Raw genomic sequence first — 51,220 nt, forward strand, 5'->3', positions numbered from 1 at the left:
ATGATGGTACCAAAGAGACAAAAAGGGTTTTCAACAAATCGGGCAGGTTATGAGTCTCCCCCCGGACCCCCCTCTTTAAACACCATCATAAAACTTATTTTTAAAGATTTATTGTCCTAAGGATGGGGGTAATTATAATAGAGCAATTTAAAGTGAAATGAATAAAAACGAATATTGGAAAAATTTTAGTTTAGGAACAGAATTAGAAACTTCTGGAACATTCATTTACAATGGGTTAAAGCAAATTAATGATTTAACGTATTACGAATATAGTGAAGACGTTTTTGAAGTTTTGTATAATTTATCTGTTGGCATAGAACGTTTGATGAAAATTGTTATTGTTCTGACCGAACATCAAGACTATTCTAATCAAGAAGCGTTAGAAAAAAGTTTAATTACTCATAATTTAGATTGCCTTCGAAACCGAATAGAAATTAATCACAATTTAGAATTAAATGATATTCAAAAGGAGTTTTTAGTATTGTTAACCACTTTTTATATAAAACACAGATACGATAGGTATAATATAAATGAGTCAAACAGTTACACTAAGGATAAAGATAGTTTTATTCAATTTTTGTGTAAAAAATTAAATATCAAAACAAATAACGACAGTCCGTTTAATACGTTTAAAAACACGAAGCAAATCAAATCGTTTCTTGTGAAAATCGTTTCAAAAATTACTATCAAGCTTTATGAAGTAATTGAGATTAAAGCAAGAGGATTAAACATTTATACCTATGATTTAAGACCAAATGGAAAAGCTTATAAGGTTTTTATCTACAAAGATTTCAATTTTGAGCTTCATACTATTTTAAAAAAGGAATTTGTAATAGCTCTGATAAACAATAAAAACTCAAACTTTATTAAATTTATCAAAAGCATTAAGCCAATGCCTTTTGATGTTCAAGATGAAAATGAAATAATTAGTTTGCTTTTAACAGACAACAACTTAGAAGATTATTTTGATGCACTTGAAACGTATTATGAAGAATTAGAAAATAAAAAAGAACGGTTTGATACTTTAAATTTAATCGACAAAATAGGAGTAGAATTTTAAAACTAATTGGAAAAGTATGCCAAAAGATAACAACAAGGATAGTTTACCATTAACCATTGATCATTCACAATCGGTTGAAAATTTCGTTATTTTCAAAACCGAAAGTGGCAAAGTAAATATAGATGTTTTTTATCAAGACAAAACGCTTTGGTTAACGCAAAAAACAATAGCTGAACGCTTTGAAAAAGGACGTTCTACCATAACAGAACACCTTAAAAAAATATTTGAAGATGGCGATCCCGATAGCTATCGGGAGGATGAAAATTCAGTATGTCGGGATTTCCGACACACTGCCGAAGACAGGAAATACAGTTAAGAATATCAATTATTAAGCATTAACAATTATAAACACATGAGTGAAAGAAGTGAACTTATACTATATAAAAATGCAGAAGGGAACATTAAAATTGATGTTCAACTCGATGAGGAAACAGTTTGGCTAACCCAAGACCAAATGGCTAGTTTATTTGGTAAAGCCAAATCAACCATTAATGAGCATATCAAGAATATATATGCTGAAAAAGAACTCGCAGAAGCTACTACTATGAAGAAATTCGGAATTTCCGAATTTCAGCAAAAAGCCCCTAATTACTATAATTTAGACGTGATTATTTCGGTGGGTTATCGGGTAAAATCGCTAGAGGGAACACAATTTCGTGTTTGGGCAACGCAACGTTTACGAGAATATATAGTCAAAGGATTTACGCTCAATGACGACCGTTTTAAGTCGGGCAGCTCCATGAACTATTTCAACGAACTGCAAGAACGCATTCGGGAAATACGTCTCTCGGAGAAATTTTTCTATCAAAAAATCAAAGATATTTATGCTACCAGTATCGACTACAACCCTACAAATGAAAAGACCATTGCCTTTTTCAAAATAGTACAAAACAATAGGAATGCTTTCGTATGACAAAAAAGATGCTAAATCAATAAAAAAAATCAGAAGTTAGTATTGCCAAAAACTTCCTTAATGAAAATGAAATAAAACTTTTGGGCTTGTTGGTTGAACAATATTTGGCATTTGCCGAAACAATGGCACAACAACAAACACCCATGTATATGAAAGATTGGATTGAGCGGTTAGATGTCATTTTAAAGTTAAATGGTAGAGAGTTGCTCACACATGCAGGAAAGATTTCTCATCAAATGGCATTGAAAAAATCGGAAATTGAATATGAAAAATATAAAATTCAGCAAAAAGCGATTGAAAAGGAAGCCAGTTTAAAAGAATTGGAAGAAGATTTAAAGAAGTTGAAGAAAGGAAAATAATGATGAATGGTGAATTCTGCATAGTGCATGATGATTCGACAGATAAATAAAAAAGAACTCCAATGAACAATGCGATACATATATTGAGTTTCCTCAAAAATTCCGTATCTTCAACTCCTTCAAAAATCAAGAAAAGAGGCAGGCCATTTTAGCACATAGTAGAATAACATTTTAAGGCTTATCGTGTTGTCCTACAGTTTGTCAAAAAAAAATACAGAAATGAAAAAAGTAACAAGAAGAAGATTTAATGCCACTTTTACAAAAGGAATAGGTGGCTTAGCCTTAATGAGCAGTTTGCCAATGGCGTGCGGGAATATCGTAGGGTCTCATCAAAAGAAAAAACTAGGCGTTGCATTAGTGGGCTTGGGCAGTTACAGCAGAGGGCAATTGGCTCCAGCCCTAGAGAATGGAGAATACACTTATTTGGCAGGGATAGTTACCGGAACACCCGAAAAGGAAAAGATTTGGGGGGAGAAATATAGCATTCCGAAAAAGAATATGTATAACTACGAGAATTTTGATAGCATTGCAAAAAATGATGAGATTGATATTGTTTATGTGGTGCTTCCCAATAGCATGCATGCCGAGTTTTGTATAAGAGCCGCCAAAGCAGGGAAACATGTGATTTGCGAAAAACCAATGGCAATGAATGTGGCCGAATGCGATGCCATTATTGAAGCGTGTAAAACGGCCGGTGTAAAATTGAGTGTAGGATACCGAATGCAATCCGATCCTCATACTAATGAAATTAAAAGATTAGTAAGCGAAAAACCATTTGGCGAAGTAAAATATGTATCCTCCGATGCAGGATACATTTCTAGAGGAAATCCGGATCAATGGCGTCTTAATTATGCGCTGTCCGGTGGTGGTGCCCTCATGAATATGGGTGTTTATGCGATTCAAAGCAATATTTATGGGGTGGGTCATAATCCTATTTCGGTATCGGCTCAAGAATTTAGTACCCGCCCGGAGTATTTTAAGGATACCGATGAGAGTATTACGGCACAAATGGAATTTCCGAACGGTATTGTGGGGCATCTATTTACTTCGCATAATGCGAATGCAAACCGACTCTTTGTATCTTTTGAAAGGGGATGGGCAGAATTAAACCCTTGTCATAGTTATGGCCCCATAAGCGGGCGTACCGCCGATGGTGCTGAAATTAAATATCCGCATCAAAGTCAACAAAAAGTGCAAATGGATGATTTTGCCCAACATATCATGAAAGGTTCACCCAATGTGGCACCGGGTGAAATGGGCAAACGCGATATGATTATTGTAGAAGCCATTTACCAATCTATTAAAGAAGGTGGTAAAAAAGTTGCCCTAGACCTAGGTGATATGGGAATCGTTAGAGTTTAATGTAACCCTTTATTACGGAAACCAAAGCGTTTTTGGTGAAGCTTAAATAAGCAGAAGGTATAATTAACATTGAGTTTACATAGTGCTATTTTAATAAATATTACGTAATGCAATGGTAATTTTCATTTAATCCTTTAACAAGGCTTTAACTGTAGTTTTGAGAAAATTAATTTTTAAAACTATAGAAAATGAAAAATTACAAAAGCGTGGTATTTAAAATCCTTCTTCTCTCCTTTTTGGGGTTGGGGGTGTACAGTTGTGATCCGGAAGACGGAATAGATGGTAGAGATGGTATAGACGGTGTAGATGGTCGCGATGGCGTGGATGGACAGGATGGTGAAGATGGTGAAGATTTTGTTCCCTCTACTACTATTTTTGAAGACAAATCTAATTTAGAACCTTTAGTAGCCATACGACCTCAGTTTAGCTTTGTAAAGGCATACTCCCTCTTAAGCTCTTCCGATTTGCTCGATAATGGTTTTCGTTTGGTAGGTGCTCAAGATGGTGCCGGTTTTGTAGAAGACCCCAACAGCGATGGATTTATTTACTTATCCAATGCAGAAGATGATTATGCAGTTTCTCGTATTTTTTTAGATAAGGATCTTAATCCTATCAGCGGAGATTGGTTACTAAACTCAGGAGTCGCCGATTTTGCACGCCAATGTTCCGGAACTATGTGGGAGGCTGCCATTCATGGCGGTTCTCAAGATTTGTTTTTATCTGCCTCAGAAAGTTTTAATTACGATGTTAAAGGAATAGATCCGTACATCACAGTGCCAACACCTACGGCAGATTTTGGTTTGGATGCCCTTGGAGAATTTGAATGGGAAAATGCAGTGCCTTTACCGAGAGATGCGTACCCCGGAAGAACCGTCATTTTAGGTGGGGATGATGATTCATCCTTTTCAGAGGGTCAAGTTACGCTATATTATTCCGAAAATGGAGATGCCGATTTAACCAATGGAAAAATTTACGTGCTTCGTTTCAAACAAGTTTCCGACGGATTGGGAGGAGTGCAAGATGTGGCTCCCAATACGATTTACAATGAAGGAGATCTTGATTTTGGTGTTTCTTATGATGTGGAGTTCGTGGAAATAGAAAATGGGGCTTCTCTTACTAAAGACGAAATGGAAGATGCATCTGTTTCCGTTTTTGCCTCTGCATTTATGAGGGTAGAAGATGTAGATTATCAAAAAGGCAATGCGGCAAACAACAGAAATGTGTTTTTTGCTGTAACCGGTCGTGGCCCTGGAAGGGGTACCTATAATGATTGGGGTACCGCTTACAAATTGGAGCTGGATGCCGAATCTCCTTTATCCGGAAAATTGACGCAAATCATTAGTGGTAATACAGACACCAACAATGCCGATGGAAATCTGCCCGAACTTCAAAGCCCGGATAACATCACCGTTACAGAAAACTTCGTTTACCTACAGGAAGATCCCAATTCTTTTGATCGTGGCCATTCGGCTTATATTTATCAGACCGATCTAAACGGTAACAATGCCAATGTGGTACTAGAATTAATTGTGCGTCAGGACTTAGCTCCAGGGGGTACCGGTCTTAGTGGCGAGTACGGTGCTCTAGAAGATATTTCAGATAAAGTAGGTATTCCTGGAACTTTTCTTTTAAATCTTCAGCCTCATTATTGGATAAGCGATGAATTTAAAAACGTGGATGGTCATGATATGGAAACCAATGCTGCAGCTATTGCTCAAGGTGCCAGAGAAGACAATCAAGGTGGCCAAATCGTTATCCTAAAAGGGTTGCCAAGATAATCCGTATCGTATATGTAAAACAAAAGGTCTCCGTTTAGCAACGGAGACTCTTTTTATTTCGTACTCTAAATAATTGCAATGAAAAAAATAAATATACTTATCTTAAGTGTACTGGTGGTCTTGTTATTTTCTTGTAATCAGGAGCAAGAAGTACCCACGGTCACTTGGCAAAATGCCCAGACCATGTATCTAGAAAGCTTAACAGAAACGATCCGGTATTTAGATACGCTAGAAACATTAGAATTCACGGATGATAGGGCAACTGAAATTTTTCGCAAAGCCCGTACGGCGTTTAAAAAGGCGGAACCCTATGCAGCCTACCTAAACCCGGAAGTAGGCCATCGGGCAAACGGTCCGGCATTACCCATTTTTAAGGAAGATTCGGGAAAAGTTATAAAGCCAATAGGGCTTCAAAAAATAGAGGAGAGCTTGTTTGAGGGAAATGAGAGTCAAGCACAATTTGAACAAGAAGTGCTCTTAACCAAAGGGCTATTAAACAACTTAAAGCATCAAATAGAAACCAAGCCCTTAGACGCGCAACGTTTTTTCATAGCTACGCACCAGCAATTGTTGCGCATCATTAGCCATAGTATTTCAGGTTTTGATACTCCGGCTAGTCTTTGGGGTATATCAGAAAGCATCATATCGCTTCAAAATCTTGAAGAAGTGTATACGGCAAGTATTCAGCGATTGATTCTGCACAAAGACCGCCAGTTAAATCAACAATTCTTGGAAAATATTGCAAAGGCAATCGCTTTGATTGAAAAAGATACGGATTTTGAGACTTTTGACAGGTACACTTTTATACGTGACTATTTTAACCCCATTACTCGTGATTGGGTAGAAATACGCCAAAAAAGTGGGCTCTGGACGGAGGTTGATACTAAACCTTTTAATTTTGATGCCCCTACCTTTTTTGAAAATAATTCTTTTAATACGGCATTTTTTACACCTGCAGTGAATAGGAACACAACGGTTGAGCATATTGCGCTGGGAGAAAAATTGTTTGCCGATCCTAATTTGTCGTTTAATGGAAAAATGGCGTGCACCACATGCCATGACCCTCAATTGGCGTATACCGATGGTAGAATTACCAATTTAGATAATAGCGGTAAATTTTTAGAACGTAATACGCCTACTTTAATTAATTCCGTGTTTCAACAAAATTTTTTCTGGGACGGCAGATCGCCCACTTTGCAAGACCAGGTGGCTTCTGTTTTTACGAACGAAAAAGAATTTGCCGTTAATGTACATCAGTTTTCTTCGGCTATTTTAAAAGATTCAACGTATACAGAAATCTTCGAAAACGTATTTGGGCAGCGTCCTGTGCGGAATACCGATCTTATAAAAGCTATTTCGGCCTATGTGTCCTCGCTCAATGGGTTTAATTCTAAATTCGATAAAAATATGAGGGGACAAGAAGCGACATTTACTGAAGATGAAACTTTGGGAATGAATCTCTTCATGGGAAAAGCGTTATGCGCTACCTGTCATTTTATGCCGCTAACCAACGGTACGGTACCTCCATTTTTTACGGAAACCGAGCGCGAAGTTATTGGTGTTCCGGCTAGTGCAGACAATAAAATGGTTGACGATGATTTTGGATTTTATTGGATGTTTAAAGAAGCTCTGCATTGGGGTATGTTTAAGACACCAACTGTACGAAATGTGGCTTTAACTGCACCTTATATGCATAATGGTGTCTATAATACGCTAGACGAGGTTATGGATTTTTATAACAAAGGCGGTGGAGCCGGTTTGGGCTTTGACTTGGAACACCAAACCCTTCCCTTTGATGCGTTAAATTTGTCGGATAAAGAGCAGCAGGCGATAATTGCTTTTATGAAAACGCTTACTGACGTTGATGTAGAAAAAATGTATTAACACGAGTTCGATGGTGTATAACATATAGCCCGTGGTTTGAATCATTGGCTATATTTTCAGCGGACTGATTTAACTCAAGGTGTTCTATTTTTAGTGTTAGAACTTTTCGAAAACACCAAGTCCAAAAAGCGCAAAATCATATTTAACGGGATCAAAGGGGTCTAATTCTCGTAATTTCTGATCTAGCTCGGCTACGGCCAAAGCATCATTTTGTTTTCTGTGCAACAAACCCAATTTTCTCGCAACATTGCCGGAATGCACATCGAGCGGACAGGATAATAGGGCAGGAGATATACGCTTCCATAGACCGAAATCTACTCCGGTGTTATTGGGGCGTACCATCCACCGTAAAAACATATTAATGCGTTTGGCAGCAGATCCCTTTTGGGGATCCGAAACGTGTTTGCTGGTTCGTTTGGGGTGGGGAATATCAAAAAAACGGGATTTGAATTCCGAGATGGCGGGTTGTAGGTCGATCGATCCTTCGGAAGGAATAAAGGCAGCCTCGAGGCCACCGTACTGCATATAAATATGTTTTAGTGCCTTTATAAAATACGACAAATCTTCCGAATTAAAGGTTCTATGCACAAAGCCATCAAATGCCTCTAGATCCTTCTCCGAATGTTGTATTACAAAGGCAAAAGGGCTATACTCTAAGAGTTCCATCATTCGGGATGCATTGGCAATGATACTTTTGCGATTGCCCCACGAAATGGTGGCCGTTAAAAAAGCACTTATTTCAATATCTTCCTTTTTAGAAAACAGATGTGGTATTTGCAAAGGATCGCTGTTCAAAAAGCTAGCTTGGTTGTACTGCATCACTTTGGCATCCAAGAAGTCTTTTAATTCGTGCAGATTCATATAAGGAGGAGCATTTTTATCAACCAATAGAGCCACGACGCGCAAGAGAATCATCCATTTTATTAGCAATAAAAGGTCTCATTAAACGTGTTGTTAATTTTCAGTTTTAAACGCCTTGGATACGGTTTCGGCCTTTTAAGATAGTGTATAATCATAAAAACCCTCTCCCGATTTCACTCCCAATTTACCGGCGGTTACCATATTTACAAGCAGTGGACAAGGGGCATATTTTGGATTTTTAAAACCGTCGTGCAGCACATGAAGTATGGACAAACAAACATCCAAACCAATAAAATCGGCCAATTGCAGTGGCCCCATAGGATGTGCCATACCCAATTTCATAACCGTATCAATTTCCTCAACTCCTGCCACACCATGATATACTGTTTCTATAGCCTCATTGATCATTGGCATCAGAATACGGTTAGCGACAAAACCGGGATAATCCTTCACTTCTATGGGCGATTTGTCCAAACTTTTGGCTATGGCCATAATTTTTTTAACGGTTTCGTCGGAGGTGTTATATCCGCGTATTAGCTCTACCAAAGGCATTAAAGGAACCGGATTCATAAAATGCATACCTATAATCTCCGGTTGTCGCTTGGTTGCAGCTGCAATTTTAGTAATTGAAATGGAAGACGTATTACTCGCTAATATGGCATTTTCTTTACAAAGGGCATCCAACTGTGCAAAGATGTTTACCTTCACATCTACATTTTCGCTCGCTGCTTCTACCACTAACGCTACATCTTTTACGGCGGCTGCCATGTTGGTATAAGGAATAATTCGGTTTAATGTGGCTTTTTTAACCTCGGGGGTTAGCGTTTCCTTCGCAATCATTCGATCTAAATTTTTGCGAATCGTATCTACACCTTTAGTAAGGGCGGTAGTTGAAATATCAAACAAATGTACAGTGTATCCGTGTTGCGCAAATACATGGGCAATTCCGTTTCCCATGGTTCCCGCGCCAATAACAGCGATGTGTTTCATGTGACTCATGCTAAAACGAATTTATTATTTCCAAGGCCACTCTTAGCGCTTTGGTTCCCTGTTTTAAAGTTACCACGGGAGTTTTGTCGTTTATTATGGCATCTGCAAAGGTTTCCAATTCCTCTAAAATAGCATTGTTACTTTCTATATCTGGATTTTCAAAATAGATCTGTTTTTTTACACCTTCCGCATTTTGGAGTACCATATCGAAAGCTCCGGGCACTTCGGGCGCATCTTTCATCCGCACAACTTCTACTTTTTTCTCTAAAAAATCGACTGAAATATAGGCGTCTTTCTGAAAAAATCTCGATTTGCGCATATTTTTAAGGGATATTCTGCTGGCAGTAAGATTGGCGACACAACCATTTTCAAATTCAATTCGGGCATTGGCGATATCCGGAGAATTGCTTATTACAGAAACGCCACTGGCATTAATCTGTTTTACCTCGGAATGCACCACACTGAGAATGGCATCGATATCGTGAATCATAAGATCCAGAACCACAGGAACGTCTGTTCCGCGAGGATTAAATTCTGCCAATCGATGCGTTTCTATAAACATCGGATTTTTAATTTGATCCTTTACCGCTTTAAAGGCAGGGTTAAATCGTTCTACATGACCTACTTGCCCTTTTACTCCATAGTTAGACTCCAAGCGTAATAATGCTTCCGCTTCCGCCAAAGTATGCGCTATTGGTTTTTCTAAAAACACATGTTTTCCTTTTTCCATGGCTCTTTTGGCACACTCAAAATGCGACAGGGTAGGGGTTACAATGTCGATAACATCTACGGCAGCTATAAGGGTATCTATACTATCAAAATAGGGGTAACCCAATTCGGAAGCTAATTTTTTTCCGTGATTTAGATCAGAATCATAAAATCCGACCAGTTCATATTTTTCAGATTCGTTCAATAAACGAAGATGTATTTTTCCAAGATGTCCAGCTCCAAGGACGCCAACTTTAAGCATAGGTTTAAATTTTATCAAAAATAAGCATATTGAAATTAGAAATTAGTTTTTAGAAGTTACAATATAATGAGAATTGTTTTGTGGCTTCGCATAAAGCAATGTGCGGTATGCTTTTAAGAATTCCGTGGGAGGTATTAATCGTATAGGGTATTTTGTAATGGCATTTTAGGTTGAAATTAGCTAACTTCGTCAACCAAAACCAAACCCTTGAAAGACACCTTAAAACATAGAGGCATGCGAAATAAATTGGCAGATACCCTAATTTTAAAGGGTATTACCGATAAAAATGTGATTGCTGCGATTCGCCACGTTCCCCGTCATCTCTTTTTAGATAGTAGTTTTGAAGATCATGCCTATCAAGACAAAGCATTTCCTATTGGTGCCGAACAAACCATTTCACAGCCCTACACAGTGGCCTACCAAACAGCTTTGTTGGCGGTTACGCCGAATGCCAAAATTTTAGAAATAGGCACGGGTAGTGGGTACCAGACTGCGATTTTACTGTATTTAAAAGCCAAAGTGTTTACAATAGAAAGACAGTTAGAGTTATATAAAAAAACCAATCTTTTCTTTGATAAAATGGGCTACCGACCTAAAAAATTTGTTTTTGGCGATGGCTACAAAGGGCTACCGGATGAGGCTCCGTTTGATGCTATCTTGGTTACCGCAGGAGCCCCTTATGTGCCCAAACCCCTTTTGGCGCAATTAAAGGTAGGAGGGCACTTAGTAATTCCGGTGGGCACAGACGAGCAAATCATGACGGTGTATATTCGAAAATCTGAAAAAGAATTTGAACGCCAAGAAAAGGGCATTTTTCGTTTTGTGCCACTTTTGGAGGATAAAAATTAAAGATTGCGTTAGATTTTGGTTAAGAAGAAAAGCTTTTTTTAATACGATCCAAATTCTTTTTGTTGTCCCTATCTTTTAGCGTTTCGCGTTTATCGTACAATTTCTTGCCTTTAGCCAGTGCAATGTTCAGCTTGGCTAATCCTCGGTCATTAATAAAGAGGGTGAGTGGTACTATGGTAAGTCCAGAATTTTTTACCTCTTTTCTCAATTTTTTAAGTTCTCCTCTGTTGAGCAGTAATTTTCGTTCGGCCTTAGGAAGGTGGTTGTAATGAGAGCCGTGTGAATATTCGTCGATCTGCATATTCACCACAAACAACTCACCAGCATCGTTAAATTCGCAAAAACTTTCGGCAATGGAAGCCCTTCCATCCCTAAGAGATTTTATTTCGGTTCCCGATAACACAATGCCGGCAATATGGGTGTCCAAAATTTCATAATCAAATCGGGCTCGTTTATTTTTTATGTGGATCTTTTTCTGTATCATAAGGGCTGTAAAAATAGAAACAAAATTTTGATCTGTGCGTTCAAAAAAAAGAATTAAGATCAAATGTTAAAAGAAACCAAAGACGAGTATATTCTTTACGTAGACTGTTTTTAATTTGCAAAAAATTAATTTTGGTATCCGATGTTGCAATGAAGAGGTAGGGTAGGGTACTTTAGAGGTCGTACCCAAAATAGAAGGAAAGAAAATTGTTTTGGCTGCCTATCAGAACCTTATCTTTGACCCTATGTTGGTGAAAATAGTGTACCTTAATATATGTATTGATTTTGGAATACGCATCACGTTGCGATAGGTACAGGTAGATGCGGTATAAAAAATGAGTTGCTAATAACATTTACACAAGTAATAATTAATGATTTGCAAATGTCTGTATGTATGAAAAATTATAAGATCACCCTTATCCTTACGATCTTAATTTTAACTTCTTGCCGGGAAAAGAACAAAGACGCTTTTACCGCACAACAAATTATAGATAAGGCAATTGAAGTGAGCGGGGGTTCTAGGTATAAAACAAAATCTATCGCTTTTGACTTTAGAGATCGATCATACTTTTCGCAACCATCGGGCAAGGGTAAAGTATTGCAACGCCTTTTAAAAAACGACACCATCACCCTATTGGATGTAAAATCTCCAGATGGCTTTCAACGTTTTATAAACGATAGTTTGGTAGTGGTGCCCGATTCTATGGCCAATAAGTATAGTAATTCAATAAATTCTGTACACTATTTTGCATACTTGCCCTATGGCCTAAATGATCCGGCGGTACAAAAGGAACTTTTAGGTGAAATCACGATCAATAATCAACCGTATTATAAAGTTAAAATTAGTTTTACCGAAGAAGGCGGAGGAGATGATTTTGAAGATGTGTTTCTGTATTGGTTTCATAAAGAAACTTTTAAACCAGACTTCTTGGCCTATGAATTTAAGGTCAACGGAGGAGGCATTCGCTTTAGGGAAGCGTATAATGAGCGGTATATTGATAGTATCAGATTTGTAGATTACATCAATTATAAACCAACAGACGAAACGCCCTTTATCCATGTAGATAGTCTTTATATAAAGAAGACACTAGAGGAATTATCTAAGATTGAACTAAAAGATATTGTTGTTCAGAATCCTTAAATTTTGTTTCTGCCTTGATCTCTTCGAATCATTATAATAAAAAATTTCTTTAAACTTACTATCCCCGAGGCAAGCCATAGGGGTATACTTCTACTGCGCTCAGTGCGGGTTTCGCCAGTTTCATTTTACCTTTGGGTCAAAACCGAAATTTTGTATTTTATCTCACCCGGAACAGCAAAAAGGCAGTTCCGATCGCTCCAAAGAAGCGATAAATAGGAAACCCCGACCCAAGAGTCGGGGAATCTTTAGATTGAATTTTCGTACGGAAGTGGGGTATTTTGGTTAGGGATACGGTGACGACCTTAAAAAGGATCGGGTATTATTCGTGGTGAAGCTGTAATTATGTTAATATTAACTTTTTATTAACATATAGTGTTGTCAGTTTTGCAATTTACTTCGTCTTAATTCACATAACATATTTAGCCCAATTTTGATGAAAAAAATTTTAGTATTAGTTCCATTGGCAGGCTTACTACTGGCCTTTACATCGAATATCGATTACGGGAACCCCAACACTTCGTACTACCAAGATAGCCCGTGGAAAGCACCTGCATCTGCCAAGGCCATTAAAAATCCAGTAGCAGCTAATAAAGTTGCCTCTTCTGCAAAAAAAGGAAAAGCAACTTTTACTACCTATTGTGTGGTGTGTCATGGAGCTAAAGGCATTGGTGACGGAGCAGGAGGAAAAGCACTAGATCCTAAACCTGCTAACCTTACTTCGGATAAAGTTCAAGGTCAGACCGACGGTGAAATTTTTTGGAAAATAACCAATGGTAGAGGTGCAATGGTAAAATGGGAGGCCATGTTATCGGAAACACAACGTTGGGAATTAGTTAATTACGTTAGAACCTTAAAAAAATAAACAGTAACCACTAAAATAATATCACATGAAAAAAGTAATTTTTGTTATCGGAACATTTGTCATTGCTGCAACTACGCTAGTAACGTTGCAATCTTTTAATACCCCTAAAGAACTAGGATACGTTGCTGTTGCAGACGAAACTTTGGATTTAGATCCTAGATGGGAGAATTATCAATCGTGGTATCATGTTACTAAGGACAACCCCAACACGGGAGACCCAACCGGTTTTTTGGGGGGGAAGCATAGTGGCACTAAGGCGTACAGAGAAATTTATATTAATGAAATTGGTGAGGCAGGTCATAAGGCACCGGGCGATACCAATAAATACGCCCCTGGTACGGTAATTGTAAAAGAAGCCTTTAAAAATGAGAAAAGTTGGCAGGAAAAAAAGAAGCCTGTTTTAACAGTGATGGTAAAATTGAACCCGGGAGAGTCTCCTGAAACCAATGACTGGGGCTATGTAATGGGCGAAAAGGGATCTGTAAGTACAGGAACTTCAAAATGGGCAAAGTTTTGTAATGGTTGTCATGTTTTTGCTGCCGGAAAAGACAATGCCTTTGTAAACTCTGCTTTCTTGCAAGCTGAAAACTAAACATAGTTTTTTTCATATTAAGTGTTCAAGGGTTTTGGTTTGTACCAAAGCCCTTTTTTTATTTTATGCTTATCGATATCTATGAGAACTCGTTTTTTGTCGTTTTTAACTTTATTCACTTTGTTGTTTACTTCGTGCCAACAAAAAACGCCTGAACATTTTTTCCAAGTCTTAGAGACAAACCAATCTTTAGCAGAAGTTAAAAAGCACTTTACCCCCAATGTTTTGTTTTACAAGGATACTTTAGGGAATAGCGCGTTACATCTTGCCGCCAGGCAGAATAATATACCTGTAATCAATTGGCTTCTAGAAATGAAGCAATCTGCATTTGCAGAAAACAAGGTAGGCCAAACAGCCTATAGTATTGCTTTAGGGCGCGGTTACGAAAAGACAGCAGCACTCATGGAACATTATTTTATAGAAGAATGGGCTCAAACCAAAGATCCATATTCTGAAGAATACCTACTTTTCGCTATTGAAAAGGACTTGGTGCAGTTGGTAGCCAAATTTTTGGAAAATGGAACCGATCTCAACTACGAACTTAGCAGTACCGGTGTGCCCATCCTTATTATGGCCATGTTTAGCGACAGCCTTAAAGTCGTTCGTTTTTTATTGACGCAAGGTGCAGAGCCAAACATTATTTTTGATACCAGACCGGCATTGCACGTGGCAGCCATGTTTGGTCAGTATGAAATTTGTAAACTCCTTTTAAAGCATGGTGCAGATCCTAATGCGGTTGACGGTACTAAGACCACCGCATTAATGATGGCTATGGAAGAAAATCATACCGATATTGTACAAATCCTGCTACAACATGGCGCAGACGAAAATGCGGCAGATATGAATGGATTGACTGCCTTACAACGTCTTGATAAAAACAAAACCCAATAAGCTTTTTAATTTCTATAGGTTATCTTGCAACTAACCGGGGATACCGATTGCAGCTAGTCCATTTTTAGGCGAATGTCTGTCATTCTGCCATCAATAGTACGAATAATAAAGAGACTACTATTGTCATAATCATCCAAAGGTTCGTATTTTTCTTCTCCTAGCATTTTATTCACCAATTCGGGAATGCTATTGCTATGTCCTACAACCAATACATTTTTTCCCAAATTAGCTTCTTTAAATTGCGCAACATCAAAATTTTCGGGACTATAATACTGTAGCACAAGATCTTGTTTAACGGCGGTTGGGGCAGCCGTCATTTCGGTTCTTTCAAAATCTGTAGAATAAATGGCATCTAAAGGGATATAATGAAATACTTCGGCCCAACGGATGGCCCTACCCAAACCATCTTGATTTAACTCAGGATCTAAATTCTCCGGATTGCTCCTGTCTTTCTCAGCATGGCGAATAAAATAAAAAGTAGAAATAGCCTGTTCGTTCCTTTCTGGAAGGGCTTGGACATCATCTTTACAAGATAAAGCCCCGAAAAAAATAATAAGAATAAGCACTAAAGTATTGATTTTCATAGGTATCTTTTTTTGATAATTGTCGCAGCGCACAATGATGTAACTAAAAATAGGAAAAATTAGTATGTAGAACTAGTAGATTTTTGTTCATTTGCATATGAAAAAATGGATTTCCTTTCTATTCTTTTTGGTTGTTTACTGTCTTTTAAATGCGCAGGAAACGACCTTACCTGTTGATATTAGGCAACACAATATCACGGAATTCAATGCCAGTTTGTTAAATCCTGTCTTTTCTTTAGATCGCAATACTCCCAATTCATTGGCTTTATGGACGCGATGGCAATGGCAAACTATAGATGGAGATCCAACCACTACTTTTCTAAACTATACTCACGGACTAACAGCAAATTCAGCAATTAGCGGTGGTTTTTTTCAACATAATACAGGTACTTTTTTACACACAGGCGGTATTTTGAACTATGCCTATCGTTTTAACTTAGGTGGAACTACCCAATTGGCAATTGGTCTCAATGTGTTTGGGTATACACAAGAATTTTCGGACGATCGGCTACTGCCCAATCCCATTCTTCCCTTACCTGAATTGCAAGTGAACAATAGTTTTATCATGCAATTTGCTCCAGGTATTCGGTTGTCGAGTAATGGATTTGGTATCGGCTTAGCCTCGGAAAACTTGTTCGACTATAATTTTTCGGAGAGCGAAAGTGTCACTCGTTCTTCTGAAAAAATTTATATCGGGATGATGAGCTACGATATTCCCCTAACTATTGGAAAAACATTGGGACAAACTGTATTACAGCCCAATGTGTACGTAAAAACTATTCCCAATGAAGAAACCCAATACGGCTTAAACGCGCTACTATCTACTTCTAAATTTTGGGCGCAATCAGGTTACAATAGTTTTTATGGTATTTCAGCCGGAGCAGGAGGGCGCTTTTTTAAGAAACTTTCCGTGGGTGCTTTGGTAGAGTTTGGAACGAGCACTACAGTTAAGGAAAAAGATTCGAGTTTTGAATTTATTTTGGCATACCATTTAAAAGCAGCCCCTGAAGCGGCAATGATAGTAGACGATATATCGGAACTGGAGCAAGAGTTGCAAAAGACCGAAGCCGATAGCTTGGCCTTATTGACCAAAGAAGAACGTATAAAAGACAAATTAGCGGCTAAAGAGGCACGTTTGGCGGAAAGAGAGGCTAAGAAACAAGCCGTTCTTGAGGCACAACAAAAGAAGGAACAGCAAAGAGATTCTTTACGCAGAAGTCAACAGGAAGAACTAGTATTGGCAGCCGCAGAAAAAGAGAAACAACAACGTCGCCTAGATTCCATCAATGTGATAAATGAACAAAACGCCATAGTGAAAGCAAAGGAAAGGGAAGAAAAACGGTTAGATTCTCTTCAACAAGTACAATTCGCAGAAGCCGCATTAAAGAAGGCTGAAGCGGAAAAGGTAACTGCTACCGAACAAAAAGAACAACCAAAAACGGCGGGGCGTTATGAAGAGGTTACCAACGGGGATGGCTTGGCTCCCGGTTATTATTTAGTGGCTAATGTGTTTGGCACTAAAAAATATTTTGAAAATTTTATGAGCACGTTACAATCCAAAGGACTACAGCCCAAGTCATTTTATCGTAGTGTCAATAAATACAATTATGTGTACTTGGAACGCTATGAAACGTTGAAAGAGGCAGAAGTAGCAAGGGACAGTCAATTTGAGGGGCGCTATCCGGATAAAACATGGATTTTCAGGGTTATAGAATGAAAATAAGAAGCGGTTTTTTAAAATGAGCACATCACTTTTGCAGTTCTTTTGCAATAAGCACGTCGAGATACGCTATGGTGTTGAGCAGGTATTTTCTGTCGTCCGTAATGGTAGCCATGGCCACGGCACCCTGAAGCATAGTGTATAATTGTTTGGCAAACTGCAAGGGCGTTACCGGTAATTTTAGTTCATTATTGTGTAGGCCTGTTTCTAACACTAAGGCTATTTTACCCTCAATGGTTTTGGCCGTTTCCTTGGCTGCTGCCGCCAAAAGTGGATTATTGTGCTTGGCATCGACACCCACATTTAATACCGGACAACCCCCCATTTCATAGTTAAATTCATTATAATGTCGGTAAAAATGGGTGAGAGAAAACAACTTATCCAAAGACGATCCGGCAACGGAAAGTTTTTCATCAATTTTAGCCAATAACAATTTGCTGTTGTATTCAAAAGCAGCCATGGCCAACGCTTCCTTGTTTTCAAAATTACCATATAAGGCACCTTTGGTAAGTCCGGTCGCTTCTGTAAGATCACTCATACTCGTACCCACATAACCCAGTTTGTTAAAAATGGGCGCAACCGTTTCTATAATATAGGAAGTGGTTCTTTGGGCTTTACTCGTCATTAAACCTGTAGTTTTTTCAAAGATAAAAAAATATATACTGCATGGTATATCTAATAGCATAAAAAAGCACCCAAAATTGAGTGCTTTTTTGTTTTCTATTTTTTTTTGCGCTGCTTACTTTACGAGTTCATCCTGATTTCGAAACACAAGTGTATCATTAAAGGCGTCTAGGAGAATAATACTATCTGATTGTATTTTGCTACTCAAAAGTTCTTTTGATAAACTGTTGAGCACTTCTCTTTGAATCACCCTTTTTATAGGACGTGCTCCATACTGAGGATCGTAGCCCCGCTCGGCCAAATACGCAATGGCCTCTTCGGTGGCATCCATGGTTATGTGTTGCTGTTGCAATACTTTTTTAAGGTGATCTAATTGTAACCTTACAATCTGTACCAAATCCTTTTTAGAGAGCGGTGTAAACATAATAATATCGTCTATTCGGTTCAGAAATTCTGGCCGTATGTTTTTTCGCAATAATCCAAGTACTTCTACTCTAGCCGCTTCTGTGGCACTGTAAATATCCGCATTGTTTTCAAATTTTTCTTGAATAATGTGGCTTCCCATATTGCTGGTCATAATAATGATCGTGTTCTTAAAATCCGCCACCCTGCCTTTGTTATCTGTGAGCCTTCCTTCATCTAGCACTTGCAATAGGATGTTAAAAGTGTCTGGATGTGCCTTTTCAATTTCATCTAATAACACTACAGAATACGGTCTGCGACGCACGGCCTCTGTTAGTTGTCCGCCCTCGTCGTAGCCTACATATCCCGGAGGTGCACCTACGAGGCGACTCACAGAATGCCGCTCCTGATATTCGCTCATATCTATACGTGTCATGGCGTTTTCATCATCAAAAAGATAGGATGCTAATGTTTTAGCAAGTTCTGTTTTCCCTACCCCTGTAGTCCCCAAAAATAGGAAAGAACCAATAGGTCGTTTCGCATCTTGTAAGCCCGCCCTACTTCTTCGAATGGCATCGGCGACCGCTTGAATGGCTTCATTCTGGCCTACGACCCGTTTATGCAATACATCTTCTAACTTTAGCAATTTTTCCCGTTCACTTTGAAGCATTTTTGTAACCGGAATTCCGGTCCACTTCGCAACCACTTCCGCAATATCGTCACGGGTTACTTCTTCTTTAATGAGCGTTCCTGCCGCTTGTTGGGTTGCCAGTTCTTGTTGAAGCACTTCCAGTTTTTCCTGAGCTTCCTTTATTTTTCCATAGCGAAGCTCTGCTACTTTGCCGTAATCGCCATTGCGTTCGGCACGCTCGGCCTCCACTTTGTAGTTTTCAATATCTTGTTTGGTCTTTTGAATATCGTCTACTACAATTTTTTCACTTTCCCACTTGGCAAATATATCGTGCCTATTTTCTTTTAAATTGGCAAGTTCTACATGCAACACTTTTAATTTAGAAGGATCATTTTCTCGCTTAATAGCCTCAATTTCAATCTCTAATTGCATTATTTTTCGGTCAATTACGTCCAATTCTTCTGGTTTAGAATTGATTTCCATACGTAATTTAGAGGCCGCTTCATCCATTAAGTCTATGGCCTTGTCCGGCAAAAATCGATTGGTTATATACCGTTGCGACAATTCTACCGCCGCAATTACAGCCTCATCCTTAATGCGTACTTTGTGGTGGGTTTCATATTTTTCCTTAATTCCCCTTAAGATGGAAATGGCACTTTCGGTATCGGGCTCATCTACAAGCACCTTCTGAAACCTGCGTTCCAAAGCCTTGTCTTTTTCAAAATATTTTTGGTATTCATCTAAGGTGGTTGCCCCAATAGCTCTGAGTTCTCCTCGGGCTAAGGCAGGTTTTAAAATGTTGGCGGCATCCATAGCACCCTGTCCGCCACCAGCCCCAACTAAGGTGTGAATTTCATCAATAAAAAGTACTACGTTTCCGTCTGAAGCGATCACTTCCTTAATTACCGCTTTAAGTCGTTCTTCAAACTCTCCTTTATATTTTGCTCCGGCAATTAAGGCACCCATATCTAAAGAATAAATTACTTTATCTTTTAAGTTTTCGGGGATATCGCCCTGAATAATACGATGCGCTAAGCCCTCCGCAATGGCCGTTTTACCTACACCGGGTTCGCCAACCAACATAGGGTTGTTTTTGGTTCTTCGGGATAAGATTTGCAATACACGACGAATTTCTTCATCGCGACCAATGACCGGATCCAGTTTTCCTTTATCGGCCAATTCGTTTAAATTTTTCGCATATTTGTTTAGGGAATTGTACGTCTCTTCGGCACTTTGTGAGGTTACTTTATCCCCTTTACGAAGGGCAGAAATGGCAGCGTTAAGGTCTTTTTCTGTAACACCTTGATCCTTGAGTATTTGCGATATTTTACTTTTAGAATTAAATATAGCCAGTATTAAATGCTCAATGGACACGTATTCATCTCCCATTTTCTTCGCGAGATTTGTTGCCTCCGATAGGCTTTTACCGGCTTCTTTGGACAGCATAATATCGCCTCCACTTACTTTGGGAAAGTGATTTAACTCCTTTTCTAAAATTTGATGAAGCATGGAGCTATTAACATTTAATTTTTTAAGTAAAAAAGGAAGTACATTTTCATCTACTACCGAAATGGCCTTAAATAAATGCTCGTTTTCTATTTGTTGATGCCCGTAGCCCTGCGCTAAATGTTGCGCCTGCTGAATGGCTTCCTGAGCTTTTATGGTAAGATTATTAAAGTTCATAATTTCTATATATTTTTAGTTATTATACTTATTTTTACACGAAAAAGGTCAACAATCTTACCAAAGTAAAATATAGACATTATGTCGTTGAATCGGCAAAAATAACTGACTTTTTGTCGGATAGTAAGGTGTTATTATTTGTTCGACTTATTAGTGAAAACAGGATTTACATGGGATTATTTCAGAATTTGTTTGGCAGAGAAGATAAGGAAACACGCAAGGATGAAAAAACGATTCCTTGGATAAAGCTTACTTCATTGGACCAATTCAGTGCGTTAAGGGAAAACTCTAATAATAGGACACAACTTATTTTTAAGCATTCCACCACCTGCGGAATTAGTAGAATGGTATTGAAAATGTTTACTGATGGCTATGCCTTGTCCGAATCGCAAGCCGATTTGTATTTTTTGGACCTGCATCAATATCGAAATATATCTAGTGCGGTAGCTCAAGAACTTGGTGTGCAACACCAGTCTCCGCAACTGATTGTGCTTAAAAACGGTACTGTAGTAACACATGCTTCTCACGGAAGTATACCAGATGTAGCTCTAGAAAAATATGTGTAGCCTAGCCCTTAGTGCAAATTAGTCATTCGTTTTTGTGGCCAAATAAGGGACGGTATCGTATGGATTGTGCCTAAATGATTTTTTTAAAGAATCTTACGAATACGGCTACATTGTCTAAGACATTAAACCAAGCGATTTTAATGCCTTTGGGTCGGGAATTTGTGACGTACCAAAATATGCTTTAATTTGGCTTTCATGTCCTCGCCCGCATCATACACCATTTGTTCGTTGCTGGGAAAAGGAACCGATGTGAGGTTTAGCATGGCGATCATATCCGTATCGAGTGCCCTTTTATCCCCCTGATAATTTGCGTAATGATGTTCAAATATGAATTCACTACTCAGCGGATAAGTATTTAGCTGCTGCTGGGTTTTTAAATCAATAAAACGTACATTTCCGGCGACCTGTGCCGTTTTAAATTGTGTAAATTGATAAAATGTACTCCGCACTGTCTTTAGTTTCTCTACTTTAATTTTGTTGCCAAGGCTGTCTTTAACCACATTGCCATTTCGATCTAATAAAAACTCATACCCATCTGCAATTTGTCGTTCTTTAATGACCTGTTTTTCTTTTACTTGTTCCGGAGATATGGCAATAGTACGAAAAGCCAGTTGCATCTCAAAGTCGTATGTTTGCCCTTTTATAGGATTGGCATGGTATTGCGTCCATAAATCATTTAACCCGTAGGTGTTAAAATTGAGTAATTCGTCTTGTAACCTGCCGGGGATGATCTGTTCGGTATCGTTATAAATTTGAACTTTTACATAATCCAAGCCTTTCGCATAAGCGGTTTCCATTTTAATAGCGGTATCGGCATATCCTGGATGTATCTCGTTGAGATAAGCAAAGTCGTCATACGCTTTTCTAAAATCGCTTTTAGTAGTTCCCTTATCCAGCAGAGCGGAAGCGTTGCCATAAAGATATTCAGAGAGTTTATTTTTAGATTTTATAATTTTTTCATCATAATTTTTAAATTCGAAGGCAGCATTCCTATTCTGATCCTGTATGCGAAGCGGTAATAAGGGTGTTATACGCTTTTGAATCTCATTAAGCGACACGTATGTGGTATAGATACGCTCATAGTTGGCCGGATTACCATCTTTTTTCAAAAATGCAATTTCTTGTAGTTCTCGATCTGCGTTTTTATAAAAGGCCTCTTCTAACATTAAAATATAGCGTTGATGGCTTTTTTTGTCTTTGTTGCCGGCCAAATTCTGTAGGGCACTAGTAATAGCACTTCCATAATTGCCCGTATTTAGGGCTTCTTGTGTTTTTTTGACACCACTACAAGAAATTACCAAACCAAATGAAACGAAATACACAAACAGCTTTTTCATGAAGGCTACCTTATTTTAACATGTTTTACTTTGAAAGAACGCAAACACCCTCATTTTCGTATACCTATCCTTAAATTCTAATCGAAGTTAAGGACAGGTATTTGGTACTAAAACCTTGCCTTTGCTGTATTGTTATAGAACTTCTTTGTTCATAAAAGACGCACCATAACGATCTTGAGTTTAAAGGGTTACTTTTTCTTCAATGGTAAGGCGGGCAAAAGTTTGGTGCTGACCTCCCCAAAACCAATGCGATATCCGTTTTTAATACAATATCCCGTAATGGTAACGGTGTCGTTGTCGTCTATAAAGGTGCGTTCGGTACCATCATTGAGGGTCAACGGTTTTTCGCCACGCCAGGTAAGCTCCATCATGGAGCCGAAAGATTCCGGAGTAGTTCCGGAAATAGTGCCGCTACCCATTAAGTCCCCACTATTTACTTTGCATCCGTTAATGGTATGATGCGCCAGTTGCTGTGCCATGGTCCAATACAAATATTTAAAATTGGATTTTGTTACTTTAGTGGGTTGCCCATTTTCGGGAGTTATAAAAACTTTCAAGTGAATGTCAAAACTTCGCTTTCCCGATTGTTGTAAATAGGGTAGTGGTTTAGGCTCCTGTGTTGGACTTTCTACCCTAAAGGGTTCTAGGGCATCTAAGGTTATAATCCATGGAGAAATAGAGGAGGCAAAGTTTTTCGATAAAAACGGCCCAAGAGGCACATATTCCCATTTTTGAATATCTCGAGCGCTCCAATCGTTAAAAAGTACCATTCCAAAAATATAATCTTCCGCCTCCTCAATGCTTACGGGTTCTCCTAAAATATTGGCATCGGTGGTTATAAATGCGGTTTCTAGTTCAAAATCTACTAGTCGCGATGGCCCAAAAATGGGCTGTTCGGCGCCAGCTGGTAGCGTTTGCCCCATTGGACGTCTTATGGGCGTGCCACTGGGAACTATAGAAGAACTTCTTCCGTGATATCCTACCGGAATATGCAACCAGTTGGGCAACAATGCATTTTCCGGATCCCGAAACATTTTTCCAATATTGGTAGCATGTTCTTTACTGGAATAAAAGTCGGTATAATCACCGATCTGAACCGGCAACTGCATTTCAATCTCATCCAAGGAGAACAGTACTATATTTTTGTGCGCTTCTTTGGTTTTTAGTTCATCGTTATGCAGTTCAAAAATCTCACTAATACGGTTGCGCACCAGTCGCCATGTTTTTTTTCCGTCCGAGATAAAATCATTTAGACTGTCTTGAAGAAAGATATCATCGGTAAGCGGAATATCTTTAAAATACCCCAATTGGTGTAAGGCGCCTAAATCTATGGCATAGTCCCCAATGCGCGTTCCTATGGTGATCACATCGTCACGCGTAAGGAAAACCCCAAAGGGAATATTTTGAATGGGAAAATCGGAGTTCGGCGAAACAGGCAGCCAGCTTTGCTTTGAGGGATCATTGGTTTTTATAGGCATTGTTAATTGGTGTTTGATAAATTGCGTTATCAAATATATTATTTTCTTCCAATTAACGATCGGCAATTCGTATTTTTACGCCCTCAATTAACACAATATAAAAATAATGAATCGAGACGAGCAGATATTTCAACTCATAGCCGAAGAAAGAGAACGTCAAACGCATGGAATTGAGCTTATTGCGTCAGAAAATTTCACAAGTCCCCAAGTAATGGAAGCGGCCGGTTCGGTACTTACCAACAAATACGCAGAAGGATATCCGGGCAAAAGGTATTATGGCGGTTGTGAGATTGTAGACCAGGTAGAGCAAATTGCCATCGATAGGGCTAAAGCGCTTTTTGGTGCGCAATATGCCAATGTTCAGCCACATTCCGGGTCGCAAGCCAATGCTTCGGTATACCACGCCTGTTTGAAACCGGGAGATACTATTTTAGGATTCGATTTGGCTCATGGCGGACATTTAACACACGGTTCTCCGGTTAATTTTTCGGGTAGGCTTTATCGTCCTGTTTTTTACGGGGTTGATCAAGAAACAGGAAGATTAAATTATGACAAAATTCAAGAGATTGCCACCAAGGAAAAACCAAAATTGATTATTGCCGGCGCTTCGGCCTATTCCAGAGATATGGATTTTAAGCGATTTCGAGAAATTGCGGATAGCGTAGGAGCGCTTCTGTTGGCCGACATTTCCCATCCGGCCGGACTTATAGCGAAAGGGATTTTAAACGACCCCATACCACACTGCCATATCGTAACTACTACCACCCATAAAACATTGAGAGGCCCCAGAGGTGGACTCATTTTGATGGGGGAAGATTTTGATAATCCGTTTGGGCTAACCTTAAAAAACGGTTCCCTGCGAAAAATGTCGGCACTGCTAGATTTGGCTGTTTTTCCGGGCAATCAGGGTGGTCCTTTAGAGCACATTATTGCTGCAAAAGCCATAGCGTTCGGAGAGGCTTTATCGGACAAATTTTTACATTATATGCTGCAAGTAAAGAAAAACGCAGCGGCTATGGCCAAAGCTTTTGTTGCACGCAACTACCAAATTATTTCCGGAGGTACCGACAATCATATGATGCTTATCGATTTACGGAATAAAGATATCACCGGAAAAGAGGCGGAGGCCGCTTTGGTAAAGGCCGATATTACCGCAAACAAGAATATGGTGCCATTTGATGATAAATCCCCTTTTATTACTTCAGGAGTGCGTTTCGGTACGGCTGCCATAACCACCAGAGGGCTAAAGGAAGCCGATATGGAAACTATCGTAGCTTTAATTGATAAGGTATTGCTAAACAGGGATAACGACGCTGTTTTGCAGGATATAAAGCGGGACGTAAACCAACTGATGCAAGGAAGGCCTTTATTTGTATTTAATTAAGTCTAAAAATGTGAAACCTGTGCAACTCAGGTTTCCCTATGTTACCTCAGTGGTTTAACATAAATAAATCGCCAAATTCCATTGTTTGATTTGGCACATCATAAATGACGGCATCTTCCTCCGATTCAAAATAAAGTCCCCAGAACCTAAAATAATCTTTTTCGTTATTTTTTCCCTTGCTGATATTATGTAGGGTGTGGCCTAGATTATGGGTGTCTTCCTCAAAAACAGGAATATAGATTTCGTACGGAACTTCCATGCTGTTTTTATACAGCAAATGGTAATTTTCTTGAATCGATTTCAGAATGTTTTGTAACTGATCGGGGATGCTCTGACCGTAAATTTTTTCGATGATAATCGAGGTGTCTTTTAGATACAGTGAGAGTTCCATAATATCTAATCCAACGGAATTTTCGTTATATAGTTTAGATAACATACTGAAAAATAACGTAGTCGTATCCGGTTCGATCAACAATTCCTGCTGGAGGTTGTTCTGATATTGCAAGCAAGAAATCATTTCCTTTAACGTGAAATTAAAGTGAACTCCAATGACCAAATGACACAAATCGTCGCCGCATCCACATTTGCGCACCGTGACTTCTGAAAGCAGGTAGCGCTCTAAACTTTCCTTAAAATGATCTAGGGCATTGATTTGTATGGTACTGTCCATATCAAAATCAAGGTTGTTTTTAAAACCGTCGGTATAAATAGGCATAATTTGGTATGTTAGTTTACTCTACTTCCAAATTTAGTATTTATAAAAAAAAGCCGATTACAAAAAAGCCTTAGAAAAACTAAGGTTTCGATATTATTTTAGGCTATATTGAAGGAAAATTCGTGTAAAATAGCAGAAAATAAAAAAAACTTATAAAAAACCTCGATTTTTTGCCTCGTGGATGAGGGCTTGGTCACTTTGTTTTTCTACCCCAAAAAGCACTTTAAGTTGGCGTTTTCTGTTTTCTATACCCGCTAGTGACAGGGAAACTACGCCCAACATGTCTTTCGTACGCGAGCCTATGGAAAGGTTATAAAGTATTTTTTTGTCATTTTCATCCAGTAAAACATCGTTCGCCATTTTTTTTCTAATGGCACTGAGTGCTTTTTGAGTGTAATAGGGAGGAGAAACTAGAATGGTTTTTACCATAGTAACCAATGTCATTTCATCTACTTCGGATTTTACCATGTACCCATCCGGGTTTACCCTGCTGAGGATGCTATTGATACGATAATTGTCGCTAAAGGAAGAAAGGTACACAATTTTGGAATCGGGAACCAGTTGCCGTGCAATAACGCCCAAGTCTTCGCCATTCCTAAAATCTCCCTCTTCGTTATTGGAAAGATTTACATCCAGCAAAATAATGTCATAGCGAAGATTGTTGATGGAGTGCTCTATTTTTTTTAACCCCAGTTTTAGGCTATTGGCGGTATCCATACGCACCATAAAGCCATCAAACTTTGCTTCTTCTAATATATATTTATACCCTATCATGGTCATTTCATGATCATCAACCGCTAAAATCTTCACCAATTTCATAAACAATGCATTTTAATGAGCGTTCTATCAGATTATATGTTTTGTAGGCTATGCATCGGGATTGCTTTTGCGGTGGGAATTACAAAATTCTCCACAGGAATTTCCAAATGAATGATGGTGCCTTGACCTAGTGCGCTGTTTATATGCCAGCTTCCGCCCATTTTTTTTATTCTTGAACTTATATTTTTCATACCTATCCCTCTTTTGGCGCGTGCCACATCAAAACCTCTTCCGTCATCGGCTATGGTCACATACAATATGCTCGTTCGTACGTAAAAACTAATACTGATGTTTTTTGCCCGGGCATACTTCACGCAATTTTGTAACGCCTCTTGTACAATGCGATACAGGTTAATTTTAATAGCACCCTTTAATTGATCCCAATCTACTTCGGTATCGTATTCAAAATCAGTTTTAAGGTGGTTCGCTTCGGAAACCGAATCTAACAACGCCTCTATAGATACAATAAAGTTACGCAATTTTTGTAAAGAAGCGGCATGTAACTCATGAGAAATGGTACGAATTTCTTCTTCTAATTGTTGCGATTTCTTGATGAGTGCGGCTCGTTTTTCAATAGATGCTGCATCGGTCTTGTTGTTTAAACCGCTTAACATAAGGCGGATACCTAACATCTGACTTAAAATATTATCGTGTAATTCTTCAGAAACACGCTGCTGTTCTATATGTTTTCCTTCTTCCAATTTCCCTTTTTGCGCCAGCATCAATTCAAAAATTTCTTCATTAGTTTCTTGTTGCTGGCGCTGAAATTGAAGCTTTAGGTTCCTGCGCCGCTGATCGATGATGACAACGAAGGCTACGGAAAGGAGCATAGATCCTATAGCAATCCAGGACCAAAGTTCGCGCTGTTTTGCTAAGAGTTGGTTGTTTTGCAACACCTCGTCGGTTTCAAAAGAAATACGCGCAAATTTATCGCGTACCCGGCGCTCTTCTTGCTGCAAACTGTCGTCTAAGGCCATGTATTCCTGCACATAGGCATACATATTTTTGGGATCTAAATGCGGAAATAGCTTTAAGGTTTGCAACAAACGCTTGTTGTTGTTGCTCTCTAGTGCGGCTTTCTTAGCCTCTTGGGCATGGTATAGCCCGGAAACCGTATCCTTTTCTTCCAAAAAGTATGTGGCCATGTTATAATGGGTACGGGCAATGCCCGGGATATCACCTATACTGTCTTGCCATTGCACGGCACGGCTAAAAAGTGTGGATGCTTCTGCGGATTGGTTTTGTTTAAACGAACTGTACGCCAAATTGTTTAAGGCCCTGCCGTAAAGTAAAGGCTCGGTTTCCGGTAGGCTTATATCAGACAATACCTCTTTAAAGTAGGGTATGGCCTTGGCATGATCCCCACTTTCTTGATATACGAGACCTATATTGTTCGTAGTAACCTGTACTAAATTTTGGCGATCTTTTAACTTAGCAAGGTATTCCAAAGCGGTATTGAAATAATCTAATGCCCTTGTATTTTCCTTAAGTTCGATAGTTATAAGCCCCAAATTATTGTAGCATTTGTACAATTGTAAATACTCACTAATAGGCTTCAATATTTCAATAGCTCGGATGGTCGTAATTTCACTGCCGGTATAATCTTTAATATCGGCTTGCACAATGGCCATATTAAAAAGCATGGTACCTGAATATTTCTGTTCCCCTAAAGCACTATAGATTTTTTGGGCTTGGGTAAAATGGGCATAGGCACTGTCCTGCTGGGCCTTATTTCTAAAAAATTGGGCCAAATCCCAATGCGCTTCAGCCATACGGGTAGAATCGCCCATATCTAGTGCCAACTGTAAGGTTTCTTTATTGGTTTTTCGAAACTGCGCCGAATCGTTTAAGTCTAAATACAGCAAGGAAATTTGAGATAGTCCTTCGATCTTGGCGGAATCGTTGGTATATTTTTGTATAGTGGCAAGCGATTTTTGCAGCAGTTGTGCCTTGGTTGCTGTCGGCGTTGTCGCCTCTTTAGCCTGAGCCACCCAAAAAGTTACACTATCGTTTTGTGCAGCATTTTGTACTGCTGTACTTGCTTTAGGTTGATTGAGATTGCAGCTACCAAACCATAATAATAGAATACATACTATAAGCCACAACAAACCGGTAGGTCGTAATTTTAGAAGCACTATTCTAACAAATACTGTGCGCATCAGGGTTTCTTGGTTTTCCAATATTACTAAATTACGAATACTATAATTTGATGCTTTCCGTAAAAAAACTACATCCTATCAAATATAACGAAAAAAGTATGGCATTTATTAGTGCTGTATGCAGAAGTTTATCACTGGTGCCAATTGGGGTTGTCCATGGGAAGTTTCGAGTAATTCTGTTAAAAGCAACCCCGCAAAATGACTTAGAAATACGCTTGGTGGTTCCGTATAAAAAAAGCCCCAACGGGCTTTTTTTATACGACTTATGATGATGTTCTACTAGGTATCGCCTCTCCCGGAAGTTTTATTAACCCCACCATCCGTGGCTACCGCTTGGTCTATATTTTGAAATTGATTTTGGGTGTTTTTGTCGGCACTATCGCTGTTAAAAGAAACCGCACCGAGGGCAAAAAGTGCTACTGCCAAAATACTCATTAATTTTTTCATGTGTTTTCGTTTTTAGAATGTTTGTAATTAATTATGTTGTAAAACTAATTAGACCCTATCTAAAAAACAGGCAGGTAAAATTTCTACGAGTAAACACCTTATTTCTGTGAGTATCCGCACCTTTTATAAGAGAATTCTGTCAATTTAGAATCCCAATGCTGTTTTTGGCTAAGTGCTCTTTGAGACCCTCCACATTCGATTTATAGGATTTTGAAAAAGGCAATTGCAGCTTACTTCCTTTAAGCGCACAAACGGCCTTGCCATAGTTGACCCTGTCAATATAATCCACGTTCAAAATATAGCTTTGGTGTACGCGCACAAAATTTTTGGGAAGCTGATCTTCAAAACTTTTTAAGGTTTTGTAGGCGCTAACCACACGGCCATCGCGCATAAAAAAGTCGGTAGCATTGTTATCGGCCTTCAGGTACAGAATTTCCTCGGTACTGAGGTACTGAAAATCTTGATAGGATTTTAAACACAGCCGTGGTGCTAGTTGTTCTTTGGGGAAGCGTTTTTTTAGACTAAGTAGGGTTTTTCGGATGCCTAATTCGGCAAATGGGAGTACCCAATAATCAAAAAAATGATGCTTAATAGCCTCAAAGGCGTATTGGTCCGATGTGGCAACCGCAATGAAAATAGGGAGCGTGGCGGTATATTGGTGCAATTCGGTGACCATCTGAAAACATTCTGCTGCATTTTTGCTAAGGTGCATAAAAACGATATCGGGGTTGGTCTTTAAAATATGGTTTAGCCCATCCTGATTTCCGTAAGTGGCACCGGTAAGGCAAAAATCGTCGTATTCTTCCAAAAAATGCTGTAGCTGCAATGTGGAAGTGGCATTCGGATCAATAATGGTGTAGCGGTAGTCCATGGCGTAAATTTTAGCGCAAATTAGTGATCCTAAACCAATTGCGATTACACAAAAACCTTAGAAAAACTAAGGTTTTGATTTTACGCTGCGTTGTAAAGCCTTAAAATGAAGAAAAATTCGGTTTAAAATGCGTTTGGAAAATATATTCTCAGAAAATCCTTACAAAATATAAGGATATGCTAAAGAAAGGATGTGGGTTGTGAGTGGCGCTTACTGAGTTGCACTTGCCAAAGTCATGAGTATTACGAAGGCAAGGTTGCTTCGCGAAATACGGCTTTTATTTCTTCCGAAATTCGAAGTGGTTTTAAGGTTTCTGCGTGTAGCAGGCACCATTGGGTTTCGGACCGCACTAAAAGTTGTTGCGTATTTTCCAGGAACATTTCTACGACCCGGACGGTAGTTGCGCCCCGTGCACCACGGATATAGGTGTTTATAACAATGACGTCATGTAATTTAGCCGCACTTTTGTAGGTAATATTATGATTGAGAACTACCCAAACTACATCTTCTTGCATGGCTACAGGCGCCTTATGCATCCAATGTTCTTTAGAAATATCTTGAATCCACTGTACATACCGTACATTGTTTACGTGATTAAGATCGTCTAAATCGTCATTCGTTACGGTAATTATTTTAGAAAAAGGAATCATAAACCTATTCAGATTATACTCTTGGGATGTCGCAGTTCTTTACAGCTATAGGAAGTGGCATCCACATTTGGAAGATTTGCCCCCATAGCTGTATGTTTATTTCTTTTTGATGTGTACTTCAAATAGCTTGTCCCAGTTTTTACCCGTGACAAAAAAGGTCTTTCGCTCCGGATGGTAGGCTACCCCATTAAGGACATCTAAGGCATCGTGCTGTGTTACTTTTTCTTTTAATCCCCCGAAATTAATAACTCCCTCTATGGCACCTGTGGTAGCATTAATAATCATCATACTTTCCTTTTGGTATACATTGGCATATATTTTTCCATCGACATACTCCAATTCATTGGCCTTATTAAAGATAGATTTGTCTGTAACAATTTCGATATGATCTTCTTCAATAAGCGTATCGGGATTCAGAATCCAAATTTTTTCAGTGCCATCGCTTTTATATATTTTGGTACCATCATTGCACAAACCCCAACCTTCTTTGCTCTCCCCGTAACTGAATTGATCTATTTTTTCAAAATGTGCCACATCGTACACAAAACCAATATTGCTTTGCCAAGTAAGTTGGATTATTTTTTGGTTTAATACGGTGATGCCTTCACCAAAATAACTTGCGTCCAAATTGATTTGTTGAAGCACCTCACCGGTCTTAAAATTGACTTTTCGCAACGATGATTTTCCCTTTTGTCCTGTGCTTTCGTAAAGGGTGTCTTTATAAAACTCCAGTCCTTGGGTATAGGCGTTTATGTCGTGCGGATATTCATTTATAATTTCGTAGGTATAAATTTCCGGCGGATTGGGAGCCAAGATTTTTATCTTTTTTGAAACTTCAACGCTACTACCTTCAAATTCAATTTTCGCTGTAAGGGTTTTATTGCCCAGTTTTTTAATATCGAGCGGATACTTTTCGTTTTGCGCTTGTAATACCTTAGCGTCTATAGTGTAGGTGACTTTTTCGATCACTTTATTTTTTTTATTGCCTATGGTAAGCGTAATAGCCTCATTTTGTTGAAACTCGCTTTTATTGCCTTGGGTTTGTATCACAAAAAGTTGTTCCCCTTTGGTACCACTACCGCAGGAAACTAGGAGGGCAGTGAATAGGATAAAAAGCAAAAATTGAATAGTGTGCCGCATAAAACTTTCATTTTAGGGGCAAGGTATTTAATTAAATTAAGATTTTAAAACGATTGTGTCAAATTTAAAAGTTTGTATATTTGCCCCGGCAAGTCCTACACGACCAGCTCCTGCAAAATCCCCCAGGGTGGGAACGCAGCAAGGGTATGCGGTTGTAGCGGTGCGATGTAGGTAGCTTGCCATTTTTTTATCCTTCGAGATTTTCCAGCAATCTGATTACTTTTAAGGGTTGATTTTTATCTTCCGAACTGCATTTCGTGTTATTCTTTGTTTATTTGCATTCCAAAGCCCGTTCTCGCTTTTGGTGAGGCACTATGTGGCAGATTCGCATCCAAAAAATTAACGTTTATACCTATTATAAGGATATGCAACAAAAAGTAATATTAATCACCGGAGGCACTTCCGGGATTGGCAAGTCGATAGGAATTCACTTAAAATCTGAAGGACATCGGGTATATGGCACCACGCGAAGTTTGGCTAAAAACGCCCAGTTTGATTTGTTTCCCATCTTGGAAATGAATGTAACTGATACAGAAAGTATTTCCCTGGCCGTGCAGTATATTTTGGAAAAAGAAGGACGATTAGACGTTTTGGTAAATAATGCCGGAATTGGCATTACCGGTGCTATAGAAGAAACACCGGAGGAAGAAATTACAAAGGCATTTGCCACCAATTTTATGGGACCCATACATATGATGAAAGCTGTACTGCCTCAGATGCGAAAACAAAAGGACGGCTGTATTATAAACATCACATCTATTGCGGGATACATGGGCTTGCCTTATAGAGGCATTTATTCGGCCACAAAAGGTGCTTTAGAATTGCTTACCGAAGCCATGCGGATGGAAGTCAAGCATTTTGGAGTGCACATAGCCAATGTAGCTCCCGGTGATTTTGCAACGAATATTGCTGCCGGCAGGTATCATACACCGGTAGGGCCACATTCACCCTACAAAGAGAGTTATGAAAAAACCTTGCTGGCCATGAATAGTGCTGTCACTCAAGGGATGGACCCCATTCATGTGGCCAAAAAGGTAGCGCAGATTATACGTGCCAAAAATCCAAAAATTCATTATGTTGTTGGCGCACCCTTACAGCGTTTCTCCTTGGTATTAAAGAAGTTTCTACCCGATAAAATATATGAGAAACTACTTTTGAACCATTATAAGTTGTAATTTTGAAATTTACAATCGGAATTAAAATTTTACTAATATTAAATATAAAAAAATGAAGTTTTTTATCGACACAGCCAATTTAGAACAAATTAAAGAAGCGCAGGAACTTGGTGTTTTAGATGGTGTTACCACCAACCCCTCGCTTATGGCCAAAGAAGGCATTACGGGTAGAAACAATATTCTAAAGCATTATGTAGACATTTGCAATATTGTAGATGGTGATGTTTCTGCCGAGGTTATTGCCACTGATTTTAAAGCCATGGTAAAAGAAGGGGAAGAATTGGCCGAATTGCACGATCAAATCGTGGTTAAAGTACCTATGATAAAAGACGGCATAAAGGCCATCAAATATTTTACAGACAAAGGCATACGCACCAATTGTACCTTAGTTTTTTCTTGTGGGCAGGCGTTATTGGCCGCTAAAGCCGGGGCTACTTATGTTTCCCCCTTTATTGGTAGATTAGATGATATTTCAACAGATGGTCTCAATCTCATTTCAGAAATACGCCATATTTACGATAATTACGACTTTCAAACACAAATTCTTGCGGCATCTGTGCGCCACACCATGCATGTCATCGATTGCGCTAAATTAGGAGCCGATGTCATGACAGGTCCACTTTCGGCCATCACCGGCTTGTTAAAGCATCCGTTAACCGATAGTGGCTTGGCTCAATTTCTTGCCGATTACCAAAAAGGAAATTATCAAAGGTAAGATCACAAATTAATTATCCCGAAAACCACAATTTTCGGGATTTTTTTGTTATTTGAAGGATGAATAAAGGTTTCCGAACCCATTGCTGATGCGTCCGTTTTTAACAATAATCGCTTTATTAAAATCATCGAAAACCAAATTCTTAGCCATTTCGTTAAAATCGATAATTCGGTATTGTAGGGTCTGATCCAGTTGATGTTTTGTAAGCAAGGAATTCCATTGTGCCGGATCCGTATTCCAATTGAGACCTATAAAAGCATAATCCGGATGTTTTGCACTTAGTTCATGAACGGTTTTCGAAATTTTATCGAAATGCCCTAATTGTGTCCCAGACCAAAAGTAGAAAACAACATTCTTGTTTTGCGCGAGTTCCGCCAGAGCTATGTTGTCATGATTCCTATCTTGAAGTCCTACTGCGGGTAACTCATTGGCAGGTTGCATGTTTTTGATGCCCTCGTACAATTGCGTAATCTCTTTTATATGTCGATTATTTCCAGACAGGGAAAGGAATTTTTCAATAAACAATTGATTGCTTTCCATATCCTCTTTGGCTTTTAAAAAATAATCTATAGCCACATTCCGGAATAAATTATCCCTTAAATCCTTGTCTACCACCAAACTATCTATAAGCTCAAGGGTGTGTTTGTTGTAGTGAAGTTTGTCTTTAACCTCATAACTATCCAATCCACAATTGGTAGTGCATGTCATATAGGACAAATTACCAAAATGGTATTTCATAAAATTGTAATACGGCCTAAAATACGTGAGGTTCGTATTATTGTATGGTATTTGCTTACGATACTCATAAAACCCCTTGTTCAACTCGTGAAGTGTTCCTTTACCGGTTCGCTTCTTATGATAAAAAGGGTATTTTTCTTTTGCGATGTACAGATTATAGTCGATACTGGCTTTGGCCACTTCTATGGCCTTGTCTGAAAGTTTTACTTGTGTCAGTAATTCATCCAATACTTCGTATTTTGTGTTTCGGAGGGAGTCTATTTTTTTACCAAAGTCTTCCGGTTCAAGAATGTAAAGTGTTTCTAAAAAAGGTTTTTCTTCTTCATCCTTTAAAAACATACTCAGCAGAAAATTGTTTATTTCCGCACCTTTACCCGTAAAAATGAGCGATTCATCAAAGGCTAACGTATTTAATCGAATAACAAGGCTATCTCCCTTTTCAAAATATACATATTGTAATTCGGGACTGTGGTTAAAATGATATAAACCTTCGTCGATGTTGTTCATCTGAAAGAAAAACATATTGTCCTCATTCAATGCAACTGAATCCAGCGTCTTATCATTTTTATACAATACAATGTGCCTGTCCGTGGGGTTCACAATCTCACCCGCAAAAAAGACTCTATTTGGTCCTTTTTCTAGCACACTGCATCCCAAAAAAATCAAACAAAGTAAAAAATAGATCGTTCTAATCATGCAAAACTACTTCACTTATAACAAACAAAGCTAGTAAACCCCATGACTTCCTGCTGTTAATGCTGCGTTAAAAATGAAATAGGGACGATAACAGGTTAAAAAATTGTGTATCCGTTTAATGTCCACTTGCCGTAATGCTTGCTATCACTAGCCTGTCAAAGATTCTCTCGCCGAAATATCTTCTATTTAGCTTGTAGACAAACTCGTTCAGGTATAGTTGTAGGTATTTTGCCTTGATTTTATGGTAGGTCCCCGCAAAGTTTCTTTTGGCGTTACTGATGGCAATGTGCACCCATTTTAAGGTTTCCTTGGTGGTTTGTTCGTTGGACTTTTCGCTGATGTGCAACTCCACATAATCCGCAATATTGACATAAGAAGTACTGTTATCGGTAAAAACAATGGATCCCTCGTTATCTATGGCCTCTTGCAGTGTTTGGTCCGTGCCCCCCATTTTGTGGTCCTTGAGCACTTTGGCCTTGAAGTACCTGCACTGGCGCTCTACCTTTCCTGTTTCGATATCTTCCAGAACGGTGCTCTCCGCCATTACCATGACATTGGACTTGGTCTTACTGCCCCGTCCGGCCTTCTGTGCCAAGTGGTCTTTCGCGGAAGCCTCTATGGTAAAATACCCCTCGTCCATTTCTATCATGCCTTCCAAGGTATAGCGATCGTCCCTTTGCCCCATGGCATTGCGCAGCTTGTGCACCATCGCCCAGACGGGCTCATAGCGTTTGAGCCCCAGTTGGCGCTGTATCTCCTTACTGGAAAAACCTTTCTTGGTCGTGCTCAAAAGAAATATGGCCTTGTACCAGACCAGAAAGGACAGTTTAGAGCTTTCCATTATAGTGCCACTGCGAAGGGATATCCTGGCATTGCACGACTTGCATTGATAGCTCCATTTGTTCCCAAGCCAATAATGGTCGGTGCCTTGGCAACGGTGGCACACTACCCCTTGCCTGTCCCGCTGCTCCTTGAAGTGCAGCCTGCAGCTCTTCTCGTCCGTAAAATGTACCCCAAAAGAAAATATATTCATGACCAACTATTTTAAAATCAATACAATATACGAATTATTTATCAATTTAGGGGTGTTTACGGATATACAATTAAAAAATGAGGTTGTAATGATTCTTGGTTTAGGGTACATATTTAGCTACTTTTGCAAAAAAATAAAATCGACCTATGCTAAGTACCACTAATTTGTCTGTTCAGTTTGGGAAAAGAGTGCTTTTTGATGACGTTAATGTAACCTTTACCGCAGGAAACTGTTATGGGATTATCGGAGCCAACGGGGCAGGAAAATCTACTTTTTTAAAATTATTGACCAAGCAAATGGATCCTACCTCGGGACATGTAACGCTGGAACCCGGCAAGCGCATGTCGGTTTTGGAACAAAACCATAATGCGCACGATGAACATACTGTTTTGGAAGCCGTAGTGATGGGTAATAAGCCCTTATTTGCCATTAAAAAAGAGATGGATGACCTGTATGCCGATTACGATGATAAGAATGCCGATAGAATAGGGGAGTTGCAAGTACAGTTTGAAGAAATGAACGGTTGGAATGCGGAAAGTGATGCCGCAGCCCTTTTGTCCAACTTAGGGATTTCCGAAGACTTTCACTATACCGTAATGGGAGATTTAGATGCCAAATTAAAGGTTAGGGTTTTATTGGCGCAAGCGCTTTTTGGCAACCCCGATGTATTGGTTATGGATGAGCCTACCAACGATTTGGATTATGAAACCATAAATTGGTTAGAGCATTTCTTAGCCCATTATGAAAATACCGTTATTGTAGTTTCTCACGACCGCCATTTTTTAGATTCGGTATGTACACATATAGGGGATATCGATTTTGGAAAGCTCAACCTGTATTCCGGAAATTACACTTTTTGGTATGAAAGTAGTCAGCTAGCGGCTCGCCAAAGGGCACAGCAGAACAAAAAATCGGAGGAAAAAGCCAAAGAACTACAAGAATTTATTATGCGGTTTAGTGCCAACGTTGCCAAAAGCAAGCAAGCTACCTCAAGAAAGAAAATGCTGTCTAAATTAAAAATAGAGGATATAAAACCTTCCAGCAGACGGTATCCGGCCATTATTTTTGATCAGGAAAGAGAGGCGGGCGATCAGATTTTAAATGTGGAAAATCTTAGTGCACATACCGAAGATGGCGAGCTCCTTTTTCAAAATGTAACTTTTAATTTAGCCAAAGGCGACAAGGTGGCTCTATTAGCTAGAGACTCCCGTGCCACAACAGCACTTTATGAGATTTTGAACGGTCATAAGAAAGCAACAGAAGGCAATTTTCAATGGGGAATTACCACGTCTCAATCGTATCTTCCGGCAGACAATTCACATTTCTTTACAGACAATTCCAATTTGGTAGATTGGTTGCGCCAATGGGCCAAAACCGAAGAAGAGCGCGAAGAAGTTTTTATTCGCGGGTTTTTGGGTAAAATGCTATTCAGCGGCGAAGAAGCCTTAAAAAAATGCACCGTACTTTCGGGGGGCGAAAAGGTGCGTTGTATGCTTAGTAGAATGATGATGATACGCGCCAATGTGTTATTATTGGATGAACCTACCAATCACCTGGATTTAGAAAGCATTACCACATTTAATAACTCTTTGAAGAATTTTAAAGGCACGGTACTTTTTACCACACATGACCATGAATTTGCAGAAACCGTGGCCAGTAGAATCATAGAATTGACCCCCAAAGGTAATATTGATCGGTATTTAACGTTTGATGAATATATGGCCGACAAATCACTTAAGGAATTACGAAATAAAATGTACGCAGTGCCGGTTTAAATTGTGTAACCTCCCAAATCGCACAAATTTAATTCATTAGGTACTGCTTTAGTCGATTTTTCGGTTGTACCGCATGGCATTGGGCTATGCCCTTTTGAAGCGTTGAACCAAAAACAGTGGCAATGAAGATAACCTACTTTAGCTTCGTAATGGCATTTATTGTCATAAGCTGTTCCGAATCGGAAATCAGTTCGCCTTTACCCGTTGAAGGAGAAAGCGTAGATGTAACGTATACCTTGTTGTTACAAAGCAACGGAAGTCTTTCTTCAATGAATTTGCACGCAAATCGAGAAACTATAACCGCACAATTTGGTGAAAGTGCCTTTCCCAACGAAATATTTCCGGAGCATATACATCGAAATCAGAATGAATTAAGTTGGTATAGCCATAAAACGGATTGCAAAGGAAAAATTACGGTCTTTAATTTTGAAACGGCAACTTTATGGCAAACAGAAGCCTTCAACGATTTTTCGGATTGTGATCTTACCATACATGCCATTTCACATTCTGACACCCAGTTCTTTATAGCTTATGAAGTAACCAACGAAGGAAAAGAGCATCACTATAATATCCGTTTGGTTTCTAGGTCAGCGTCAGGGGAAAATCCTGTTACGATTGATATACCCATCGCACATAAACCCATTCAACTTTTGGCAAACGAGAACCGCTTGTTTGTGTTAACCGGCGATGAAGAGGAATCAAACACCTATGTATTAAAGGTACTAAATCTTCAATCTCAAACGTGGATTCATGAAAAAAATCTAGGTGAACATGTTCAAAAAATCATAAAAACAGATCTTGGACATGTACTTATTGCCTATCCTAGGCTTCATAGCATAGTAGATGCCAACACGCTCATAAACCTTACTGAAGTGCGCTATAATGAAGGCTTTGAAACTAAATTGGGTGAGGCATCTTCGGAGTTTTTGCACGGTGATCGTATGTTTTTTGCCAGACCGTCTGCATTGTCTCCAAATTACGATCACGTGCCTGCCGTGTACACCTTTGAAACGAACACTGTTATTCTTTTTCTCTACGAGAATTTTTTAAGCGTAGAGGAACGCGAATTTCTTTTCGAAATTGAAGATACAACCTTAGTAGCCTATGATCATTTAAACGATGTTTTGCTAATAGGTTACAGAAAGAAAGGAATTGCACATTTAGGGGGTATATTGCGCATTACGCTCGGGAACGCTCCCAAATTAATAGATCATACCAACCTAAACGGAGTACCCTACGCATTCTTTATGCCCTAAAAGCATCATCACATAGGTATCAAACGGTACCACTTACGAATTAAAATACTTGCTATTCCATATCGCCGGATTAAAATTCTTTCCCAAAGCGCAGCCATAAAATAGGACTACAGCCACCACAGATTTAAATATAAAAAAGAAAATAATCCAAAACTCATTCGCACTTAACGATTTTGAAAAAAGTCCGTTCGGTACCGCTAGTGATATAAAATAACTACCCAAAGCGAGTACTAGCACTAAATTAATGACATTCTTAAAAGGCCACATGGCTAATTTTCGCAAAGGATGCAAATCGTTACCCCATTTATGAATCAGGTAATAGTATCCATTGCCTATAGGCGCAAACAGCAGGGGATCGTCTACATTGTCCAGTTTAAATAGCTTTGAGGGTGCCATGATTTTAAATCCTTTAATTTCAATCTGGTGTATGGCTTCCAGTTGTTTTATTTTAGAAATAGCCTCCGGGGGAATAACACCTTTAAAATAACGGGAATCTAAAAAGCGAAGTCGATAATCAATACAAATAGCCCGTATTTGCGAAATGTGGTAAATATGTTGTGTTTCCAATGCATCAAAATCAAAAAGATTATCCGCCGTCGTTTTCCCCGTGGCTATATTCTTTTCAATTCGATTTTTGGCTAAGGTATCTTTTTGCAATATGGAAAGCACATTTTGGAGAATTTGATCCTCCATATTGGCTTTTGCTCGATACCGGGTCAACTTTTCGGCAAGATCAATTTTTTTTAGGTACATTTTCTTTTTCTTTTTAGCATTTCTTTCAAAGTTAAGGAATTCCTTTTTTGTCATAGAACACTCCGCTATACATTCAATTGTTAATATTGCGTTAATTGTAATATTCTCATTTTTCATCGTTGGCCAAATCCTAAATTATTGTATCTTGTCGATGAAATAATACCGTTCATCGGGTATTATTCAAGCCCTAAATAGCTACCTAATGACTAAGAGCACCGCTACGTGTACTGTAGTACTTTTTTTGCTGTTGACGAATCTTTTATCGGCACAGACCAGTGCCTTGTCCTCTATTTCGATGATTCCTGAGAAATCGATTATAGAAAGTGCGGCAGCCTCGGAAAACTTAAAAACGCTTATGGCGATTATAAGGGCGGCAGACTTAGAGGATATTTTGAGCAACGATGGTCCATTTACGGTATTCGCCCCATCGGACACAGCGTTTCAAAAATTTTCAAAAGAAAAGATGGCGCACCTTTTTCATCCTGCAAATAAAAAAGAGCTTTTTGCTTTGTTAACCTACCACATTGTAGCGGGTAATTTTACCGGGGCAAAAATTTTAAAAGCCCTAAGTCAGGGCGAAGGTGAAGCCTCTTTTACGACAATACAAGGCACAGAAATTAAGGCCACCCTGCGTGGAATCGATATTATTCTTACGGACCATTTAGGCAATTCTGCTGCCATTACCACCGCCGACGCCGCACAATGTAATGGGGTTATTCATGAAATTGATGGGGTAATAGTACCTAAAAGTGGTAATTTCTTACCGTAACTCCGCATGTAATTCCGTTTCAAAACTATACTGTAGTTTTTTCATTACCTTATCTATTTGCTTATCCGTTAAGGTGCTATTATCATCCTGAAGCAAGAAGCTTACGGCGTAAGACTTCTTTCCGTGTGGTAAATTGTTTCCCGTATACACATCAAATAAACGCATTTCTTTAAGTAATTTTTTTTCCGTCTTAAAAGCAAGTTGTTCTACCTCTTGGTAAGAAACCGACTCTTGAAGCAATAAGGCCAAGTCCCTTCTTACCTCGGGATATTTCGGAATCTCCTTGTACAAAATTTGAGTACCTGCAATTCGTTTTAGTAGAAGATCCCATTTAAAATCGGCAAAGAAGACGTCTTGCTTTATTTCAAAAGGTGCAAGAAAGGCTCTTTTTACAATCCCCAGTTCTACAAGTGTTTGTCCTTCACTACTCAAGGAAATACCTTCAGAAAATATGGGTACGTGTGCAGCTGCGGTTTGCCACTGGGTAAGTCCAAGTCTTCTGAGCACCCCTTCGACCAGCGACTTTACGGTGTAGAAATGTATTTTCTCGGGAGATTTTACCCAATTCTCTTCACTATCATTTCCGGTTAAAAAAAGAGCGAGATGCTTATTTTCATTATGATCAGGGGTATGGTTATGGTAGGTTTTTCCAAATTCAAAAAATTTTAGATGCTGCTTTTTTCGGTTTATGTTGTGTTTGATGGCTTCCAAACCGGAAAAGAGCATGGTTTGCCGCATCACGGACAAGTCTAGTCCAAGAGGGTTTAGTAACGCAACAGGTTTTTCGGGGTAAATTTCCGGAAATAGTTCGCCATATTTTGGGGCGGTAAAGCTATTGGTCAGAATTTCGAAAAACCCTTGTGCGGCCAAGCTATTTCCAACGATATTTTGAACTTTATAATCCTCATATTTGGAAGTTTTGGCCACTGAGGCGTTTAGTTTTTCTTTGGAAGCTACATTATTGTAGCCATAAATTCGTAAAATTTCTTCTATAACATCTACCTCGCGCTGTACGTCTACTCGATAAAAGGGAATACTAAGACCCAATCCGGATTCGGAAACATTTCTAATTTTTATATCCAAAGACGCCAAAATAGCCTTTATGGTATCTGTTGGAATTTCCTGACCGATCAATTTATTAATCTTACTGAACGTAAGGAATACTTGGTAATCTTCTTTCTTTTTTGGATACACATCCACAAGATCGGATGTAATATCTCCGCCGGCAATTTCCTTAATTAGAAGGGCGGCACGTCGTAAACTGTAGTCCACATTTTCTATATCTACCCCTCGTTCAAACCGAAAGGATGCATCGGTTGCGAGGCCATGCCGTTTCGCGGTCTTCCGAATTGCTATAGGATTAAAATACGCACTTTCCAGAAAAATAGACGTGGTAGTTTCCGTAATCCCGGAATTCATACCACCAAATACCCCGGCAATACACAACGGCTTTTCAGCGTCGCAAATCATGAGATCTTCGCTACTCAATTTTCGTTCTACACCGTCTAAGGTTACAAAAGGAGAACCTTCGGGTAGTGTTTTTACTAAAATTTTACCTCCTTTTATCTTGCCAGCATCAAAAGCGTGTAGGGGTTGGCCTAACTCGTGCATTACATAATTGGTGGCATCTACAAGATTGTTCTTAGGTGTAATGCCAATAGCTCGCAATCTGTTTTTTAACCAATCCGGAGAAGGTTGTACTATGAGATTGCTAAGTGTTAATCCACAATAGCGAGGTGCTAGATCATTGTTGAGAATATCAACATCAATTTTTAAAGATCGGTTCAACACATTAAAATGACTTACGGGCGGTGTTATAAGTTCTTTCTGTATGCCTTTTTGTTTCATTCCGGCCCTAAGATCGCGAGCTACCCCAAAATGACTCATGGCATCGGCCCTGTTAGGAGTGAGGCCAATCTCAAAAACTTCATCATTTTCCAGCTCAAACACCGAAGCGCAAGGCGTGCCTACAGGCAAATCCTCGCTAAGTACCATAATGCCTTCGTGGTTGGTACCTAATCCCAGTTCATCTTCGGCACATAACATACCCTGACTTTCTTCTCCACGGATTTTCCCATTTTTTATCGTTAATTCGGTACCATTACTCATGTATAATGTGGTACCTGCGGTGGCGACGGCTACTTTTTGACCCTGTTGCACATTGGGCGCACCACATACAATTTGCAAAGGCGATTCGCGACCAATAGCAACCGTGGTAAGTTTCAATTTATCGGCATTGGGGTGCTTCTCACAACTGAGCACCTGACCAACGACCACACCTTTTAATCCTCCTTTGACCGATTCGAATGTCGTAACACTTTCCACCTCTAAACCTAAGTCGGTTAAAAGTTCAGCTGTGCGTGATGCCTCCCAATCTATTTTTAAGAACTGTTTTAACCAGTTGTACGAAATCTTCATTACCTATTTTATAAGCACCAAATATAAAACAATGCCCTAAGACATTCAATACGGAGGGTTCCGATTTGCTTTATATTTTTTTAAATGTTTATTTTACAGCCATTAACGAAAAATAAGCATAAGAATGATGCGGAATATAGTAACATTAGGATTGGCTTTATTATTATTATCTTGCCAGAATAAGACCTCTATTGGCATTACAGAGGGCCATTGGTTGGGTCAATTGGATACTATGGATGGCGAAAAGTTGCCTTTTAATTTTAAAGTGATCAAAAACGATTCCGGTGTGCCTATCATAGAAATTTATAATGCCGAAGAGGTTATTACCGTAGATGAAATTGAGTTTTTTAAAGATTCTATCCTTATAAAACTTCCTGTCTTTGAAGGATATCTTAAAGGGGCACTCGGCAAAACAGCGATTACAGGGAGTTTTATAAAAGAAAGTGTGGCAAGAACGGTGCCCTTTACGGCTGTTTTTAACCAAAAAGAGCGCTTTACAACCACGAAAACGCCTGTACAAAATGTGTCGGGGGTTTGGGAAACCGTGTTCAATCCAACAGATGAAACAAAATATATCGCAAAAGGAATTTTTAAACAAGAGGGCACCTCTGTAACAGGCACGTTTAGAACCACAACCGGGGACTATCGTTATTTGGAAGGGGTTATGCATGGCGACTCTATAAAACTTTCCACTTTTGATGGTGCCCACGCCTTTCTTTTTACAGCTCGGGTAACGGACAGTACCATGACGGGTACGTTTTACTCCGGAAATCATTCCAAGGAAATTTTTACTGCAAAAAGGAATGAACGCTATGAACTACCGGATGAGAATTCGCTAACTTACCTTAAGGAGGGTTTTGAAAAACTTTCGTTTTCTTTTCCGGATAGCAACGACACTATGGTATCTTTAGAGGATCCTCAGTTTAAGAACAAGGTGGTGTTGGTGCAAATTATGGGCACCTGGTGTCCTAATTGTTTGGATGAAACAAAGTTTTTGGTAAACTATCTATCACAACATACACATCCGGATCTAAAAATTGTTGGTTTGGCATTTGAAACTGCGAAGACCAAAGCACTGGCGTTTAAATCCATAAACCGATTAAAAGAGCGAATAGGAGTAAACTACCCTATTTTGTTGGCGCAATACGGTACCTCTAACAAGGTGAAAGCACAAGAAAAATTACCCATGTTAGATCATATCATATCCTATCCTACCACTATTTTTATTGATAAAAAGGGGATAGTACGTAAAATTCACACCGGTTTTAACGGGCCTGCCACAGGCGAAAATTACGTTAAGTTTAAGAACGATTTTCAGGACTTCGTTGCCCTACTTCTACAAGAAGAAATCTGATTTTAAGGAGGATACATTTATCGAAATCGCTTTGCCTAATAATACTCAAAAAGGTGAAAAATTTAACATTAAAACAGGGCGATGCACAAAGTATGATTTAGCACCATCAAATTTGATTAAAACCTGATCATTATGACGCTTTCATTATTTTAAAGATATTTATATAATAGTAGATCTTCCTAAGCCAATATTTTCGGCATTGCTGCTAAGGTAGTTATCTGTTTCCACAATATTTGTAGCAATAAAATTCCCTACTTCCTCTGTGGTATGCGTAACCTTCGCATTTAAATCGGGCGTTACTATATTTTTTCGCATAGACTTGTTTACGGCTGCAACCACGGAAGCCGCTTCTTCATCTAACCCAAAATACTGTAACAGCAAGGCTGCCGATAAAATACAAGCGATAGGGTTTGCAATATTTTTTCCTGCTGCTTCCGGATAAGAACCGTGAACGGGTTCAAACATAGCTGTTTCATCTCCCACGGAAGCCGACGGCAACAGACCAATAGAGCCCCCAATAACGCTAGCTTCATTAGAAAGAAGATCGCCAAAAAGCGTATCAGACAAAATAACGTCAAATTGGGTAGGATGTAAAATTATCTGTGTAACCGCATTGTCCACATATAGAAAGTCCAATTCAATGTCCGAATAACTTTCGCCAATCTTAGTCACCACTTTGCGCCAAAGCTTAGAAGAATCAAACACATTGGCCTTGTCTACTAAAGTGAGTTTTTTGCGCCTGCTTCGAGCTGCTTTAAACGCTAAATGAGCTATGCGACTTATTTGTGTTTCCGTATACGCATACACATCGGATGCACTTGTGGCATCGGTATTAAAATTACCATTACCAAAAACGGTACCTCCTGTGAGTTCCCTATAGATCACAAAATCGGTACCCGAGATGATAGATTCCTTGAGTGGCGATTTTTTAACCAAAGTAGGAAAAAATTTTACAGGGCGAATATTGGCAAAAATATCCAGTTCTTTTCGAAGTTTAAACAATCCGTGTTCCGGACGTATCGCTAGGGTAGGATCATTGTCGTATTTTGGATGTCCAACTGCACCATACAACACTGCATCCGACGCTTTGCACACTTGAATGGTTTTTAACGGCAGAGGGTTTCCGGAAATAGACATGGCTTCGGCACCAATAACTGCGGTCGTAAATCTAAAGGAATGATTAAAAGTATCTGCAACGGCATTTAGACATTTAATAGCCTGCGCCATCACTTCTGGCCCAATACCATCGCCTGCTAATACCGCTATTTTTAAGTCCATTTTAGACCAAATTCTCTATATTCACATTGCTTGCTGCGATAATTTTAGGAATATCTTCATCTAGAATTTCCTTTTTTCGGTCTGCAAACACTAAAAATTGTTGGTACACAATGTCTAGCTGTGCTTTGGTTAGTTCGTAGCCTATTTTTTTAGCTCGGTAAGCCAATGCCGCTCTTCCGCTTCTTGCGGTAAGAACGATGGAAGATTCATTGACTCCAACCTCTTCGGGGTCTATAATTTCATAGGTTTCTCTATTTTTAATTACCCCGTCCTGATGAATCCCGGAGCTATGAGCAAACGCATTAGAACCCACAATAGCCTTGTTGGGTTGTACAGGCATTCCCATTTTCTGAGAAACCATTCTACTGGTATCGTACAGCAGTTTACTGTTGATACGCGTATCTAAATTAAGGCTTGGGTGTTGCCGTAAGATCATAACCACCTCTTCTAAAGCGGTGTTCCCGGCACGTTCGCCAATGCCATTTATGGTACATTCTATTTGTCGTGCACCGTTAATAACTCCGGCAATAGAATTTGCCGTAGCCAACCCAAGATCGTTATGGCAGTGACAGGAAAGTATGGCCTTGTGAATACCCGTTACATTTTCTTTTAAATACCGTATTTTTGCACCGTATTCATCCGGTAAACAGTACCCTGTAGTGTCCGGAATATTGAGTACCGTTGCCCCTGCTTTTATAACCGCTTCGCACACCCGAGCAAGAAATTCATTATCCGTTCTTCCAGCATCCTCGGCATAAAACTCTACATCCTCTACAAAAGTTTTTGCAAGGCTAACGGCAAAAACAGCACGTTCTATAATAGCATCTCTAGAAGAGTTAAATTTGAATTTTATATGAGACTCCGAAGTACCTATACCGGTATGTATCCTTGGCTTTTTAGCATGTTTTAGGGCTTGGGCGGCCACTTCTATATCCTTTTGAACTGCACGGGTAAGTCCGCAAACCGTGGCGTGTTTAACGAGTTTGGCTATTTCATTTACGGAGTTGAAATCGCCTGGGCTAGAAATGGGAAAACCGGCTTCGATAATATCTACCCCAAGAAGATCTAGCCGTTCGGCAATTTCCAATTTCTCCTTGGTATCCAATTTACATCCGGGGACTTGTTCTCCATCTCTAAGCGTAGTATCAAAAATTTGTACTATATCTTTACTCATTATATTTACGTAATTTTGAATATCCTTTACGAAGATAGTTTTAAAGGGTGGTCTTAGGAAGGGAAGGCCGTGCTATTTACAACGTTAAAGTAGTTTTTCAAGTACATAATATATTATATAACAGCGATTTAAATAAAATTTATTACGATGACAACGGCTCATAAAGACGCATTGTTTGTGCTGATAAAATCACTCTCAAAATCGGAAAAACGACAATTTAAATTATATGTTGGCCGATTAGGGGTTAATACCGATGCTAAATTCTTGGGATTGTTTAATTTATTAGACAAAATGAAAGAATATGACGAGAAGGTGATTTTGGATAGCGAGATCGTAAAAAAATCGCAGTTATCAAATTTAAAAGCCCACCTCTACAAACAAGTTTTAGTAAGTTTACGACTTAATCCGGTAAACCAGAATATCCGTGTACAAATAAGAGAACAGTTAGATTTTGCTACCATTCTCTATCAAAAAGGCTTGTATAAGCAAAGTCTAAAAATACTGGATAAGGCCAAAACCAACGCTATTGAACACGAAGAGAAAAATATTGCCTACGAAATCGTAGAACTCGAAAAAGTTATTGAAACGCAATATATTACCCGAAGCATTCCCGACAGGGCAGACGAACTCGCACTACAAGCAAAGCAACTTTCTGCGCAAAACGTAATGGCCAGCAAGTTGTCTAACCTTTCCTTGCAATTATATGGGATGATGCTAAAGGTGGGCTATGTGCGAAGTAATGAGGATCTTCAAAAAGTGAAGAATTATTTTGAGAGCCATTTACCGGAATACAGGATCGAGGAATTGGGTTTTCGTGAAAAATTATGGCTCTACAAGGCTCATTTGTGGTACAGTTTTTTAATACAGGATTTTTTATCGTGCTATAAATATGCCAATAAGTGGGTAGATTTATTCTACGAACAGCGGGAAATGATTTATTTGAACCCGGTGTTTTATTTAAAAGGTAATAATTATTTGCTAGAGTCTTTGTTCTATGTAAAATACAGTTCGCAGTTTAGAGAAACATTGGAACGTTTGGAGCAGATGGTAGAAAGTGCCTATTTTCCTAAGAATGACAACATTAGCTCCTTGGCTTTTCTGTATCTGAATTCTAACAAGCTTAATCTTCATTTTTTGGAAGGCACCTTTGATAAAGGCCTTTATTTGGTAAAGATCATAGAATACGGTATTGGGAAACACAAAGATAGAATCGATGAGCACCATGTAATGGTGTTATATTACAAAATTGCCTGTTTGTATTTTGGTGTTGGCGATAATAAAAGTTGCATTCAGTATCTCAAAAAAATCATTCTCAACAAAAATCTAAAAATGCGCGAGGATCTTATGTGCTTTGCACGGGTTTTAAGTTTGGTGGCACATTATGAAGCGGGGATGGATTATCATTTGGAAATTCAACTAAAAAGCACCTACAAGTTTTTATTAAAAATGAATGACATGCATGCCGTTCAGAAGGAAATGATTAAATTTTTAAGAAACTTAGGCAATATTTATCCCCACGAGCTGCGAGGCGAATTTGAAAAATTATACAATCAACTAAAAAAATACGAAAACCACCCGTACGAAAAACGGGCGTTCTTATATTTGGATATTTTATCTTGGCTAGAGAGTCATCTAAAAAACCGACCTGTGGCGCAAATCATACGCGAAAAAGCGATGTCGGTAACCCGATAATTGGGCAACAAAAACCGCTTTATTACACATAAATAAAATGTAATTTAAAGGCAGGAGTCCCAAATGGGATCTTTGGGCGGTGGGGCAATAAATTGCATCAATTCCTTTTTTACCGGATGTACCAGCACTAAAGAACGTGCGTGTAAGCAGATGCCACCATCCGGATTACTTCGATCAAATCCATACTTTAGATCCCCTTTTATAGGGCATCCTATTGCAGTCAGTTGCGCACGTATTTGGTGATGACGCCCTGTCTCTAGGTCTATTTCCAATAAAAAAAGAGTGTTTAATTTTTTCAGAATGCAATATGTTAAGATGGCTATTTTACTGTCTGCCACTTCATTGCGGTGTGCATAGGACTTGTTTTGTTTGGTATTCCTCGTTAACCAATGTACAAGTTTAGCCTTTGGGTGCTCTGGTGCGCGTTGCACTACAGCCCAATAGGTTTTGGTAGCTTCCTTGGCAGCAAAAATTTTATTTAGCCGGGTCAGTGCTTTAGAAGTTTTAGCAAACACGACAATTCCGGAGGTAGGCCGATCTAGGCGATGGACAACGCCCAAAAACACGACACCTTCTTTATTGTATTTTATTTTCAGGTATGTCTTTACCAATTCACTTAAAGGAATATCTCCAGATTTATCACCCTGAACAATATCGCCAACCCTCTTATTTATCACTATGATATGATTGTCTTCGTAGAGCACTTGTAAGTTATCTGCGTTGGATTGTATTGCCCTTGGTTTGTTGGTCATCGGTTTCAATACTGCTCCTCGTTATTAGGAAAGTCTCGACTTTTTACATCGCTTACGTATTGGGAAATAGCAGCGCCCATTTCCTCATATAAATTCATATATCGTCTTAAAAAACGCGGGTTAAACTCTTGTGTAATACCCAACAGATCATGTAATACCAAAACTTGACCGTCTACCCCGTTTCCTGCACCAATACCAATAATTGGAATACGTACACTTAAGGCCACTTCTTTGGCTAGTTTTGCAGGTATTTTTTCTAGAACGATAGCAAAACAGCCCGCCTTTTCCAGAAGAATAGCATCATCTTTTAATTTTTGAGCTTCTAATTCTTCCTTAGCCCTTACGGTATAGGTTCCAAATTTATAGATGGATTGTGGGGTAAGGCCCAAATGACCCATTACGGGAATACCAGCATTTAAAATTCGTTTTACGGATTCTCTAATTTCGGAACCGCCTTCTACCTTAACGGCATGAGCACCACTCTCTTTCATAATCCGAATAGCAGAACGTAGTGCTTCTTTAGGATCACTTTGGTAGCTGCCAAAAGGAAGATCTACTACTACTAAGGCGCGGTTTACGGCACGAATTACCGAAGAGGCGTGATAAATCATTTGATCCAACGTTATGGGTAAAGTGGTTTCATGACCCGCCATAACGTTACTGGCAGAGTCGCCCACCAAAATAACATCGATCTGCGCCGCATCTACAATTTTGGCCATCGAGTAATCGTAAGCAGTTAGCATGGATATCTTTTCGCCCAATTGCTTCATATCCACCAGCGATTTTACAGTGATTCTTTTATATTCTTTTTTGGAAACTGACATTTGTAGTATGTTTTGAGATTCTAAAAGTAAGGAGTTTTGTTGAGATTGTTGCGCAAAACATACATGCGGATATTTGCAGGGTACAACGAAATACAACCAATACCCCGAAAGGGAATCTTGTTCACCATACATCTTGAATACCTGCGTAGCGAAATTTAATACGCAGTATAGTATATTTGCAATGGCAGATTCCTTTGGTACAAAACACAACGTTTATTTGCTATTATGAATGGCTGTAATACCAACGAAGTACTTATGATGCCATGCTGCAATGAAAAAAGGAAGCAAGAAACACGAAGGTTTGTTCATATTAAATAAATTGACTTAGGCACTTTGTTATTAGATGTAAAGTTAGTAAATTAGGGCAAATAATATCTTATACTATGGAGCAAAGATTCAAAAGCCTCTCCCTTTTTGAGTTTCAAGAACGGTTCTCTACCACTGAGGCCTGCCTTGCGTACCTCTCGGAGCTCAAATGGGGTAACGGTTACCGCTGCCAGAAATGCGGTCATAGAAATTTCTGTAACGGCGTTCCCGCGGGCTCACGGCAATGTACCAGTTGCAACTATACAGAGTCCCCCACAGCAGGTACGCTGTTCCACAAAGTGAAGTT

Annotated in this window: 45 protein-coding genes, 1 other RNA gene and 2 pseudogenes; 24 read left to right on the top strand and 24 right to left on the bottom strand. The window is 39.1% G+C overall.

From position 1 onward, the window contains the following. Positions 1–157 precede the first annotated feature (157 nt). From U1E44_RS14600 to U1E44_RS14630, 6 genes and pseudogenes are all read left to right on the top strand, one after another. Complete coding sequence (locus tag U1E44_RS14600) at positions 158–1,060, top strand: hypothetical protein (protein ID WP_322931845.1); 903 nt, start codon at positions 158–160, stop codon at positions 1,058–1,060. Positions 1,061–1,076: 16 nt separating this feature from the next. Next, the gene (locus tag U1E44_RS14605) at positions 1,077–1,376 is read left to right on the top strand and encodes a hypothetical protein (RefSeq protein ID WP_322931846.1); all 300 of its coding nucleotides are present in this window, start codon (positions 1,077–1,079) and stop codon (positions 1,374–1,376) included. Between the two features lie 36 nt (positions 1,377–1,412). Next, positions 1,413–2,332, top strand: a pseudogene (gene rhuM / locus U1E44_RS16870) (RhuM family protein). Positions 2,333–2,551: 219 nt separating this feature from the next. After that, positions 2,552–3,694 (top strand): Gfo/Idh/MocA family protein, encoded by a 1,143-nt coding sequence (locus tag U1E44_RS14620; protein WP_322931848.1) that lies wholly within the window; start codon positions 2,552–2,554, stop codon positions 3,692–3,694. A 188-nt stretch (positions 3,695–3,882) separates the two neighbouring features. Then, on the top strand, positions 3,883–5,472 hold the full coding sequence (locus U1E44_RS14625) for a hypothetical protein (protein WP_322931849.1): 1,590 nt from the start codon (positions 3,883–3,885) through the stop codon (positions 5,470–5,472). A 78-nt stretch (positions 5,473–5,550) separates the two neighbouring features. Further along, positions 5,551–7,356 carry a cytochrome-c peroxidase gene (locus U1E44_RS14630; protein WP_322931850.1) on the top strand — a complete coding sequence of 602 codons (1,806 nt, stop codon included), beginning with the start codon at positions 5,551–5,553 and terminating at the stop codon, positions 7,354–7,356. 96 nt (positions 7,357–7,452) lie between these two features. On the opposite strand, the gene U1E44_RS14635 is transcribed toward U1E44_RS14630, so the two are convergent. The 3 genes from U1E44_RS14635 to U1E44_RS14645 all read right to left on the bottom strand — a co-directional run bounded on the left by U1E44_RS14635 (position 7,453) and on the right by U1E44_RS14645 (position 10,177). Next, positions 7,453–8,217 carry a TIGR02757 family protein gene (locus tag U1E44_RS14635; RefSeq protein WP_323673913.1) on the bottom strand — a complete coding sequence of 255 codons (765 nt, stop codon included), beginning with the start codon at positions 8,215–8,217 and terminating at the stop codon, positions 7,453–7,455. A 135-nt stretch (positions 8,218–8,352) separates the two neighbouring features. Beyond that, positions 8,353–9,207 (bottom strand): 3-hydroxyacyl-CoA dehydrogenase family protein, encoded by an 855-nt coding sequence (locus U1E44_RS14640; protein ID WP_322931852.1) that lies wholly within the window; start codon positions 9,205–9,207, stop codon positions 8,353–8,355. Positions 9,208–9,217: 10 nt separating this feature from the next. Further along, positions 9,218–10,177: a Gfo/Idh/MocA family protein gene (locus U1E44_RS14645; RefSeq protein ID WP_322931853.1), complete on the bottom strand. Its 960-nt coding sequence runs from the start codon at positions 10,175–10,177 to the stop codon at positions 9,218–9,220. A 207-nt stretch (positions 10,178–10,384) separates the two neighbouring features. Between U1E44_RS14645 and U1E44_RS14650 the strand changes: the two genes are divergently transcribed. Further along, a complete protein-coding gene (locus tag U1E44_RS14650) occupies positions 10,385–11,026 on the top strand; it encodes a protein-L-isoaspartate(D-aspartate) O-methyltransferase (protein ID WP_323673912.1) in 642 nt (213 codons plus the stop codon). 19 nt (positions 11,027–11,045) lie between these two features. Here the strand turns inward: U1E44_RS14650 and smpB are convergent, their stop codons facing one another. Then, positions 11,046–11,510 carry an SsrA-binding protein SmpB gene (gene smpB / locus U1E44_RS14655; RefSeq protein ID WP_322931855.1) on the bottom strand — a complete coding sequence of 155 codons (465 nt, stop codon included), beginning with the start codon at positions 11,508–11,510 and terminating at the stop codon, positions 11,046–11,048. 393 nt (positions 11,511–11,903) lie between these two features. Between smpB and U1E44_RS14660 the strand changes: the two genes are divergently transcribed. From U1E44_RS14660 to U1E44_RS14675, 5 genes and pseudogenes are all read left to right on the top strand, one after another. Beyond that, entirely contained in the window at positions 11,904–12,650 is a 747-nt protein-coding gene (locus tag U1E44_RS14660) for a DUF6503 family protein (RefSeq protein ID WP_322931856.1), read from the top strand. Positions 12,651–13,083: 433 nt separating this feature from the next. Next, complete coding sequence (locus U1E44_RS14665) at positions 13,084–13,512, top strand: c-type cytochrome (RefSeq protein WP_322931857.1); 429 nt, start codon at positions 13,084–13,086, stop codon at positions 13,510–13,512. Between the two features lie 25 nt (positions 13,513–13,537). Beyond that, entirely contained in the window at positions 13,538–14,104 is a 567-nt protein-coding gene (locus tag U1E44_RS14670) for a cytochrome P460 family protein (RefSeq protein WP_322931858.1), read from the top strand. 81 nt (positions 14,105–14,185) lie between these two features. Further along, positions 14,186–14,416 (top strand): annotated as a pseudogene (locus U1E44_RS16875) (hypothetical protein); the annotation flags it as partial. After that, positions 14,417–14,995, top strand: a complete 579-nt coding sequence (locus tag U1E44_RS14675; protein ID WP_322931859.1) for an ankyrin repeat domain-containing protein — start codon at positions 14,417–14,419, stop codon at positions 14,993–14,995. 53 nt (positions 14,996–15,048) lie between these two features. Here U1E44_RS14675 and U1E44_RS14680 read toward each other — a convergent pair whose 3' ends face one another. After that, positions 15,049–15,579, bottom strand: a complete 531-nt coding sequence (locus tag U1E44_RS14680; protein WP_322931860.1) for a SixA phosphatase family protein — start codon at positions 15,577–15,579, stop codon at positions 15,049–15,051. 97 nt (positions 15,580–15,676) lie between these two features. Here U1E44_RS14680 and U1E44_RS14685 point away from each other — a divergent pair, with 97 nt between their 5' ends. Further along, on the top strand, positions 15,677–17,296 hold the full coding sequence (locus U1E44_RS14685; RefSeq protein WP_322931861.1) for a PorP/SprF family type IX secretion system membrane protein: 1,620 nt from the start codon (positions 15,677–15,679) through the stop codon (positions 17,294–17,296). Positions 17,297–17,327: 31 nt separating this feature from the next. Here U1E44_RS14685 and U1E44_RS14690 read toward each other — a convergent pair whose 3' ends face one another. Next, a complete protein-coding gene (locus U1E44_RS14690) occupies positions 17,328–17,924 on the bottom strand; it encodes a TetR/AcrR family transcriptional regulator (protein WP_322931862.1) in 597 nt (198 codons plus the stop codon). Positions 17,925–18,038: 114 nt separating this feature from the next. Beyond that, on the bottom strand, positions 18,039–20,639 hold the full coding sequence (gene clpB / locus U1E44_RS14695; protein WP_322931863.1) for an ATP-dependent chaperone ClpB: 2,601 nt from the start codon (positions 20,637–20,639) through the stop codon (positions 18,039–18,041). Positions 20,640–20,809: 170 nt separating this feature from the next. Between clpB and ytxJ the strand changes: the two genes are divergently transcribed. Then, positions 20,810–21,205: a bacillithiol system redox-active protein YtxJ gene (ytxJ, locus tag U1E44_RS14700; RefSeq protein ID WP_322931864.1), complete on the top strand. Its 396-nt coding sequence runs from the start codon at positions 20,810–20,812 to the stop codon at positions 21,203–21,205. Between the two features lie 137 nt (positions 21,206–21,342). Here the strand turns inward: ytxJ and U1E44_RS14705 are convergent, their stop codons facing one another. Further along, positions 21,343–22,542, bottom strand: coding sequence for a hypothetical protein (locus tag U1E44_RS14705; RefSeq protein WP_322931865.1), 1,200 nt, complete (start codon positions 22,540–22,542; stop codon positions 21,343–21,345). A gap of 188 nt (positions 22,543–22,730) precedes the next feature. Continuing rightward, the gene (gene fahA, locus U1E44_RS14710) at positions 22,731–24,020 is read right to left on the bottom strand and encodes a fumarylacetoacetase (protein WP_322931866.1); all 1,290 of its coding nucleotides are present in this window, start codon (positions 24,018–24,020) and stop codon (positions 22,731–22,733) included. Positions 24,021–24,126: 106 nt separating this feature from the next. Between fahA and glyA the strand changes: the two genes are divergently transcribed. Then, positions 24,127–25,404, top strand: a complete 1,278-nt coding sequence (gene glyA, locus U1E44_RS14715) for a serine hydroxymethyltransferase (RefSeq protein ID WP_322931867.1) — start codon at positions 24,127–24,129, stop codon at positions 25,402–25,404. A gap of 46 nt (positions 25,405–25,450) precedes the next feature. On the opposite strand, the gene U1E44_RS14720 is transcribed toward glyA, so the two are convergent. From U1E44_RS14720 to U1E44_RS14750, 7 genes are all read right to left on the bottom strand, one after another. Then, positions 25,451–26,119, bottom strand: coding sequence for a hypothetical protein (locus tag U1E44_RS14720; protein WP_322931868.1), 669 nt, complete (start codon positions 26,117–26,119; stop codon positions 25,451–25,453). Between the two features lie 150 nt (positions 26,120–26,269). After that, a complete protein-coding gene (locus tag U1E44_RS14725) occupies positions 26,270–26,938 on the bottom strand; it encodes a response regulator (protein ID WP_322931869.1) in 669 nt (222 codons plus the stop codon). A gap of 32 nt (positions 26,939–26,970) precedes the next feature. Continuing rightward, the gene (locus U1E44_RS14730) at positions 26,971–29,097 is read right to left on the bottom strand and encodes a tetratricopeptide repeat-containing sensor histidine kinase (protein WP_322931870.1); all 2,127 of its coding nucleotides are present in this window, start codon (positions 29,095–29,097) and stop codon (positions 26,971–26,973) included. Between the two features lie 279 nt (positions 29,098–29,376). After that, complete coding sequence (locus U1E44_RS14735; RefSeq protein ID WP_322931871.1) at positions 29,377–29,544, bottom strand: hypothetical protein; 168 nt, start codon at positions 29,542–29,544, stop codon at positions 29,377–29,379. Between the two features lie 139 nt (positions 29,545–29,683). Then, on the bottom strand, positions 29,684–30,415 hold the full coding sequence (locus tag U1E44_RS14740; RefSeq protein ID WP_322931872.1) for a LytR/AlgR family response regulator transcription factor: 732 nt from the start codon (positions 30,413–30,415) through the stop codon (positions 29,684–29,686). Between the two features lie 242 nt (positions 30,416–30,657). Next, positions 30,658–31,065, bottom strand: a complete 408-nt coding sequence (locus tag U1E44_RS14745; protein WP_322931873.1) for an acyl-CoA thioesterase — start codon at positions 31,063–31,065, stop codon at positions 30,658–30,660. 96 nt (positions 31,066–31,161) lie between these two features. Next, complete coding sequence (locus tag U1E44_RS14750; RefSeq protein ID WP_322931874.1) at positions 31,162–32,205, bottom strand: glutaminyl-peptide cyclotransferase; 1,044 nt, start codon at positions 32,203–32,205, stop codon at positions 31,162–31,164. A gap of 86 nt (positions 32,206–32,291) precedes the next feature. On the opposite strand from U1E44_RS14750, the gene ffs reads away from it, so the two are divergent. From ffs to fsa, 3 genes are all read left to right on the top strand, one after another. Continuing rightward, an RNA gene (gene ffs, locus U1E44_RS14755) (signal recognition particle sRNA small type) lies at positions 32,292–32,390 on the top strand. Between the two features lie 180 nt (positions 32,391–32,570). Then, positions 32,571–33,380, top strand: a complete 810-nt coding sequence (locus U1E44_RS14760) for an SDR family oxidoreductase (RefSeq protein ID WP_322931875.1) — start codon at positions 32,571–32,573, stop codon at positions 33,378–33,380. A gap of 52 nt (positions 33,381–33,432) precedes the next feature. Continuing rightward, complete coding sequence (gene fsa, locus U1E44_RS14765) at positions 33,433–34,095, top strand: fructose-6-phosphate aldolase (protein ID WP_322931876.1); 663 nt, start codon at positions 33,433–33,435, stop codon at positions 34,093–34,095. A 48-nt stretch (positions 34,096–34,143) separates the two neighbouring features. Here the strand turns inward: fsa and U1E44_RS14770 are convergent, their stop codons facing one another. After that, positions 34,144–35,529, bottom strand: coding sequence for a hypothetical protein (locus U1E44_RS14770; protein ID WP_322931877.1), 1,386 nt, complete (start codon positions 35,527–35,529; stop codon positions 34,144–34,146). 115 nt (positions 35,530–35,644) lie between these two features. Next, a complete protein-coding gene (locus tag U1E44_RS14775; RefSeq protein ID WP_322931878.1) occupies positions 35,645–36,562 on the bottom strand; it encodes an IS1595 family transposase in 918 nt (305 codons plus the stop codon). A 146-nt stretch (positions 36,563–36,708) separates the two neighbouring features. On the opposite strand from U1E44_RS14775, the gene U1E44_RS14780 reads away from it, so the two are divergent. Next, positions 36,709–38,337, top strand: coding sequence for an ABC-F family ATP-binding cassette domain-containing protein (locus tag U1E44_RS14780; protein WP_322931879.1), 1,629 nt, complete (start codon positions 36,709–36,711; stop codon positions 38,335–38,337). A 122-nt stretch (positions 38,338–38,459) separates the two neighbouring features. Next, on the top strand, positions 38,460–39,593 hold the full coding sequence (locus U1E44_RS14785; protein ID WP_322931880.1) for a hypothetical protein: 1,134 nt from the start codon (positions 38,460–38,462) through the stop codon (positions 39,591–39,593). Between the two features lie 33 nt (positions 39,594–39,626). Here the strand turns inward: U1E44_RS14785 and U1E44_RS14790 are convergent, their stop codons facing one another. Further along, positions 39,627–40,346 (bottom strand): hypothetical protein, encoded by a 720-nt coding sequence (locus U1E44_RS14790; RefSeq protein ID WP_322931881.1) that lies wholly within the window; start codon positions 40,344–40,346, stop codon positions 39,627–39,629. Positions 40,347–40,548: 202 nt separating this feature from the next. Between U1E44_RS14790 and U1E44_RS14795 the strand changes: the two genes are divergently transcribed. Then, the gene (locus U1E44_RS14795; protein ID WP_322931882.1) at positions 40,549–41,115 is read left to right on the top strand and encodes a fasciclin domain-containing protein; all 567 of its coding nucleotides are present in this window, start codon (positions 40,549–40,551) and stop codon (positions 41,113–41,115) included. On the opposite strand, the gene pheT is transcribed toward U1E44_RS14795, so the two are convergent. Then, positions 41,107–43,533 carry a phenylalanine--tRNA ligase subunit beta gene (gene pheT, locus U1E44_RS14800; protein ID WP_322931883.1) on the bottom strand — a complete coding sequence of 809 codons (2,427 nt, stop codon included), beginning with the start codon at positions 43,531–43,533 and terminating at the stop codon, positions 41,107–41,109. The two genes, U1E44_RS14795 and pheT, sit on opposite strands and share 9 nt — an antisense overlap. A gap of 127 nt (positions 43,534–43,660) precedes the next feature. On the opposite strand from pheT, the gene U1E44_RS14805 reads away from it, so the two are divergent. Further along, complete coding sequence (locus U1E44_RS14805; RefSeq protein ID WP_323673915.1) at positions 43,661–44,887, top strand: peroxiredoxin family protein; 1,227 nt, start codon at positions 43,661–43,663, stop codon at positions 44,885–44,887. Between the two features lie 159 nt (positions 44,888–45,046). Here the strand turns inward: U1E44_RS14805 and leuB are convergent, their stop codons facing one another. Together leuB and U1E44_RS14815 are read right to left on the bottom strand one after the other, a co-directional pair. Further along, positions 45,047–46,165, bottom strand: coding sequence for a 3-isopropylmalate dehydrogenase (gene leuB, locus U1E44_RS14810; RefSeq protein ID WP_322931885.1), 1,119 nt, complete (start codon positions 46,163–46,165; stop codon positions 45,047–45,049). 1 nt (position 46,166) lies between these two features. Then, on the bottom strand, positions 46,167–47,339 hold the full coding sequence (locus tag U1E44_RS14815; protein WP_322931886.1) for a 2-isopropylmalate synthase: 1,173 nt from the start codon (positions 47,337–47,339) through the stop codon (positions 46,167–46,169). A 147-nt stretch (positions 47,340–47,486) separates the two neighbouring features. Between U1E44_RS14815 and U1E44_RS14820 the strand changes: the two genes are divergently transcribed. Next, positions 47,487–49,031 (top strand): hypothetical protein, encoded by a 1,545-nt coding sequence (locus U1E44_RS14820; RefSeq protein WP_322931887.1) that lies wholly within the window; start codon positions 47,487–47,489, stop codon positions 49,029–49,031. Positions 49,032–49,075: 44 nt separating this feature from the next. Here the strand turns inward: U1E44_RS14820 and U1E44_RS14825 are convergent, their stop codons facing one another. Both U1E44_RS14825 and panB read right to left on the bottom strand, forming a co-directional pair. Further along, positions 49,076–49,783: an RluA family pseudouridine synthase gene (locus tag U1E44_RS14825; RefSeq protein WP_322931888.1), complete on the bottom strand. Its 708-nt coding sequence runs from the start codon at positions 49,781–49,783 to the stop codon at positions 49,076–49,078. A gap of 5 nt (positions 49,784–49,788) precedes the next feature. Further along, on the bottom strand, positions 49,789–50,607 hold the full coding sequence (gene panB, locus U1E44_RS14830) for a 3-methyl-2-oxobutanoate hydroxymethyltransferase (RefSeq protein ID WP_322931889.1): 819 nt from the start codon (positions 50,605–50,607) through the stop codon (positions 49,789–49,791). A gap of 383 nt (positions 50,608–50,990) precedes the next feature. Here panB and U1E44_RS16880 point away from each other — a divergent pair. Further along, positions 50,991–51,220: transposase (locus U1E44_RS16880; protein ID WP_416242065.1), on the top strand; the 230-nt coding region annotated here is incomplete at its 3' end.

This window comes from Aurantibrevibacter litoralis (assembly GCF_034651555.1).
Taxonomy (GTDB): Bacteria; Bacteroidota; Bacteroidia; order Flavobacteriales; family Flavobacteriaceae; genus Aurantibrevibacter; species Aurantibrevibacter litoralis.

Excerpts from the sequence above, each read along its gene's own strand:
- U1E44_RS14600 (WP_322931845.1), top strand. The coding sequence starts at position 158 with ATGAATAAAAACGAATATTGGAAAAATTTTAGTTTAGGAACAGAATTA.
- U1E44_RS14605 (WP_322931846.1), top strand. The coding sequence starts at position 1,077 with ATGCCAAAAGATAACAACAAGGATAGTTTACCATTAACCATTGATCAT.
- U1E44_RS14620 (WP_322931848.1), top strand. The coding sequence starts at position 2,552 with ATGAAAAAAGTAACAAGAAGAAGATTTAATGCCACTTTTACAAAAGGA.
- U1E44_RS14625 (WP_322931849.1), top strand. The coding sequence starts at position 3,883 with ATGAAAAATTACAAAAGCGTGGTATTTAAAATCCTTCTTCTCTCCTTT.
- U1E44_RS14630 (WP_322931850.1), top strand. The coding sequence starts at position 5,551 with ATGAAAAAAATAAATATACTTATCTTAAGTGTACTGGTGGTCTTGTTA.
- U1E44_RS14635 (WP_323673913.1), bottom strand. The coding sequence starts at position 8,217 with ATGAATCTGCACGAATTAAAAGACTTCTTGGATGCCAAAGTGATGCAG.
- U1E44_RS14640 (WP_322931852.1), bottom strand. The coding sequence starts at position 9,207 with ATGAAACACATCGCTGTTATTGGCGCGGGAACCATGGGAAACGGAATT.
- U1E44_RS14645 (WP_322931853.1), bottom strand. The coding sequence starts at position 10,177 with ATGCTTAAAGTTGGCGTCCTTGGAGCTGGACATCTTGGAAAAATACAT.
- smpB (WP_322931855.1), bottom strand. The coding sequence starts at position 11,510 with ATGATACAGAAAAAGATCCACATAAAAAATAAACGAGCCCGATTTGAT.
- U1E44_RS14660 (WP_322931856.1), top strand. The coding sequence starts at position 11,904 with ATGAAAAATTATAAGATCACCCTTATCCTTACGATCTTAATTTTAACT.
- U1E44_RS14665 (WP_322931857.1), top strand. The coding sequence starts at position 13,084 with ATGAAAAAAATTTTAGTATTAGTTCCATTGGCAGGCTTACTACTGGCC.
- U1E44_RS14670 (WP_322931858.1), top strand. The coding sequence starts at position 13,538 with ATGAAAAAAGTAATTTTTGTTATCGGAACATTTGTCATTGCTGCAACT.
- U1E44_RS14675 (WP_322931859.1), top strand. The coding sequence starts at position 14,417 with ATGAAGCAATCTGCATTTGCAGAAAACAAGGTAGGCCAAACAGCCTAT.
- U1E44_RS14680 (WP_322931860.1), bottom strand. The coding sequence starts at position 15,579 with ATGAAAATCAATACTTTAGTGCTTATTCTTATTATTTTTTTCGGGGCT.
- U1E44_RS14685 (WP_322931861.1), top strand. The coding sequence starts at position 15,677 with ATGAAAAAATGGATTTCCTTTCTATTCTTTTTGGTTGTTTACTGTCTT.
- U1E44_RS14690 (WP_322931862.1), bottom strand. The coding sequence starts at position 17,924 with ATGACGAGTAAAGCCCAAAGAACCACTTCCTATATTATAGAAACGGTT.
- clpB (WP_322931863.1), bottom strand. The coding sequence starts at position 20,639 with ATGAACTTTAATAATCTTACCATAAAAGCTCAGGAAGCCATTCAGCAG.
- ytxJ (WP_322931864.1), top strand. The coding sequence starts at position 20,810 with ATGGGATTATTTCAGAATTTGTTTGGCAGAGAAGATAAGGAAACACGC.
- U1E44_RS14705 (WP_322931865.1), bottom strand. The coding sequence starts at position 22,542 with ATGAAAAAGCTGTTTGTGTATTTCGTTTCATTTGGTTTGGTAATTTCT.
- fahA (WP_322931866.1), bottom strand. The coding sequence starts at position 24,020 with ATGCCTATAAAAACCAATGATCCCTCAAAGCAAAGCTGGCTGCCTGTT.
- glyA (WP_322931867.1), top strand. The coding sequence starts at position 24,127 with ATGAATCGAGACGAGCAGATATTTCAACTCATAGCCGAAGAAAGAGAA.
- U1E44_RS14720 (WP_322931868.1), bottom strand. The coding sequence starts at position 26,119 with ATGCCTATTTATACCGACGGTTTTAAAAACAACCTTGATTTTGATATG.
- U1E44_RS14725 (WP_322931869.1), bottom strand. The coding sequence starts at position 26,938 with ATGAAATTGGTGAAGATTTTAGCGGTTGATGATCATGAAATGACCATG.
- U1E44_RS14730 (WP_322931870.1), bottom strand. The coding sequence starts at position 29,097 with ATGCGCACAGTATTTGTTAGAATAGTGCTTCTAAAATTACGACCTACC.
- U1E44_RS14735 (WP_322931871.1), bottom strand. The coding sequence starts at position 29,544 with ATGAAAAAATTAATGAGTATTTTGGCAGTAGCACTTTTTGCCCTCGGT.
- U1E44_RS14740 (WP_322931872.1), bottom strand. The coding sequence starts at position 30,415 with ATGGACTACCGCTACACCATTATTGATCCGAATGCCACTTCCACATTG.
- U1E44_RS14745 (WP_322931873.1), bottom strand. The coding sequence starts at position 31,065 with ATGATTCCTTTTTCTAAAATAATTACCGTAACGAATGACGATTTAGAC.
- U1E44_RS14750 (WP_322931874.1), bottom strand. The coding sequence starts at position 32,205 with ATGCGGCACACTATTCAATTTTTGCTTTTTATCCTATTCACTGCCCTC.
- U1E44_RS14760 (WP_322931875.1), top strand. The coding sequence starts at position 32,571 with ATGCAACAAAAAGTAATATTAATCACCGGAGGCACTTCCGGGATTGGC.
- fsa (WP_322931876.1), top strand. The coding sequence starts at position 33,433 with ATGAAGTTTTTTATCGACACAGCCAATTTAGAACAAATTAAAGAAGCG.
- U1E44_RS14770 (WP_322931877.1), bottom strand. The coding sequence starts at position 35,529 with ATGATTAGAACGATCTATTTTTTACTTTGTTTGATTTTTTTGGGATGC.
- U1E44_RS14775 (WP_322931878.1), bottom strand. The coding sequence starts at position 36,562 with ATGAATATATTTTCTTTTGGGGTACATTTTACGGACGAGAAGAGCTGC.
- U1E44_RS14780 (WP_322931879.1), top strand. The coding sequence starts at position 36,709 with ATGCTAAGTACCACTAATTTGTCTGTTCAGTTTGGGAAAAGAGTGCTT.
- U1E44_RS14785 (WP_322931880.1), top strand. The coding sequence starts at position 38,460 with ATGAAGATAACCTACTTTAGCTTCGTAATGGCATTTATTGTCATAAGC.
- U1E44_RS14790 (WP_322931881.1), bottom strand. The coding sequence starts at position 40,346 with ATGTACCTAAAAAAAATTGATCTTGCCGAAAAGTTGACCCGGTATCGA.
- U1E44_RS14795 (WP_322931882.1), top strand. The coding sequence starts at position 40,549 with ATGACTAAGAGCACCGCTACGTGTACTGTAGTACTTTTTTTGCTGTTG.
- pheT (WP_322931883.1), bottom strand. The coding sequence starts at position 43,533 with ATGAAGATTTCGTACAACTGGTTAAAACAGTTCTTAAAAATAGATTGG.
- U1E44_RS14805 (WP_323673915.1), top strand. The coding sequence starts at position 43,661 with ATGCGGAATATAGTAACATTAGGATTGGCTTTATTATTATTATCTTGC.
- leuB (WP_322931885.1), bottom strand. The coding sequence starts at position 46,165 with ATGGACTTAAAAATAGCGGTATTAGCAGGCGATGGTATTGGGCCAGAA.
- U1E44_RS14815 (WP_322931886.1), bottom strand. The coding sequence starts at position 47,339 with ATGAGTAAAGATATAGTACAAATTTTTGATACTACGCTTAGAGATGGA.
- U1E44_RS14820 (WP_322931887.1), top strand. The coding sequence starts at position 47,487 with ATGACAACGGCTCATAAAGACGCATTGTTTGTGCTGATAAAATCACTC.
- U1E44_RS14825 (WP_322931888.1), bottom strand. The coding sequence starts at position 49,783 with ATGACCAACAAACCAAGGGCAATACAATCCAACGCAGATAACTTACAA.
- panB (WP_322931889.1), bottom strand. The coding sequence starts at position 50,607 with ATGTCAGTTTCCAAAAAAGAATATAAAAGAATCACTGTAAAATCGCTG.